We start from the raw sequence: 56,262 nt of genomic DNA on the forward strand, positions 1-56,262 counted from the left end.
GGCGGAGGAACGCGGGAAGAATCACAGTCCTGGTTCCGGCCTCGCCCTGGCGTCGCTCTGTACGCGTCGCCCATTCATCCGGCCGGCACCACCTTGTCTCGCGCTGTGACTCCGCCGACCTATCACCGACTTGCCTGTACCACTTGTCCCCCAAGTGGGCTGTCACCGGTTCGCTAGGCGTCTGGACCACGTCAGGTCAGCAGGTATGCCTTCAGGATCGTCACCGCGTAGGTGTTGCCGGTGGTGTCGGTCAGGGTGGATGTGAGGGAGACCGAGCGGGCGTTTTCCGGGTGGGTCAGGGTGACGGTCCTTTTGCCGTGGGTGGTGGTCACCGGGGCGGGGGACCAGGTCTTGCCGGCGTCGTAGGAGACCTTCACCGTCAGGGATTTCAGGTCAGACGCCGCCGGGCCCTGGAGGGAGAGGGGGATCGTGGTGCGGCGGCCCGCGGGGGCCGTGCCGGTCGGGGTCAGCTTCGGATGGAAGCGGACCGTGGAGAGAGGCAGGGAGCCGGAGTCGGACGCACTGGAGGTGAAGGTCCAGGCCGCTGTCAGGCGGCTGGTGGTCGTGGCCACGCCCGGCGGGCGGGTCAGGTTCGTTCGGATCGTGTAGCGGGCCGGGACGGACGGGAGCTTCTCCACGGTCTGGCAGAGGTCGCCGTCGTTGTCGAGCAGGGTGGTGCCGTCCGCGGTGACCGTGGTGTGGCGTTTCGCTGTGGAGAAGGCGGGGTGTCCGGTCCCGTCGGCGAGGTCGGGGACGCACAGGACCAGGGTGTCGCCGTCGCGCTGTGCGCCGTACGGGCCGCCGGTGATCGGGCTGAAGACACCGACGTTGTACGTGGCTGCGTAGGTCCGGCCCGCTTGGTACGACTTCGCGCTCTCCGTGCCGTAGAAGACGTCGTCGTCGTCTCCGGAGGCGTTTCGCTGGCCCAGGTTGGCCGTCCACTTGAAGCCCTTGGGCGTGGTGACGTAGATCTTCGCGGTCGTCGGCAGCGGGAAGGGGTCGCTCACCGTGCCCAGCGACAGGGTGGGGCCGCTCCACAGGACGTTGACGATGCCCTTGCGGTGCGCGACGGACGAGCCGAAGTTCCGCTTCAGCAGGGCCAGTTCGTTCATGCGCGTGGTGTGCCGATAGCCGGTGGGGAAGCGGTCGGGCAGGTTGTGGAGCAGATGGTAGGTGGTGCTGCCCTTCTGCCACAGGCCGCCGAGCTGCGTGCTGAGCCTCCCGGCCGGGGCGGTCGGTCCCAGGGTCGCGGTGCGCAGGTTCTTGAACGTTCCCCAGAACAGGGTGCTGTTGTGCGCTTCGCTCCCGGTGTCTCCGGTGCCCACGGCGAGGTTGAGCTGGCCGTCGGACATCTTCGCGCCCTGCGGCGCGGTGATCCGGACCGGCTTCGCCTTGCGCGCGTCGAGGACGACCGTGGTGTCCCCGGTCAGCGAGAGCCGCGGCCGGACCAGCGCGGAGGTGCCCCCGGCGTCGTCCAACACGGTGTCCACGACGTAGTCGCCGCGCGGGACCCGCACCCGGTACACGCCCTTGGAGATCTGCTCGGAGTCCTCGAGGTGCGTGGTCCAGTACGTGCCCGAGTACCCGAGGATCTCGGTCAGCGGAGCGCTCACGGGCCGGCCGCCGCGGCCGAGGAACTTCAGGGTGAGGTCGTATGCCTCACCCTCGCGTACGACGCCGAAGGCGGTCCGTACGGCAGTGGGGGCGGCGGCCGCGGGGTCGGCGCCGTCCTGCGCGGTGGCGACGAGCGTGCCCGAGTAGGCGCCGTCCGCCGCCTCGACGCGGGTGTCCGCGGTGAGGTCGACGCCGGCGGTGCCGCCCGCCGGGACGGTGAGCCGAGTGGTGCTCAGCGTGAACATGCCTTCGGGGGCCGTGCTGCCTCCGGGGCCGGTCGCGGTGGCCGTCAGGTCCAGGGTGACGGGGTGGTCGCCGTCGTTGCGGTAGGTGATGTGCCGGGTGACCGGCCCATCGTCGGTGTGGGGCCACATCTGCTTGCCGAAGGACACGGAGGTTCTGTTCGCTCGCCACCGCCGCCTCCAGTGCCCGGGACACGTCGAGCCGGCCCGTCCCCTGCTGGTAGCCGGTCGCGCCGCTGGTCGGGGTGGTGGACGCGGTGAGCGCCTGCTTGATCCGTGCGCCGGTCCAGTCGGGGTGCCGCTGGGCGAGGATCGCGGCCGCCCCCGCGACATGCGGCGTCGCCATCGACGTACCCGACATGGAGACATAGCCGTCGGCGGCCGGGTCGCCCATGTGGCCGTGTGCCGCCCTCGCCGAGACGACGGCCACGCCCGGCGCCGTGAGGTCCGGTTTCAGCGCGCTGTCGGCGGTCGGGCCGGTGCTGGAGAAGTCGGCCAGCCGGTCCTCGCCGTCGACGGCGCCCACGGTGAGCGCCGACTCCGCGGCCCCCGGGGAGCCGACGGTTCCCGCGTCGGGGCCCTCGTTGCCGGCCGCGGCGACGGTGAGCATGCCGGTGCTCTTCGAGAGGGCGTTCACCGCCGCCTCGACCGGGTCCTCCCCCGGGGTGTCGTCCTGGCCCAGGCTGAGGTTGGCCACCTTGGCGCCCTGCCCGGCGGCCCACTCCAGGCCGGCGATGACGCTGGAGTCGCTGCCCTCGCCGCTGTCGTCCAGCACCTTGGCGTCGAGGATCCCGGCACCGGGCGCGACGCCCTTGTACCGGCCGCCGGACCGTGTGCCGGAGCCCGCCAGCGTCGCGGCCACATGGGTGCCGTGGCCGGCCATGTCGTCGGTGCTGCCGGTGCCGGTGAAGTCCTTCGATGCCTTCACCGCCGCGGCGAGGTCCGGGTGTGTGGTGTCGATGCCGGTGTCCAGGACGGCGACCTTGACGCCCTTGCCGTCGTATCCGGCCGCCCAGGCGGCCGGGGCGCCGATCTGCGCGACGCCGCCGCCCGCCTCCCCGCCCGCCTCCCCGGACTTCGCGCCGTCCACGTCCGCCGGCGCCTTGAAGCGGCCGTCCAGCCAGACCCGCGCGACTCCCTGCTCCTCGGTGAGGGCCTGCCACATGTCGTCGGCCCCGGCCTTGGGCACGGTGATCGCGGCGCCCGCCACGCTGGGCAGCTCCCGGCGCACGGTGGCGTCCGCGTGCGCGACCAGTGACTTCTGGGTGCTCCTGCGCTGGGCGGACTTGCCCTCGTACGACACGATCAGCGGGAGCGTGCCGCGCCGGGTGTCGTCGTAGCCGGCGCGTATCAGGCCGCTGACATCGAACAGCCGTATGTCCAGGACGCCTTGGCCGATCAGGGCGGCGGCGTCGGCGGGAATGACGTACTGATCGCCCCCGACGCCGCGCACGGACACCGGGACGTGCTCACGGCCCGGTGCCCGCCGTACGCCCGTCACCCGGCCCCGGGCGTCCAACCGGACCCGGTCGCCGGTGAGGAGGGTGACGTACCGGCCGGCCGCGGAGGCGGAGCCGGCGGTCCGCGCGCCGAGGGCGGAGCCGCCGGGCGCCGCGACCGTGGCGGTGTCCTGCGTCCGTACGCCGAGGCCGGAGCCCGTGGCCGCCACCGAGACACCCGTCATCAGCCCCGCCACCAGCAGGGCGGCCAGCGAGGCACGCGTGGTTCTGTCGCGCATTCAGCTCACCTGCCCGGGGACCTGCTTGGCGGCGTCGACGACCGCGCGCTCGGTGATCGCGCTGGTGTGCGTGACGGTACCGACCTTGAGGGGATTGCCCGCCGTGGCCTTGACCACCACGGTGCGCTCGCCGAGGAACTGCAGGGTCTTCCTGTCGAAGATCCACTCGGTGCGCTCGCCGTCGTTCTCCCGCGCGATCGCGACCCCGTGCCGGCCCGTGGCGTCGACCGCGTCATCCACCGAGACGACTCCGGGGATCTTGGCCGCGGCCTTGTAGAGGGCGGCGCCGACCTCGGCAGGCGGGTAGCTCTCGAACAGCAGATCGCCGATCGCGACGAAGGCGGCCTGGTCGCGCGGGACTTCGGGGTCCCGGTTGGCGTCCGAGGCACGGTAGATCCGCTGGAGCAGCGCGCCGGGATCGGTCGGCAGCCCGGCCAGGGCGTTGTAGGCGCCGCTGAACGGGGTGTCGCTCTTCAGGGTGATGCCCTTGTCGCCGGTCTCGCCGGCCTCGATCAGCCAGCCGTCCCTGCCGTCGAGGGAGTTCCAGACCTGGCGGGAGTGCAGTTCGTTGCTGACCGCCTCGCTCTTGTCGCCGTCGGTCTTGACGTAGCTGTCGGCCACCTTCGAGGCGATGTAGATGTACTGGCCCTTGCGCGGGGTGGGCGCGGAGACGTCGGCGGCGGCCAGGGAGATGCGTTCGAGGAGCTGGGGGGCGCCCTTGGCGTCGGCGGCGCCGACCCGGGTGGTCAGTGCGGGGCCGGTGGCCAGGGCGGCCCTGCCGTCGTCCGCCCCGCCGCCGGTGAGGGCGAGGCCGCCCACGACCGCGCCGGCCAGGGCGAAGGCCGCGGCGGGCAGGAGGATCGTACGGCGCAGGAACGGGTTCGAGCGCTTCACGGGCGCGACCGGAGAGGCGGCGGACGTACGGGAGGAGGTGCGGAGGTCTTCGTGGATCCGGGCCATCATCTGCTCCTTGTGGAACTGGTGGCGGCCCGCCGGCAGATCCCGCTCGGCGGAGGGCAGCAGACTCTGCGTCTCCGTCCACTCGGCCGGGTGGGGCCGGTGGGAGGGGCTGGCGTTCATCGGTTTCCTTCCTGTGCGGACCGGACCGCGTATCCGCGATCACCTGTTATCTGCCGGTTCGTGCGGGTGGGTTCCCGTTTTTCTCCGAGCAGTTGCGCGTCGGCGAGCTTGCGCAGCTTGGAGCGGGCGCGGGAGAGGCGGGAGCGGACGGTGCCGACCGGGACACCCAGGGCGCGAGCCGCCTCGGCGTACTCCATGCCCTCCCACAGACACAGCGTCAGAACCTCGCGTTCGGGGCGCTTGAGCAGGCTGAGGGCGGCGAGCGTGGCGTTGATACGGCGCCGGTCGTCCAGGCGCCCGGCGGTCTCCTCGGCGTGGTCCTCGACCCGTTCCTCGGCGGCGTGCGCGGCGGCCGCGGCGCTCGCCGCGTTGCGGTAGCGGCGGTTGCTGCGGTGGTGGGAGCGGGCGACGTTGGTGGCGATGCCCAGCAGCCACGGCCGCAGCGAGCCGCCCTCGGCCTCGACCGAGTCCCGGCGCCGCCACGCCTCCATGAAGGTCGTCGACATCACGTCCTCGGCCAGCGACCAGTCGGCGGTCAGCCGGAAGGCGTGGTTGTACACCGCGCGGGCGCACGCGTCGAAGAGTTCCGCGAAGGCGTCCGGATCTCCGTTTCGCACCCGGGTTCGCATATCTGTGGTCACGTCTTGAACTGACGGTCGGTGCGGGCGAGTTCCGGTGAGACACGTCACAGCCGTCGTACAGGTCACCGGGGCGGTGACCTGTACGAGGACCCGGTGGACATGGCAGCCGCTCAGCCACGCACCGCTCAGGCCGCGAGGCCCGAAAGCAAGGCGCCCGACGACCGCCGGACCTACCGACGACGGCCCAAGGGGCGGGCGTTGATCGAACTCCTGAGGCGGTGGTTCCCTTTCGGGTGACCCCGGTCATGGGTCGAGCAACTCGCCAATGGTCGACAAGTCACTGTCGCGAAGGGCGACTTGCAGGACCGCGGGTAGCAGTCCGCCCGCACGGAGATCAGGACCCGCAGCCGGGAGCCCGGGTCCGGCGCGGTCAGCAGGAGGTCGATGAAGCGGGTCCGCTCCTCACGGTCGCGGCACAGCGTGAACAGTTCCTCGAACTGGTCCACGACCACCCAACGTGTTCTTCAGTTGCGGCGTGCCCAGCCGTGGTGGCCACGCCCGGGGGCGTGGCTGCCCAGGCCGGTTGCGGCCCGGGCAGGACGGGCGCGCCGCACGCGGGCGGTTCGCCTTCGGCACTCCGACCACCACCGGCGTCCGGCTCCCGGCCCGGGTCGTCGACGATCTGCGCCGCCGGCCGGTGCGTCAGAGCTGCTCGATCACGTAGTCGATGCACCGCGTGAGCGCCTCGACGTCCGCCGGGTCGATCGCCGGGAACATCGCGACGCGCAGCTGGTTGCGGCCGAGCTTGCGGTAGGGCTCGGTGTCGACGATGCCGTTGGCGCGCAGGACCTTGGCGACGGCGGCGGCGTCGATCTCGTCCGTGAAGTCGATCGTGCCGATGACCTGGGAGCGTTTGGCCGGGTCGGTGACGAACGGCGTCGCGTGCTTCGACTCCTCGGCCCAGCTGTACAGACGGGTCGAGGAGTCCTTGGTGCGGCCCGTGGAGAAGGCCAGGCCGCCCTGGCCGTTGATCCACTCCAGCTGCTGGTTGAGCAGGAAGAGGGTGGCGAGGGCCGGGGTGTTGTACGTCTGGTTCTTGCGGGAGTTGTCGATCGCTGTGGGGAGGCTGAAGAACTCGGGGATGTGGCGGCCGGAGGCGTGGATCCGCTCGGCGCGCTCGATCGCGGCCGGGGAGAACACGCCGATCCACAGGCCGCCGTCGGAGGCGAAGGACTTCTGCGGGGCGAAGTAGTAGACGTCGGTCTCGGCGATGTCGACCGGGAGGCCGCCGGCGCCGGAGGTGGCGTCCACCAGGACCAGGGCGCCCTCGTCGGCGTCCTCGACGCGCCGGAGCGGGGCCGCGACACCCGTCGACGTCTCGTTGTGGGTGAAGGCGTAGACGTCGACGCCCGCCTCGGCGACGGGCTCGGGGTGCGTGCCCGGGTCGGAGGAGACGACGGTGGGCTCGGCCAGCCAGGGGGCGAGCTTGGCCGCCTTGGCGAACTTGGAGCTGAACTCGCCGAAGGTGAGGTGCTGCGACGTGGTCTCGATCAGGCCGTGGGTCGCGATGTCCCAGAAGGCGGTCGAGCCGCCGTTGCCGAGGATCACCTCGTAGCCCTCGGGGAGGGAGAACAGCTCGCTGATGCCCTCGCGCACCTGGCCGACCAGGTTCTTCACCGGGGCCTGGCGGTGGGAGGTGCCGAGGAGGGAGGTGCCGGTGGCGGCGAGGGCGTCCAGCGCCTCCGTCCGCACCTTGGAGGGGCCCGCGCCGAAACGTCCGTCGGCGGGCTTGATGTCAGAGGGAATCCGGATGTCGGTCATGGTGGGTACCTCGGAGATCAGATGGTGCAGGCGGAGCAGCGGCCCGGAGCGGATGCTCCCCTGTCTGCTGAGGTGGCGGTCGAGTCGCGTACAGCCGCGAGGAGGTCCGCTCCGCGGGCGACGAAGCCGAAGCAGCGCTCGACGTTGTAGAGGGTGGCGCGCAGGCAGAATTCGGGTGAGGTGGTGGCGACACCGTCTTCCAGGAGTACCGCGTCGTAGCCGAGGCACGCCGCGTCGGTCAGCGTGGCGAGGACGCACTGGTTCGCGTTCACCCCGGTGAACAGCACCGTGTCCACGCGGAGATTGCGCAGGACGGAGTCGAGCGGGGTGTCGAAGAAGCCGCTCATCCGCTGCTTGCTGACATGGATGTCCCCGGCCGCCGGCTCCAGTCCGTCCACCAGCGCGGCGCCCCAGCTGTTCTCCTCCAGGACGGGGGTGTCCGCGCCGGGGAGAACGGCTCCGATGCCGCCGCCCTCGCCTGCGATGTCGTAGGCGTGCAGCACGTTCGGGGGGATGTTGGCGCGGTCGGGGCGACTGGCCCAGGTGAGCCAGATGACCGGAACTCCAGCGGCACGCAGGGCGGGCACCGTCGCGGCGAGCGAGGCGATGAGCCGGTCGACGCCCGAGACGTCCAGCCCGATGGAGGCGAGCCAGCCCTTGGGCGAGCAGAAGTCGTTCTGCATGTCGACGACGATCAGCGCGGTGCGCGCCAGGTCGAGGGTCAGGCGCTGGGGAGCCGCCGGCACGCTCACCGGGCGCGGTGCGGGCACGGGACGCGTGAGGTCCACATGCCGGCCCGACGCCCGCCAGCTGTTGCGCTCCGTGGGGCCGAGCGGCCGCATGATGTCCGCGCTCACGGACACGGCGCCGGGGCGTTGTTGTGCGTGTGCGGGCGGGGCGGCACCGAGGGGCCTTCGGGAGAGGGCGTCACCGCGCACAGCAGGTGCACCTCGCCGCGCTGCCACAGGGTGCCGATTTCCGCGAATCCGGCGTCCCGCAGGGCGGTGCGGTGGACCTCGAGCCCGGCCGACAGGTCGCTGTGGTGCTCCCCGTCGAATCCCATGCGCTTGCGCTCGGCCACCGCCGGGGCGAAGGCCGGCTCGGCCAGGACCCGCTCCCACCAGTCGTACCAGCCCTCGCCGTGCCCGGCGCCGAGCCTGCGGGCCTTCTCCCGGGTGAGCAGGGCCCGGTCGAGGCGGGCCAGCGCCGGTGCCGCGTCCTGGTCACGTTCCAGCTCGTCGCAGTTGACCAGGACACCGCCGGGCCGCAGCAGTCCGGCCGCTGCCGTGTACACCGACGTCAGCACCGACGGGTCCAGCCAGTGCAGCGCGGTGCTGCTCACCACGGCGTCCGCCGGGCGGTCCAGACCCAGTCGGTCCACCCATTCCGGCGTGCGCAGGTCCGCGGGGACGAACCTCAGGCCGGACAGGTCACCGTACGCGCCCCGGCCCAGCGCGATGAGCACGGGGTCGGCATCGACGGAAACGACGGTGGCGTCCGGCAGGCGCCGCAGCAGGCGCGCCCCGATCGAGCCCGGGCCGCAGCCCAGGTCGACCACCAGGGGATCCGGGCGCCCGGCGCTCTCCCGGACGACGTCTATCAGTACGTCGAAGAGGGCCTCACGCTCCGGCAGGAACTCCTCCTGCTGCCGGTCCCAGCGCTCCGCCCAGTGCAGAGCGGTCCGCCGGTCGGCGGAGCTGCCGGCGGGCGGTGCGGACGACGTGGACGGTACGGACGGTGTGGCGGGCATGGACGACTCCCTGCGCATGGGGTGGGTGGTGGTCGGGGGGAGAAAGGGCGGAGCGGGGCCGGGCTACTCCGGGTCCAGGTCGGTCACGTCGTAGAACGACGTGCCGTCCAGGTAGCGGATCGTGTTGGCGTCCCGCAGGACGGTCTCCTCGCTCTCGTGCAGCAGGACCAGGAACGCGGGATAGCTCAGGTCGTCCACCGTGCGGCGGATCCGCTGCCCCGGCGCCACGGCCACCCGGGCCTCGTGGAAGCTCTCCAGTTCGCGGATCCGCTCCAGGTGCGGGTAGCCGCGCAGGGTGCCGGAGAACGGCGACACGAGGCCGACGAACGCGCAGTGCAGGGCGCGGGGGTCGTCGTCCTTGTGCCGGGCCAGGAACCGGTCGGGGTCGAGATAGGCGTCGACCGTCCAGTCGAGCTGTGAGGCACCGTGCGCGAGCTGCGCGTAGTGCGGGAGGTTGGCGCCGCCGATCCTGGCCCCCGCCTCCACCAGGACGGGACCGGAGCCGGTGATCTTGATCTCGACGTGGGCGGGGCCGTGCCGGATGCCGAGCGCGTCCAGTACGTCGGCGGCGTACGCGGTCAGCCGGTCCTGCACCTCACCCCTGCGTGGCATCAGGTACACGGTGTCGGAGAGGTCTGCCACCCCGTTGGCGGTGATCCTGGTGGTGCGCCAGATCTCGCAGACCCGATGCACGCCGTCCCGGCTGACGGTGTTCACCATGTACTCGGTGCCGCGCAGGTACTCCTGTGCCACGGCGGCGGTGTTGAGGGCGGAGAAGACGTTCTCGGAGCCGATGATCCCGCGGGCGGCGGCCGCCGACTCCTCGGGGGTGTCGCAGAAGTGGACACCGTTGCCCGCCGCGCTGCGCAGCGGCTTGACGACGACCCGGCCGCCCACCGAGCCGTGCCAGGCGAGCGCCTCCCGCTCGTCGGTCACGAGCGTCTGCCGGGCGGCCGCGAGCCCGGCCCGCCTGATCGTCTCGATCATGACGTACTTGTCGCGGCGCGTGGCGCTCAGCGCGGTGCCGTTGGTGGGCAGGCCGAGGGACTCGCTGAGCGCGTCGGCCAGTTCCACGCCGATCTCCCCGCCGGGGACCACGGCGACGGGCCGGTGGGCCGCGACCGCGCGTGCCGTGGCGGCGAGGTCTCCGCGGTGGACGATGTTGTCGACGTAGTCCGAAAGGTCGAACGGGCCCCGGTACGCGGCGGGGACCTCCGGGGTGCTCTGCACCCGCAGCACGGCGGCACCGCGCTTGAGGAACTCGTCGACCAGGGTCTTCGACAGCCCGTAGGAGTCGACGACGCACACGAGAGGGGTTCCGGGCATGTCAGCCTTTCAGCGGGAGGAGGAGGCGGGCGCGGCCCGCTCGGGCATCGAGGGCCCAGCAGGCCAGGGCCACCAGGGCGGCCGCCGTGCCGACCGCGAGGAAACCGGCGGCAGGTCCGGCCGCGGCCGTCGCCGGGCCGGCCAGTGGGGCGCCGGCGGCGTTGCCGCCGGCCACGGCGGCTCCGTACAGGCCCAGGACCCGGCCCCGGTTGTGCTCGGTCGCGACCGCACTGCAGGCAGCGGCGGTCACGGCGAAGGACGTCGCCGACAGCATCGCGGCGGGGGCCATGGCAATGAGCAGGAACCGCCAGTCACCGGTCAGGCCCAGGGGTGCCGTGACGAGGCCGAGCAGCAGCAGCGGGACAGCGGGGTGGGGTGTGATCGCGAGGGTGCCGAACAGCAGCCCGCCCAGGACCGCGTACATCCCGCACACGGCGATGAGCAGCCCCACCCATTCCAGGGCACCCTGCGCGCGGGACAGGCCGATCAGGGACAGCTCGAAGCCGGAGGAGATCATGCCGGTCGCAAAGGCACAGGCAAGCGCCCCACCGACGGACACGGCCGAGCCCACCGCATCAGCCCCACCGGCCGACACGGCCGAACCCGCGTCGTCACCCCCGACGCCCGGCGCCGACCGGCCCGCCGCATCCGGAGCCGCGGCCGGGGTCGGCCCGTTCCTCTGCCCCGGGCCTTCGGCCGGTGCCGTGGGGGGCGCCTTCGCGGGATCCGGGGTCGGAGTCGGGCGGGGCGGCCGGCCGGAGCGGGCGGCGAAGGTGGTCAGGCCGAGGACCAGGACGGTGCCGAGGAGGCGGGAGGCCGTCGTCGGCGATGCCTGGGTGGACAGGACGGCGCCCAGGGCGGGACCGGCGAGATAGGAGAGCTGGCTCGTCACCGTGTCCAGCGCGAACGCCGCCTGCCGGTGCTCCGGTGCCGTCTGCGCGGCCAGCACCATCCGGGTCAGCGTGGAACCGGGCACCAGCAGGAGTCCGGACGCGAGGGCGCCACAGAGCAGCGCCGGGTAGGAGAGCCGGTCCGCCGTCGCCCAGAACACTCCCTGCGCCACGGCGCTGACGGCGAGGACCGGCCGCATCGACAGCCGGTCCATGGTCCAGCCGAGGACGGGCGCTCCCGCCATCACTCCCGCCATCCACGCACCGGTGACCAGACCGGCGGCCCCGAGGGAGCGGTTCAGCGCGAGGGACACCTGGAGGGACAGGACCAGCGGAATCGCGATGACGGGCAGTTTGACGAGGAAGCCCACCACAAGGGTGGTCCTCATGCCGGGCACCGACAGCAGCGGCCGGTACCGGCCCAGCCCTGTCGGCGTGGCCGGCGTCTCCCGCCGCGTGGCGGTCCGGGCCTCAGACAAGGGTCGCGACATGGTCACGGACGTCCACCGGCGTACGGCGCCGCTGCGGCACCGCCGACGGGTCGGGCGAGCCGATGTCCAGCGCGCCCAGCAGGCGTTCCTCCGCACCGAGCCCCAGTCGGCCCGGCAGGCTCCGGGAGGTGCACAGCGGGCCCGTACGCCAGATGGCGCCGTAACCGCGGGCGTGCAGCAGGAGCAGCAAGGCGTGGGTCATGGCACTGGCCGCGGCCAGCTGTTCCCATTCGGGCACCCGGTGACCGACCCGTGGCCGGAACACCAGCATCGCCTTGAGCGGCGCACGCACCACCTTGGCGGCGAGCTGCTCCCGGGGAACGTCCGGCTGGTCCTCGGCGAGGCTGTCGACCACGGTGTCCAGCCCGTCGCCGCGCACCAGGATCCACCGCCACGGGCGCAGCATCCCGTGGTCGGGTGCCGTGGCCGCGCTCTGCAGCAGATAGCAGAACTCCTGGTCGCCCGGCGCCGGAGCGAGGAGTCGCGCGACGCTGCGACGGGTCAGTAATGCGGTGAAGACGTCCACTGGTTCTCCTCCTCGCTCAGTCGGCGAGCATGTCGGCGTAGAGGACCGGCTCCAGGGCCCGCAAGGCCGCGTAGTCCGCCTCGATGCGCTCGGGATCCTGGGAGATCAGATAGAGGTTGCCGGGGCAGGTCGCCAGGTTGACGGTCCGCTCCAGGCGGGAGACGGAGTCCAGGGTGGTGTCCAAGCCGTGGAAGGAGGGCAGTGCGCGGATGCGGCTCAGGTCGGGGGCTCGGACGACCTTGCCCTCGACGGGGCTGAGCAGATACACGTGGCGGGCGTACAACCGCGGCTCGGGCCGCGGCCTGCGGATGGCGTGCGCGAAGCCGTCCGGGTCGAGATAGCTGAGCGGCAGCAGGGAGTTCTGGCTGCGCCCGCACACCGTGTAGACGGCGCCGGGGTCGCAGGCGCCCTCGACGCGGGCGCCGGTCTCGATCAGTACGGGCCCGCCGGGCGTCAGCATGATCTCGCTGTGGGCGGTGCCGTTGTCGATGCCCAGCGATCCCAGCACGTCGTGCAGGTAGGTGGTGAGCTGCCCGTACTCGGATGCGTCGGGGTGGACGAGGTCGGAGTACGTGCACACCGCGGTGGCGCCGACCATGCGGCGGTGCATCCGCCACACGTCGGTCACGTGGTGCCGCCCCCGGGAGCTGACCGAGTTGACGGTGTACTCGACACCGCCCGTGTGCAGGATGTCCTGCTGCACCAGCAGCTCGTCGTTGGCCTGCCCGAACAGGCTGACGGTGGCGAGCAGTTCGGCGAACGCGGCCCGCACCTCGTCCGCCGAGGCGCAGAACCGTACGCCCTCGGCGGACGTGCCGGCCAGTGGCTTGACCACGACCCGGCCGTCGGACCGGGTGCGGTACCACTCCAGGGCCTCGGCGACGTCCCCCGTGCGGCAGTGCGGGATCGCGGCGAGGCCGTCACGGGTCAGGGCCTCGGCCATGTGGTACTTGTCCCGCCGGGCCCGGGCCGTCCGCGGCGCCATCGCGGGGACGGCGGGGAAGTGCGGTGCCAGCCGGTCGGCCAGCGTGACGCCGGACTCGCCGCCGGGGACGACACAGGCCACCTCGTACGCCGACAGGCCGCGCAGCAGCGCGTCGAAGCCGTCCGCCTCCTCCAGGGTCAGCAGGAAGTCCTGCGGGCGGAAGGACGCACGCCAGAACTCCGAGTCGCTCTCCTGCGACAGGACGGCCACGCAGCGCAGACCCAGCCCGTTGAAGAGCTGTGGCAGCTTGGTACCGGCACGCAGGGGGTCGACGAGGACGACGACGGATCGTGGTACGGCGGTCATGGCTTCAGCCTCTTGTCGGGGTCGGGGTCGAAGGCGGGCCGTGCTCAAGCCCGCCTGCGGGGACGTGCGGGGTCAGACGGCGGGGGCGCCTCCGACGGCGTCCGCCAGCTCCCGCCAGAAGTCGGCGAGCAGTCCGAGGTAGCTGTTGAACCCGTGTTCCAGGGCGGCGAGGTCCTCCTCGGTGCGGCACAGGGCCGCGGAGCTGGACACCGCGTGCAGCTTGTGCTCCTTCTCGGCCGCGCCGATGTGGATGTAGAAGAACTCGCAGTGCTCGTGGAAATCCTCGAGCGTGAAGTGGCGCATGTAGTTGCGGGAGCCCTCGTACAGGTAGACCAGCTGGGCGTACGCGTGCCACTCCTGGGCCAGCAGGGCGCCGCAGCCGACCCGGACGTTCTCGTCGCCGAACAGGGCGGCACCCTGCTCCACCAGCCGCTGGGTGGCGGGCAGGACGGTGGGGTCGATGTCGTCGAAGTCGACCTCGTGGCCGCGGATGCGGGAGAGCAGGGCGGAGAAGAAGTTCTTCAGCAGGACGGTGTGCACCTTCTTCGGGTCACCGTTGCCCATCTCGTCGTTGATGTTCTCGACGGTCTCGGAACGGGCCACCAGGTCGTCCGGCGACATGCGCAGGAAGACCAGGGCGAGCCGGTTCACGGTGGGCGAGACCTGGGCGTAGAAGTTGCGGGCGACTGTCTCGACCTTCTCGGCCGGCAGTTCGGTGGAGCGCCACAGGTCGTAGAAGGCGTTGTTGAGCGCCGGGTGGCGGTACACCGACTCGGCGAGGTCGAGGACCTGCTTCTCGGTGGCGTTCGCGTCGAGCGGTGTCGCGGTCGTGGTCATGGTCGTCCTTTCCTGGCGGGGGTGGGCTGGTTCACCAGCGGCTGGTCTCGCCGAAGAATCCGGGCACGGGCAGCAGCCGGCCTTCCTCCCCGGCCCGCTGGTACAGGTGGCGGCCGACGGCGAGATCCAGCACGCCGAGCCCGAACGGCGAGAAGACGACGGCGCGTTGCGGATCCGGCGCGCACCGGCCGAGCAGCACGTCGGCCAGCGTCCCGGCGATGAAGGAGCGGTTGCCGACCCGCTGTTCGGCGAGGTGGGGCGAGGTGTCGGCTTTGAGGCAGTGCTCCACGTCGTCCACGAAGTTCTGCGCGGTGAGCAGGAGTTCGGGCGCCAGGTCGCGCAGGGAGACGTTGAGGACCACCTGACCGGGGCGCAGCGTGTGGTCGGCGCCGATGTAGGGGCGGAGCGCGGTGGTGGCCAGCACCACGAGGTCGCAGCCGAGGGCCCGGCGCAGGTCCCCGGTGCGGCTGGGCGCGCCGTACGTCTGGTCGAGGTGCCCGGCCAGCGCCGCGGCGGAGGCGCCGTCGAGGTCGTGGACGGTGACGTCGGCGAAGGGGACGCCCGCGACCGTGAGGTAGTGACAGATCGTCCGGGCGATGACACCGGCGCCCACGACGCCCACCGTGGCCGGTGCCGTGGCGCCCAGGGCGGTGGCCGCGAGGGCGGCGGAGGCCGCGGTCCGGGCGGCGCTGATGCTCGCGGACTCCAGCAGGGCGAAGGGGTAGCCGGTGCGGTAGTCGTTGAGGACGAGCACCGCGGAGGCCCGGGGCATGCCGTCGGCGACGTTGCCCGGGAAGCTGCCGATCCACTTGATCCCGGCGACCTCCGCGGCGCCGCCCAGGTAGGCGGGGAGCGCGATGATGCGGGAGTCGGGCTTCTGCGGGAACCGCAGAAAGTAGCTGTCCGGGTTGACGGTGTCCCCCGCGTCGTGGGCGAGGTACGCCTCCCGCACCCGGTCGATGACCTCGGCCTCCCGGCCGGCCAGGAGCTCGACCACGTCCTTTCCGGGCAGGACGGAGAACTCACGCATGACTGGCTCCTGTCTGTGGGCCGGCCGGCAGGGCCGCGGCGGCCGGGCGGTGCTGTCGGGGCCCGTGCGTTCCCGGCTGCGGCCCGGGGACCACCGCGGGGCCGAACGTGCGGATCAGCCAGTCGTCGTCGTACACGGTGTCCAGGTACCGCTCGCCGAGGTCCGGGGCGATCACCAGGACCCGGGCGCCGTCCTCGATCAGCCCGCGCAGTTCGGTCACCGCGTGCAGTGCCGTGCCGGTGGAGGCACCCGGCAGCAGGCCGTAGTCGAGGGCCACCCGGCGGCAGGCGCGCACCGTGTCGGCTTCGGCGACCCGGATCTTCGCGAACGACCCGTCGTCGGCGAAGAGTTCGGGTCTGCGGCTGGTGCCGAGGCCCGGCAGGTGCCGGCGGGCGCCGTGACCGCCGAAGGTGACCGATCCTTCCGCGTCCACGGCGACCAGGCGGGTCGGCAGCCGACGCTCGCGGACGGCCGCGAGGCAGCCCATCAGGGTGCCGGTGCTGCCCACGCCGACGAACAGCCAGTCCGGGACGCCGAACCCGTCGAGGATCTCGCCCATGGTGTCGCGCCGGTGGGCGCGGGCACCGGCCGGATCGCGGTACTGGTTGAGCCAGACGGTCTCCGGGTGGGCGAGCAGGTGCTGCTCGATGAACTCGATCCGGGAGTGCAGGTAGCCGCCGTTGACGTCGCGCCCGGTCACCACGACCACGTCGGCCCCGAGCGCCCGCATGTGCCGGATGTTCTGCGTCTGGGTGTTGGGGTCGGTGACCAGAGTGAGCGGGTGGCGCTGTGCCGCGCACACCATGGCGAGCGCGATGCCCAGGTTGCCGGAGGTCGACTCGATGAGCGGGGCGCCCGCCCGCAGCCGCCCCTCGTCACGGGCGGAGGCGACCATCTCCCGGGCCGTCTTGACCTTGATCGAGCCCGCAGGATTGAGCGCCTCCAGCTTCAGGGTGGTGCTGAAGCCCGGGCAGAAGCCCGGCAGGGTGAGGAAGGGGCGGGCCGGTCCCGCGTCGTACGCCCTGTCGCAGACGGCGGGGTTCACCGCGCCGACGACAGCGCCTGATCCAGGTCGTCGATCACGCCCTGGGGGTCGTTGCTGTAGCCGAGCGCCAGGCGGACGGTCCCGCGCGGGACGCCGATGCTCCGCAGCTCCTCGTCGGAGTACTCGAAGTAGGTGAAGAAGGTGCTCTGCTCGACCAGGGTGTGCGGCGCGCCGAAGTTGGAGGCCATGAAGGGCACCTTCAGCCGGTCCACGACCTCGGCGGTCTCCGCCTCGCTCATGTCGAGTTCGAAGGTGATGACACCGCCGTAGCCGTTGAGGTACTGCTGGGCCATCTTGAAGTGCGGGTGGCTCTCCAGACCGTTGTAGTAGACACGGTCGACCCGCGGGTGGCTCTCGAGGTGGCGGGCGACTTCGAGACCCATGGCGTTCACGCGCTCCATGCGCAGCCGCAGCGTGTACAGGCTGCGGCGGAGCAGGAAGGCCGTGTTGCCGTCCATGATCGGGCCGGTGGTGTCGCGGTACCAGCGCAGCTTGTCGATGAGGTCCTGCCGGCCCGACGCGACACCTGCCACGATGTCGCCGTGCCCGCTGAGGTACTTGGTCGCGCTGAACAGGACCAGGTCCACACCCCACTGGAGGGCGTAGAAGTTCGGGGGCGGCGAGAAGGAGCTGTCGAGGGTGATGATCACCTCGGGGCCGAGGGCCTCGCGGACCCGGGCCACGTCGATGAGGTACATGTGCGGGGAGGACGGCATCTCCAGGTGGACGAGCTTCAGCCTGCCCTTGAGGGACCGCACGTTCTCGATGAACTCTTCGGGGTCACGGATGGAGAACTCGTGCACCGTGACGCCGAACTTCGGCAGGATGTGGTGGAAGACGTTGCGCACCTGGCGGTACGACTCGGACGGCAGGACGACCTCGTCGCCGGCCTCCAGCAGGGCGAGGAATGCCGTCGTGTGCGCGGCCATGCCGGAGGCGAACACCAGGGAGTCGTCGGCTCCGCTCAGTTCGGTGAGCCGGTTCTCCACTTCTATCCATGTCGGGTTGGAATAGCGGCCGTAGCGGCCGGCCGGTACCGACAGGTCGTGCAGTCCGGCCTTCACATGGGCGGCGTCGTCGAAGTAGTACGAGGCGCTCTGGTAGGTGGGCGACTCGATGCTGTTGCGGTAGGCGTCGTCGGGGCGCAGCTTCGTCACTCTGTACTCCTTGGCTGGTTCGGGTCATGGAGGAACGGGCGGCGGGCAGTGCCGGGCTGCTCAGCCCATGTCGAGGCGCAGGAGGTCGTCGATGGTCTCCCGGCGGACGATCTCCCGGGACTCGCCGTCGGCCACGGCGACGACGGGCGGCCGGGGGACGTGGTTGTAGTTGTGCGCCAGGCTGCGGCAGTAGGCGCCGGTGCCCGGTACGGCGAGCAGGTCGCCCGGCCGGACGTCGGCGGGCAGGTGGTCGTCGCGTACGACGACGTCACCGGCGTCGCAGTGTTTGCCCACGACCCGCACGAGCCGGGGCGGGGCGTCCGAGGTGCGTCCGGCCAGGCGGACCGAGTAGGTGGCGTCGTAGAGGGCCGTGCGGACGTTGTCGCTCATGCCGCCGTCGACGGCGACGAACGTGCGGATGCCCTCGCGGTGCTTGACGGTGCCGACCGTGTACAGGGTGACGCCGGAGGGGCCGACGATGGCCCGCCCCGGCTCGATCGCCAGCCGGGGAACGTCGACGCCGAGCGCGGCGCATTCCTTCGCCACCACCGTGCGCAGGATGTCGGCCATCTCCTCCGGCTCGGTGGGCTCGTCCTCGGGCGTGTACGCGATGCCGAAGCCGCCGCCGAGGTCGAGCTCCGGCAACAGCGCGCCTTCCCGCACGAACTGCGCACGCAGCTCCAACAGCCGCTTGGCGGCGGCCTCGAACCCGGCGGAGCCTAGGATCTGGGAGCCGATGTGGCTGTGCAGTCCGCGCAGTTCCAGCACTCCGTCGTCGAGCACGCGCCGTACGGCCGCCGCCGCCTCCCCGCTCACCAGGGAGAATCCGAACTTCTGGTCCTCGTGTGCGGTGGCGATGTAGGCGTGTGTGTCGGCGTGCACGCCGACCGTCACGCGGAGCAGTACGCCCGGCCGGGCGCCGGGGAACCGCGGCATCAGGTCACGGAGCCGGTCGAGTTCGGCGAAGGAGTCGACGACGATGCGGCCCACGCCGTACTCGAGCGCTGCGGCGAGTTCCTCGGTGGACTTGTTGTTGCCATGCATCAGGATGCGGTCGGCTGGAAATCCGACCGCCTTGGCGAAGGCGAGTTCACCTTCCGTGCATACGTCCAGGCTCAGGCCGGCCTCTTCGGCCAGCCGGGCCGTGGTGCGGCTCAGGAAAGCCTTTCCGGCGTAATAGACGTCGAAGTCCTCAAAAGCTTTTCGGAATCTGGCACATCGCTGCCGGAAATCGCTCTCGTCGAATACGTAGACCGGCGTGCCATGACGCTCGGCGATTTCTGTGACGGATATCCCGCCGACGGTGAGGGCTCCCTGTTCGTCCACGGCGGCGGTGGTGGGCCATATGCCGGACGAAAGGGAAAGGCGGTCGGCGGCAGGGGTGGTCGGAATCTCTTGTGCGGGCACGGCGATCCTCTGGTCGTGCGGCATGGTCGGGGCAGGGCCGTGGGGTAGCCCCGAGGTGGCGGGAAGCGTGAAGGCGCTGCGCGGCCGGGCACCCCGGCGGTTCGGGCGCCCGGGTGCGGGCGGGAGGGTGGACTCAGATGTCGAGGGCGAGAACGCCGGCCAGGACGAACATCACGACACCGCAACCGATGTTGACCTTGCGGGTGAGTCCCTTGTCACTGGTGAAGCGTTCGGCGAGGGCGCCGCTGACCAGCCCGACGCCCGCGTCGGCGGCGAACCCGATGGCCACGAAGATCGCGCCCAGCGTGAGGAGCTGGGCGGGTACGGGCCAGCCGGAGGTCGAGGTGAACTGGGGCAGGAAGGCCACGTAGAAGACGATCACCTTGGGGTTGGCCAGGTTGACGAGCATCGCGCGGTAGGCGATGCGTCCGTAGTTCTGACGTGCCCGTTCCGTGCTCACCGCCATGTCGGACTTGTCCCGGATGATCGAGACACCCAGGTAGATCAGGTAGCACAGCCCGATGACCTTGAAGCCCGACAGGAGCACCGGGTAGCGGGAGACGAGAAGGGACACGCCAAAGGCACAGAGCACCGCGTGCACCAGCATGCCGGCGGCGACACCGGCTGCCGCCGAGACGCCACCGCGGCGGCCCTGCGACACCCCGAAGGACATGACATAAAGCATGTCCGGCCCGGGGGTGAAGCACACGATCGCAGCCGCCGCGAGGAAGGAAACGAACGACGCACTCTGAATATCCATGACGGGTAAGCCGCTCCGCACCTTCCGCTGGCGGCACATTTTCGCCGCACGCCTTCCGTGGAGACGCCTCCAGTTTGCCACCGAAGAGCAGCCCGCGGATCGGCCGGATGCATACTTATTAGTCGAGCACACATTTGGACGGATGGATAAAATGGACATAGAGCGCAATCGGGCCCTTTCCCCTCTGTCTGAGGTGGAAATCGCGCTGTATACCTTTGCCGTGGAACACGCCGATGTGTGCCGTGACGAGCTGCCGCGGCTCGACGACGCAGACACCGAGGACGTCGCGGCAGCCTTTCGGAGCCTCGCGGAACGCCGGCTGTTAATGCCCATGAGCGCGGAGAACAGGCGTTACGCGGCGGCTCCTCCCGATGCCGCGGTGGAGGCCCTCATCCGCCCCCTCGTCCAGCAGGCGCGCAGGGCGCAGAACGCGGCGGACCGTCTGCGCCGCGAACTCGTGCCCGTCTACGAGAGCGCTCTCGAACGGCGGCTGCGTCAGCCCCTGTTCGAGGAACTGCCCGATGTCCCCAGCGTACGACGGGCGTTGGAGCGGTTCGCCGCCGAGGCGGAGCGCGAAGTGCTCACCTCACAGCCGGGAGGCGCACGCAAGGAGGAGGTCCTGCGCGAGGCCATGGACCGCACCGAGGCGATGCTCCAGCGAGGCGTCCGGATGCGGACGCTCTATCAGCACACCGCTCAGTACAACCCGGGCACCGCCGCATACGTGGAGATCGTCAGCGGCCTCGGGGCAGAGGTGCGCACGCTGGGCGAAGGTTTCATGCGGATGATCGCGTTCGACGGCGAGATCGTCGTCATCGAGCAGAAGGGCAATCCCAAGGCCGCCCTGGTCGTCCGGGAGCCCAGCGTGGTCTCCTTCGCGGTGGCCGCCTTCGAGCTGATGTGGCTGCAGGCGGACCCGTTTCCGGTCAATCTCGGCCGCGCGCAGGCCATCCAGGTCTCCGACAAGACCAAGGAGGACATCATCCGGCTCCTGATCCAGGGGGAGTCGGACAAGGTCATCGCCCGGCGCATGGGGATGACCGTACGGACGTGCCAGCGCCACATCGCGAAGATCATGGAGCGGATCGGCGCCAAGAGCCGGGTGCACGCGGGCTATCTGCTGCGCGAGCACGAGGGGAACCTGGTGATCTCCGACAGCCCGGACCGCTCCGGGAACGACTGACGCGGCAGGACACCGGCCTTCGGCCCGTCCTGCCGCGTCTCGTCAAGCGTCCCTGTCACCCGAGGGCGTCAGCTCCGGTGTCCACCGTCCGGAAGTACGTGAGGTACTCCCCACGCCCGAACCCCTCGGTCTCGTAGAGAGCCTGGGCGACCCTGTTGTCGGGCGCCGTCTCCAGCTGGACCCCGGCCGCGCCGGCCGCCCGGGCCCGCTCCAGGCAGGCGCGCACCAGGGCACGGCCCGCCCCGGCGCCGCGTGCTTCGGGCCGCACATACAGGTCGTTCAGTGTCCACACCGTCTTCATGGCAAGGGACGAGAAGGTCGGATAGACCTGGGCGAAGCCGACGCCGGCGCCGTTCGTCTCGGCGAGCAGCACCACCGCGTCACCGTTCTTCAGCCGGTCCGTGAGGAAGGCCTCCGGACCGTCCTCGGTGTCGGGCCGGACGCCGTAGAACTCCAGGTACAGCCGGAACAGTCCGGCCAGTTCGGGCAGGTCCGTGAGCTGCGCGGTGCGCACCCGCACGCTGTCGTTCAACAACTCTCCTCCAGGGCGGGCGGGTTCGTGCCGCTCACCGTTGTCTCAGGGGTTCGTTCACCGCCGGCGGCAGCGTAGTCCAGCACAGAGCCGAAGACGGGACCGTCCGACCGGGCGAGCCGCCGCCCGTGGCGGGGCACCTCAAGGGCCGCCGCCGTCACCGGCCGCTCTGCGGGCAGGCCCAGCACCCGCGCCAGCCGTGCCGCACCGACCGGCAGGACCGGGGCTGCCCAAGCGGAGAGGGCCGACGCCACGGCGAGCTGCGCGGCGAGGGCCGCACGCCCGTGGGCGCCGCCCTCCGGTCGCTGCGCCTGGTGGGCCTGGACGTGCGCGAAATCCGTCACGCAGTGGACGATCTCGTCCAGCAGCGCCACGGCCCGGCGGGGCGCGAACGCCGCCGGCCCGTACGCCTCGCGCAGTTCGGCCAGGGAGGCCAGCAGCCGGGCACGCAGCGACTCCCACTCGGCACCGGTGGGCTCCTCACCGGGAACCCGTCCACCGCACTCGGACTCCACCGCGTCGAACAGCCGCTCCAGCCAGCCGTTCCACAGGGCGTCCAGATGCCGGCGGGTGCCTTCCAGCGCCGGCCGGTCGAAGCTGGTCTGCCGGCCCTCGGGGCGGTCGGCGCAGACGTGGTGGCGCAGTACGTCGCTGCCGTACTCCTCGATGACCTCGTCCCCCCAGACGGCGTGCCCGCGGCTGGTGGAGAACTTCTGCTCCCGCAGCCGGTAGAACTCGTTCACCTGGAACGCGACGGCCAGTGCGTCGGTCCGCCCGCCGGCGGCGTACAGGGCCGGGAACAGCACGGCGTGGAAGTAGCCGTTGTCGAAGCCGAAGAACTGCACGGAGGCCGGGTCCCCGGCGCTGTCCGCCGCGGCCGGACGGTCCGCCCGGCCGGTCTGCACGAGGTACCCGGGGGCCATCTCGAACCACACGTAGATGCGCTGGTCCTCGAATCCGACGACGGGCACGCCTACGCCCCAGTCGGCGGGATGTGTCACGGCGATGTCCGGCAGTCCGTCGGCGGCCATCGTCTCGCACAGCGCACGCAGGTGCGGTGGCATGCGCACCGTGGACCAGTAGGCGACGAGCGTTTCGGTGTGGGGGTCGAGCGGGAAGTACAACCGCTCGCACGGACGGTTCTCGGCCGCCTGCCCGCACAACGCGCACCTCGGGTCGACGAGGTCCCCGCAGTCGTTGGGGCGGCCGCACGCTTCGCAGGCGTTGCCGTGGGAGGAGACCCCGCAGTGCGGGCAGACGCCCACCACATACGCCTCGTAGAGCCAGCGCTCGCAGGGCACGCAGTACGGCAGCGGGGTCGTGCGCGCCTCGATGTGCCCTGCGTCGTAGAGCCGCCGGAAGAACTTCTGGACGGCCCGGGCGTACCCGGCGTCGCGGCGGGGCAGGACCACCCGGTCGAGGGACACGGCGGCGCTGCGCCACGTCCGCACGATCGAGGCGCCGTACGCGTCGGCGATCTCCTCGGCGGCCTTGCCGCCGTCCTTGAGCCCCCGCACCTGCACATGGCTCTGGTGGTCGTCGATGCCTGAGGTGTACAGCACGCTCCGGGACTCGGCCCGCAGGAAGCGGCTCAGCACGTCACCGGCGACGTACGGCCCGGCCAGATGACCCACGTGCAGATCGCCGTTGGGGGTCGGGGGCGTACTCGTGATCCACACGGGGCCGGTCACGCGGTCGCCTCCCGCGGGTTGTCGTACAGGGGCCAGTACACGGAAAGCCAGCGGAGGGTGCCCGCGTCGGCGTCGGTGCCCGGATTGCGCACGACGTGCTCCAGCCCGCCGGGGAGCACCACGACGTCCCCGGCGGTGACGTCCGTGCTCTCGCCCGCCAGCTCCACCCGCCCGGAGCCGCCGAGCACGAACATCACCTCGTCCTGGCTGTGGCAGTCCGGGTCCGAGCTGCTGCCGGGGGGCAGGAAACAGGCCATGGCCCCGAGCGGGGGCTCGTCGCCACCGTGCCAGGGGACGAGCCGCTGGCAGCGCATGCCGAACTCGTCGCGGGCCAGGGCGGGGTCGATGCGGAGTTTGGTTATCACGTGACCTCTTCGTTGCTGACGAGCCTGCCCCGCGAGCGGCGGCGGGCCGTGACCAGCGCCGCGCACAGCACGAGCAGCAGGGCGAGAACCAGTGCCGTCCCGGTGAACAGCAGGAAGAACGCCGCGAGCACACCGGTGGCGAGGGCACTGACCCGCATGGCGGGCGTGGGCCGCTCGCGCAGCGCGGCGACCGCGGAGACGATGTAGAGGATCAGGAAGACGGCGCTGGTGACGGCCACCATGCGGTCCTCCTCGACGCCGGACCGGCCGACTGCGGTGAGGACCGCCACGTAGCCGACGCCGAGCGCGAGCAGCACCCGGCCGGGCACCCCGGTACGGCCGACCCGGCCGAGGGCGGCCGGCAGCAGACCCTTCCGGGCCGCGGCCAGGGTGAGCCGGGAGGCACCCAGCACCCAGGCGTTGGTGGCCACCACCACGATCAGCAGGGCGACGAGGTCCCCGGCTGCACCGCCGCCCCACGCGCCGAGCAGGGCGGACAGCACCATCGTTCCGGGCGGGTGGGGGACCAGCAGATAGGCGCCCGCGACGACCACGTACACGAGGCCCACGGCGGGCACTGCGTAGCGGATGGCCCGGCGGAACGCGCGCGCCGGATCGCGCACCTCCTCCGCCACCGCCGAGACGTTCTCCCAGCCGAGGAACGAGAAGAACGCGACGACCGCGGACGTGCCGACGGCCGGCCAGCCGTGCGGGGCGAACGGCGTGAGGCGGGAGACCGACATCTCGGGCGCCGCCAGGACGACGGCACAGGCCAGGCCCAGCAACAGCAGGACCAGCGCCGCCTGCTGGATACGGGCACCGAGCGCGAGGCGCAGCCCGTTGAAGGCCACCGACAGCGTCATGAATCCGGCCGCGACATACATCGTCCACCCCTCGCCAAGTCCCGTGAGATGGCAGAAGTAGCGCGCGGAGATGATGCCCATCACGGGGTTGCCCGCCATGTACACGAGGACGAGCAGGATGTGGGCGGTGTCCCCGGCGGGCCGGCCGAGCCCGCTGCGGATGAGGGCACTGAGCCCCGATGCGTCCACATGCCGGGCCGACATCTCGGCGAAGAGCCGAGCCATCGGATACGAGGCCAGCGCCAGCACCGCCCAGGCGATCAGCGAGGCCGGCCCGGCGATGGCGGCCGTCACGGTGGGCACGCCGAGCAGGCCCGCCCCGACCAGGCTGGTGACGTAGAAGATCACCAGACCGCGGGTGCCGAGCTCCCGCGCCGGTGCGGGTCTTGCCTCCTCCGGCTGCCTCTCCCGGCCGGCACCGGCCGAGCGGGCCAGGCTCACGGCGCCGCGAACAGCAGTTCGTCGCCGGACCGGCTCGGCGAGACCGACTCGGCGTTCTCCCCGTAGGCCACCTGATCGGTGAAGTCCACTGCCGCCCATTCCAGGTGGTCGTGGAATTCCGCGCGGCTCGGGAAGAAGCTCCGGTCATTGATGAAGTCGCTCAGGCGCCGTTCGTCGTGGAGACAGGCCGGAAACCCGTACCAGCTGCCCGGGTTCCGCATCGTGGCGAGGTCATTCAGGGAGACCTGCCGCGTGGCGCCGTCGGTCGGCATGCCCCGGTGCCACCCGAAGCGGTCCTGCTTCTCCACGAAGACGATGCCGAGGCGATCGGTGTCCGGAACCTGCTCATTGTGTTCCCGGACGGCGATGGCGAGAGCCGGATCGGAAGGGCCGAAGCCGACTCCGAGAATGTCGTGAACCGGAGTGTGTGGTGCGGCGTCGAGCGCCTCGGCACCGGTCACCGGGCGCGCTCCCCGATGGCCGTTCCATTCACCGCGTCGGGAACCGGTTCCCCCGCGAACGCCATACGGACCGACTGCGCAACCGATATTCCGGCCTTTTCCTGGGCCTCGGCGGTCGAGGCCCCCAGATGCGGGGTGACGACGACCGAGTCGAAGTCGAAGAGCGGGGACTCGGTGGTCGGCTCGAACTCGAACACGTCCAGGCCGGCGCCGGCCACCCGGCCGTCCTTCAGGGCCAGGGCCAGCGCGGCCTCGTCCACGATGCCGCCGCGCGCCGCGTTGACGATGCGGACGTCGGGCTTGACCTTGCGCAGGGCCTCGTCACCGATGAGACCGACGGTGTCCGGGGTGCGGGGCAGGTGGACGGTGATGAAGTCCGAGCGGCGCAGCAGCTCGTCGAGGTCCAGCAGCTCGGCACCGAGCTGCGCGGCGCGCTCGTCGGTGACGTAGGGGTCGTAGGCCACGATCGTCATCCCGAACGCCCGCAGCCGCTCCGCGACCAGGGAACCGATGCGGCCCAGACCCACCACGCCGACCGTCTTGCCGCAGAGTTCCACGCCGCCATAGCGCGAGCGCGCCCACTGTCCGCCCTTGAGGGCGGTGTTGGCCGCCGCGATGTTGCGTGCCGTGGCCATCAGCAGGCCCACGGCCAGCTCGGCCGCGCTGACGACATTGGAGGTGGGGGCGTTCACCACCAGCACACCGGCCCTGGTGGCCTCGCGGACGTCCACATTGTCCAGCCCCACTCCGGCGCGGGCGATGACGCGAAGCTTCTCGGCAGCCTGAAGGACCCCGGCGTCCACCTGGGTCGCGGAGCGGATCAGGAGCGCGTCGGCGTCGGGAACGGCGGCAAGCAGTTCGTCACGACGGGCACCGTCGCAGTACCGAACCACGAAGTCGGGTCCCAAGGCGTCAATGGTCGCCGGGCTGAGTTTCTCTGCGATGAGAACAACCGGAAGGCCGGAATCAGACATTTTCGAGACAACCTTTCGTTCCGCGCGGCGCGAAGTATGTCGTGGCGTTGAGCTGCACTTAGCCCCAACCGAGATCCAGCGGAACGGCGCGTGCCATGAACGAATCAGAACTCGACTGTCCGGATTCGAGCAGATTCCCCTGGAACACCAGAACGGCGAGCGTCAGCACGGAAACCAGGCAGACGATAATGCGATTCACTTCTCCCCCTTTTTCAGGTGTGCGACCAGCGGCTCCGCGGTCGCACAATCAATCACTTTGCCACCCCAGAAGCCCAAGTAACAGAAAGATCACCTGTCGCAAATCGCAAGCAACGTCCAGAGACAGGTGTACATATCCAGGCATACCGGGGCATTCGAGCCCCCATCTCGGCATGCAGACAGGAGATATTCGCTAGATATCATTCAACGGCGAACAGATTTTTTATCGATGCCGCGAGCTGCCACACTTCTTTCAGTTTCAGGCCCCAACTATCCAGATTTCTTCGCCGGTCAGGCAGCCCGCGACGTGCCCGTCCGGCCGGCGGTCGCCACCGTCAGCCCTGGGCCGTCGGATTGACACTCCCGCGCCAAGGCCCCGGCGAGGCAGTCGTCGCGCCCGTCGCGCCGTCCCGCCGTCCCGCGCCTACGTCAGTGCTCACGGAGGGTCGCGCCAGAGCGCGGACGGGCCACCGTCGGGGTCCGGCAGGGCGGTGTGGACGTCTGTCGCCGAGGGCGATCCGGAGTGCCGGACACCTGCGGAGGCTGTTGTCCGGCAGGGCGAGGTCGAGGGCCCCACGAAGTGATCCGAAAAAAGTTCCCGACGCGCGGCAACCCTGTACGGGCCCTGTGACCACAAGGGGGCGGATCCGGTCAGTTCCCGTGGCCGACATCATCCTTTCCGCTCATGAACGGCTTGCAAGGAGATCAGTCCTCCATGAACAACCCCACGCACGGCACGCGCCGCGGACGTCACCGCCGTCGCTGGACCGCCACCGGCCTGGTCCTCGGCGTACCGGCCGTCCTCGTGCCGTATCTCCTGTTCTCGCAGGAGGACTCGCAGGCCGCGACGGTCGACGGCAACGCCTACTACCGGCTGGTCTCCGTGCGCAGCGGCAAGGTGCTGGACGTCAACGGCTACTCCACCGCTGACGGCACCCGTATCCAGCAGTGGACCGACCAGAACACCGCCAACCAGCAGTGGAGGCTGAAGTCCGCCGGGGACGGCTACTACGAACTGGTGAACCGCAACAGCGGCAAGGTGCTGGGGATAGCGGGTGATTCCACGGCCAAGGGCGCCCCCGCCGAGCAGCAGACCGACAGCTCCGCCCCCTCCCAGGAGTGGCGGATCAGCGATGTGAGCGGTTCCGAAGCCGTCACCCTCACCTCCCGCAAGAGCGGCCAGGTCCTGGACGTCTCCGGGGGCTCCACCGCCCAGGGCGCGGCGGTGATCCAGTATCCGAGCCGGGGCAGCACCAACCAGCAGTGGAAGCTGGTGAAGTCGGCCGAGGCCCCGGCGTCCGGGACCGGCGGGACGCAGACGACGGCCGCTGCGGGACCGTATGCGTGGAAGAACGCCCAGGTGGCGGGCGGCGGTTACGTCACCGGGCTGGTGTTCAACCAGCGGGAGAAGGGTCTGCTGTACGCGCGCACCGACATGGGCGGCGCCTACCGCTGGGACACCGGGGCCGAGCAGTGGATCCCGCTGACCGACTGGGTCGGCGAGAAGGACTGGAATCTGCTGGGCATCGACTCGATCGCCACCGACCCCGTCGACCCCGAGCGGCTCTACCTCGCGGCGGGCACCTACACCAACGACTGGGCCGGCAACGGCGAGATGCTGCGCTCCACCGACCGGGGCCGGACCTTCAAGCGCACCGCGCTGCCCTTCAAGCTGGGCGCCAACGAGGACGGCCGCGGGGCGGGCGAACGGCTGGTGATCGACCCCTCCGACCACAGCACTCTGCTGCTGGGCACCCGCAAGAACGGCCTGTGGCGCAGCACCGACTACGGCGTGACGTGGAGCCAGGTCTCCTCCTTCCCCGTCAAGAACGGGGCGGGCAGCGGCGGGGGCATCTCCTTCGTGACGTACGGCCCGGCCGGCAGCAAGACGGTCTACGTCGGTGTCGCCGACAAGTCCACCTCCCTCTACCGCTCCACCGACGGCGGCAGCACCTGGCAGGCCGTCCCCGGGCAGCCCAACGGCCAGATGCCGCAGCACGGTGTGCTCTCCGGTGACGGCTCGCTGTACCTGACGTACACCGACGCCCTCGGTCCGAACGGTGTGACGGCGGGTTCGGTGTGGAAGTACACGCCGACCGGCGGCACGTGGAAGGACGTCTCCCCGTCCAAGGGCGGCTACGGGTTCTCCGGTCTGGCCGTCGACCCGCAGAAGCCGTCCACGGTGATGGTCACCACCCTCGACCGCTGGTGGCCCGAGGACGAGGTCTACCGGACCACCGACGGCGGTGGGACCTGGAAGGCCCTGGCCGACAAGTCGGTGCGTAACGCCTCCGAAGCTCCTTACGTCGGTACCGGCATCGGGCACTGGATGACCGCCCTGGCCATCGATCCCTTCGACTCCGGGCACGTGCTGTACGGCACCGGCAACGGCATCTGGCGCAGCAAGGACGCCAACGCCGGCGACAGCGGCGGCACCAGCCACTGGACCGGTGGGGCCCGGGGGCTGGAGGAGACCGCGCTGGCGGACGCGATCGCCCCGCCCGGCGGCGCCACCGTCATCACCTCCATGGGCGACCAGGGCGGTTTCCGCCACGACTCCCTGACCGAGCTGCCCGCCGGGCGGATGAAGAACCCGCTGATGAGCAGCAGCACCGACATCGATTTCGCCCAGTCCAACCCCTCGATGATGGTCCGCGTCGGCCGTGGCGGCGAGCAGGACGGCGCCTACTCCACCGACGGCGGCAACAGCTGGACGGGCTTCAAGGCCGAGCCGGTCAGCAGCTCCCAGATGGGCCACGTCGCGCTCGCGGCGGACGGCACCACCATCGTCTGGACCGAGGACGGTCAGGTCCCGTACCGCTCGGCCGACAAGGGCACGAGCTGGTCCCGGGTCAGCGGCCTGGGCACCGACGCCGAGGTCGTCGCCGACCGCTCCTCGGCCACTACCTTCTACTCCCTGTCCGGCGGCACCCTCTACGCCAGCACCGACCGCGGCGCGACCTTCACCGCCCGGGCCGGCAACCTCCCCTCCGGCCGGCTCACCGCCGTTCCCGGCATCGCCGGGGACCTGTGGATCTCCGGCGGCGGCAAGGGGCTGCTGCACTCCACCGACGGCGGCCGCACCTTCACCACGCTCGGCTCGGTGCAGTCCGCCTCCGCCCTCGGCTTCGGCAAGGCCGCGTCCGGCGCCGACTACCAGGCCCTGTACCTGCTCGGCACCGTCAAGGACGTCACCGGAGTCTTCCGCTCCACCGACAAGGGCGCCACCTGGCTCCGCATCAACGACGACGCCCACCAGTGGGGCGCCATCGGCAGCGTCGGCATCATCACCGGCGACCCCGACACCTTCGGCCGCGTCTACATCGGCACCAACGGACGCGGCCTCCAGTACGGCGACCCGTCCTGACCCCGACACCCGTGCGGGGCCGCAACCACAACGCTCTGCGGCCCCGCACGGCTGAGGGGTGCGTCACCGTGTCCCCCTGAAGAAAGCCGCTCCGATGACGCGACACACCCATGACCCCCGGACGACCGGTACGCAGCAACGGGCCCACGTCCCGCTCGCGGCACTCCGGGGGACCCACAGCCACCGAGGAGAATCGTGAAGGGCATGCACCGGCTCAGCCGGCGTCGCCGAGCAGTAATGATGGGGCTGTCGGCCGCGACGGTGGTGGCCGGTGCCCTGACGCTCCTCCCCGACTCCGCCGGAGCCGCCGCCCTGGGTACGCAGGCGGCCCCCTCGGGCCGGTACTTCGGCACCGCCGTGGCCGCGGGCAGGCTCGGCGACTCGACGTACACCGCGATCGCGGACCGGGAGTTCAACATGATCACCCCGGAGAACGAGATGAAGTGGGACACGATCGAACCGTCCCGCGGCACGTTCAACTTCGGCCCCGCCGACCAGATCGTCAACCGTGCCACGTCACACGGCCAACGCGTGCGCGGCCACACCACGGTCTGGCACTCGCAGCTCCCGTCCTGGGTCGGCTCCATCACCGACGCGAACACGCTGCGCAGCGTGATGAACAACCACATCACCACCGAGATGACCCACTTCAAGGGCAAGATCTACGCCTGGGACGTGGTCAACGAGGCGTTCGCCGACGGCGGCAGCGGCCAGCACCGCAGCTCGGTGTTCCAGAACGTGCTGGGCAACGGCTTCATCGAGGAAGCGTTCCGCACCGCCCGGGCCGCCGACTCCTCGGCCAAGCTCTGCTACAACGACTACAACATCGAGAACTGGACCGACGCCAAGACGCAGGGCGTCTACCGCATGGTCAAGGACTTCAAGTCCCGCGGCGTGCCGATCGACTGCGTCGGGTTCCAGAGCCACTTCGGCGCCGGCGGCCCGCCGTCCAGCTTCCGGACCACCCTGTCCGAGTTCGCCGCCCTGGGCGTCGACGTCCAGATCACCGAACTGGACATCGCGCAGGCGTCGCCCACCCAGTACGCCAACGCGGTCGACGCCTGCCTGTCCGTGGCCCGGTGCACCGGCATCACGGTATGGGGCGTCCGTGACCGCGACTCCTGGCGCAGCGACGAGAGCCCCTTGCTGTTCAGCAACGACGGCAACCCCAAACCCGCCTACACCGCCGTCATGAACGCCCTCAAGGCCGCCCCCGGCACCAACCCCGGCGGGACGACCGGCGGGACGACCGGCGGTACCGGTACCGGGACCGGGGAGATCAAGGGCGTCGCCTCCGGCCGTTGTGTCGACATCAACGGCGCCTCCACCGCCAACGGCACCCAGGCGCAGCTGTGGGACTGCCACGGGCAGACCAACCAGCGCTGGACCTACACCTCCAGCAAGCAGTTGAAGGTCTACGGCAACAAGTGCCTGGCCGCCAAGGCCGGAAACACCGGCAACGGCACCGCGGTGGTCATCTCGGACTGCGACGGCAGCGCCGGCCAGCAGTGGAACATCAACACCGACGGCACGATCGCCGGCGTCCGGTCCGGGCGGTGCCTCGACGCCGTCGGCGCGGGCACCGCCAACGGCACCAAGATCCAGCTGTACTCCTGCTGGTCCGGCGGCAACCAGAAGTGGTCCGGGCTGTCCGGGACGACCCCGCCGGGCACGTGTTCCCTTCCGTCGACGTACCGGTGGACGTCCACGGGCGCGTTGGCGCAGCCGGCGAACGGCTGGACCTCGCTGAAGGACTTCACCGACGTGGTGTACAACGGCAAGCACCTGATCTACGCGTCGAACGTGTCGGGATCGTCGTACGGCTCGATGATGTTCAGTCCCTTCACGAACTGGTCGGACATGGCGTCGGCGCGCCAGACCGGCATGAGCCAGCCCGCGGTGGCGCCCACGCTGTTCTACTTCGCGCCCAAGAAGATCTGGGTGCTGGCGTACCAGTGGGGTGCGTGGCCCTTCATCTACCGCACGTCGAGCGACCCCACCGACCCCAACGGCTGGTCCGCGCCGCGGCCGCTGTTCACCGGCAGCCTCCCCGACTCCGGCACCGGCCCGATCGACCAGACCCTGATCGCCGACGACCGGAACATGTACCTGTTCTTCGCCGGTGACAACGGCAAGATCTACCGGGCGAGCATGCCGATCGGGAACTTCCCGGGCAGCTTCGGCTCGTCGTACACGACGGTCATGAGCGACACGAGGAGCAACCTGTTCGAGGCGCCGCAGGTCTACAAGGTCAAGGGCCAGAACCAGTACCTCATGATCGTCGAGGCGATGGGCTCGAAGGGGCGCTACTTCCGCTCGTTCACGGCCTCCAGCCTGAACGGTACGTGGACCCCGCAGGCGGCCACCGAGAGCAACCCCTTCGCGGGCAAGGCCAACAGCGGTGCCACCTGGACCGACGACATCAGCCACGGTGACCTGGTCCGCGACAACCCCGACCAGACCATGACCATCGACCCCTGCAACCTGCAGTTCCTCTACCAGGGCCACGACCCCGGCGTGTCCGCCCCCTACGACCGACTGCCGTACCGGCCGGGCGTCCTCACCCTGCGGCGCTGACCTGCCCGGTCCACGGCGATCGCGATCCGGGGCGGTCTGCCGGCGCGTGGACGAGCCCCAGCCGTGCGTCGGCTGGGGCTCCTCCCTTTGGCCGGGCTACTGCCCGTCGGCGACGACGTCCCAGTGCTCGATGATCTTTTTGTCGACCACTCGGAAGATGTCCGCGACCACGTGGTCGGAGCTGAAGACCCACACCAGGTCCCCGTCGGCGAGGGTCTCGCCGAACCGGGTACCGCCGTCCTCGGCGGGCGGGGTGCCGACGGGCGAGGGGGCGCCCTGTGTGTCCTGCTGCAGCAGTCCCTTCAGCGGGCCGGTCCCGTTCGCGATCATCGGGTTGTGCTGGTAGTACCGCGGATCCCAGCTCTTGTCGATCACCTTCACGTCGCCGTCGGAGAGTGCGCGGTACGCGGTGACCGCGAACTCCCGGTTCCTCTCCTCGGCTTCCTCGGACAGGGTCGGGGCCTTGTCCGGGTACTTGTACACGTCGCCGAACAGGGAGTTCCCACTGGCCGTCCTCGCCGGGACGGTCTGCGTGATGCCCCAGTGCTCGACCAGCTTGCCGTGGTCGACCCGGAACAGGTCCGCCCTGGCCTCGCCGGTCGCCTCGTTCGCCGGGGTGGCCGACGCGTGCCAGTGCACGGCCACCAGGTCACGGTCGGCGGCCACGTGTCTGACGGTCGCCACCGCACCGGGAATCCTCGCCTTGAGATCCTTGAACTGCTCGATCTGCCCTTCGGCCCCGCCGGGAACCGACTTGTCGTGCTGCACGAAGTCGGCGCCGACGAGTTCCTTCACCACGTCGGTCCTGTCCTTGTCGAACGCCTCCGAGTACAGGCGCAGGACGAGTGCCTTGTTCCGCTCCTCGGAGGCCGACGACGAGCCGGCTGCCGACGTCGACGACGAGGGGGCCGGGTCGGTGCCGGACGTGCTGCTGCAGGCGGTCGCGAGGACGGCCACGGCGGCGAGCCAGGGCAGGGTCTTCCCGTATCTCACTCAAGTCTCCTGTGCACGGTCAGGTCTTCGACGCTGACATGGGTCGCTGAGGACGGGGCCGGTGCGGAGGGTCCGGTCGGCACGCCCCGGACCTCGGCCTCCTCAGGGCCCTGACCCGCACCTCCATCCCATCCGGAATCCCGCAGGTATCCACTCCGCCGACCAGCGGGACGACCCCCGCCGACAGGCCGGACTCGGCTCCTCCCCAGGTCGCCCCCGGAGGGAGGGTCACCACCGCGGAGGGGCGCCGTCGCGGAGAGCCGCCGTCGCCGGGGGGTGCGACCACGCCCGGTACCGGCCGGACGGCAGGGTCACCGGACGAGGTTCGCCAGTTTCGTCGTGCGGTTGAGCAGGTACTCCAGCGGTCCGCGGCGGGCGAAGCGGGACCAGATCGCCGCGAACAGGGTGGCTCCGAGGATGAACGAGAACAGCAGCGTGGCGGAGGCGGACTGCGGCGGGGTGGCCGATTCTCCGGGCAGGGCGAGGATCACCAGGATGTGGCCCACGTAGAGGGTCAGCGACATGGTTCCGACGGCGATCACCGGGCTCGCCAGCCGGCCCAGCCACGGCAGCCGGGCCAGCGCCACCGTCAGGCACAGCAGCACGGTGATCGCGATCCCGATGCTGCCGAACAGGTCGAACGTGGAACCGCTGTGCGGCTCGGCTGCCAGCAGCCCCCATGCGTCGGAGCCCCACAGCCCACGGCCGACCGGCATGTCGAAGGACCCCGTCGCCATGCCGGAGTCCTTCAGGGCCTCGAGGTCCTTCATGTCGGGCATCGCGGCCGCGATCTCCTTGTCGCCGCCGGTCAGCCGGAGCACCAGCCACGACACGCCGTATCCGAAGGCGATCAGCGCCGGACCGACCACGGCCAGCCGCCGCTGCACCGCACCGGAGGTGATGTCCAGCCGGCCCAACGTCATGCCGGTGACCACGAACGTCATCCAGGTCATCGCCGGATAGAGGCCGGTGAGCAGGAGATCGAGCACGCCCACGCCGCAGACGCGCGCGATCGGGTCGTACGAGTCGACGGTGTTCACGATCGACTCACTGAGCAGCGCCCGGAGGCCGTACGCCACCTGCGGCGTGACGACCGCGAGGGTGACCGCGAGGATCCCGAGCGTCCTGGCCCGCAGCCGGGCCAGGGGCAGGGCCAGCAGGAAGTACACCGCGTAGAAGTTGAGGATTCCGGCGCCGCCGAAGTTGGTCATCGCCAGCGCGCTGCCCAGCACCAGCAGGACCACGGCCCGGATCACGATACGGGTCCTGGCCTGCCGGCCGGCCAGTCCGGTCTTCGGCTCGCGGCGGCCCGCGATCAGCATCAGCGAGAACCCGGCGAGGGTGGCGAACAGCGCTGACGCCCGGCCGCTCGCCAGGCCCAGGAACCAGTCGCCGACGCCGCCGCCCGGCGTCGGAAAGGGGCCGACGTGCACGGCGAACATTCCGAACACGGCCAGTGCGCGGGCGAGGTCCACGCCGACCAGCCGCGCCATCGGCGCGGCGCCCTTCGTGGCCGTGGCGCCTTCCACCGCCGGGCTGGACTCGGGTGCGGACACGTCGCGGGGGGACACCTTGCCGGCGCTTTCGATCTCAGTCACGAAGACAACGTTGCTGAGGTGTCGATGCAGTCAACCACCCGACACATCACGGGAGTTGACCCGCCGGTCGTCGGTCCTCACCCCGCCGGTCGGCGGGGTGGGGTGAGTGGTGGCCGATGACCGGCGCCCGCCCACCGTTATCCTGCCTCGTCCCGAACAGGCCAGGGAGGCTCCCCCACCATGAGCAGCACCATGTCGTCCTTTCCCGAGCGGATCGAGCTGTCGGGCGAGGGTCTCGTCCTCCGCGACTGGACGGAGGCGGACCTGGCCGCGATGCCGGAGCTGTTCGACCACCCCGACATCGCGTACTGGACACCGATGGCCTCCCCTTTCGACGCAGCTGCCGCCCGCGTACGGCTGGACCGGGACCGGCGACTGCGGGCGGACGGCACGACGATCCTGCTCGCCGTCACCGTCGACGGCGGTGCACCGCTCGGCGAGGTGATGCTGCGGCGGGCCTCCGAGGGCATGGAGCTCGGCTACGCGATCGGCCCGGCGCACCGCGGCCGGGGGCTGGCGGCACGGGCGGTGCGGGTGATGGCCTCGTACGCCTTCGAGGAGTTGGACGCGAGGCAGGTGATCCTGGAGCTGGAGGCCGAGAACGCCGCCAGCGTCGCCGTAGCCACCAAGGCAGGCTTCAGGCTGCTCGACGTGCCCCTGATCACAGGTGAGGAAAAGGGCCGACCCTACGCCCTGCAGACGTGGGGCCTGGACCGGCCCTGACCACGGCAGCAGCCGCCTCGGTCCGAAGCGGCTCGTCCGGGCCGTACCGGCCGGAGCCGATTGAAGGGGACGGCCAGGATGACGGCCTCCCTGTCCTTGACCGCGTCGTCGAGCGGTACGGCACGGGCACCGGTCGTCAGCACCTCGGGCGCGACGGCCCCGCGTCCGCGGGCGTCGGCCACCTCGACGTCGTGACCGGCTTCGCCGAGCTTGCGGGCGAGGTTACCGCCGATCGCTCCGGCGTCGATGACGGAAATCCTCATGGTGTCCTTCTCAGGCCTGCGCGGTTCTTCTCAGCAAGTCGGCCGGCACGTCGGGGCGTTCCAGGGCGATGAAGTGGCCGGCCTTCGGGACCTGCGTGAACTCGGCGGTCGGGAGCAGCCGCTTGTTGGCGTCCCGGTCCGAGGGGCGGGACCAGTCCCGCTCGCCGTAGACGAGGTGGACGGGTGCCTTGACCTCGGGGTAGCGCGAGCGGGCCGCGATGAGGCTGGGCAGGGCTTGGTACACGCCCCGGGCGACGGTCGGGTAGCCGGGGCGGGCGCCCACCCGGAGCAGCTCGTCCACGTACTCCTCGCGCAGCGCGCTCCGGTCGCCGAGGCCGCCCTGGAGGATCCTGCGGAGGGCGGGCCTGGGCTCCACCCCGGCGATCACCGGGCCCACTCCCGGTGCGAGGACACCGCCGACCACCGCACGGGCGAGGAGGCTCGACCGGGCGATTCCGCCGCGGAAGTCGTACGTGTTCACCGCGACGACGCGTCGGACACGCTCCGGGAGGTCGGCCGCGGTGGTGAGGGCGAGCACCGCCCCCATGGACTCACCCAGCAACGTCACGTCGTGGAGGTCGAGTTCGGTGAGGAGCCGCTCGACGCCCGCGCGCAGGGCCGGTTCGTCGTACGACGCTCCGGGGACGATCTCGGAGTAGCCCATGCCGGGCAGGTCGAGGGCGTACACCGTGTAGTGGTCGGAGATCAGCGGGATGAGGTGGCGGAAGTGCTCGGCCTGGGTCCGCACGGTGTGCAGCAGGACCAGGGGGGCGCCGCCGCCCGCCTTGAGGTAACGCAGTGTTCCCTCACGGCCGTCGGACCCGCCGCGCGGGGCGACGGTGTGGCTGGTGGTCCCCGGGATGTGGAGGTGGGCGGTGGGTCGTGGCTCGTGGGCGGGCATGTCGCCGACTCCTTCGTTACTTCGTCAACTGGGGGTACAGACCGGCCAGGTCGCCGGCCAGGCCAGCCTTGACGTGCCGTGAGATGTCGTCGGCGAGGACCTCGTGGGCGTCGGCCTCGACACCGTCGAGGGCGAGTGCGGCCACCTCGCGCGGGTCGGACTTGGGGGCGTCGACGCCGGCGGTCAGGTCGGTGTCGACGTAGCCGACGTGCAGTCCGGTCACGGCGATGCCGCGCGGCCGGAGCTCCAGGCGCAGGGAGTTGCTCTGTGACCACAGGGCGGCCTTGGAGGCGCTGTACGAGCCGCCGAGGGCCACCCAGGAGAGCACGGAGTGCACGTTCAGGAGGTGGCCGCCGCCGTTGCGTTCGATGACCGGTACGAAGGCCCGGGTGACCAGGAGCGGGCCGTAGAAGTTGGTCTCGAACTCGCGGCGGACGTCGTCGACCGGGGAGTCGAGGAAGGACGCGCCGACCGAGGCACCGGCGTTGTTGACCAGCACCGTGACGTCGCCCGCCTGTGCCGCGGCTGCCGCCACGGAGGCCGGGTCGGTGACCTCCAGCGCCACCGGGACGGCGTCCGGGTGCGTCACGGCGCGCGGGTCGCGGGCGGTGGCGTAGACCTTGGCGGCGCCGCGGGCGTACAGCTCCTCCACCAGTGCCTTGCCGATGCCTCGGCTGCCGCCGGTGACGAAGACGTTCGCGCCCTTCAGAGCTGTCATGACTGACTCCAGATGACCCGGGAAACCGATCGGTTTCCTTCCGTTTCCACCACCGTAAACCGATCTGTTTTCGGACGCAAGCCGGGGCGGGTCCCGGGTTCGGGGCCGGACCCGCGTCCGGTTGCATGGGGGAAACCGATCTGTTTCTCTAGGTGGAAACAGATCGGTTTCCGGGGTGTGCGGGGAGCCGGTGATCACAGCGACCAAGGGGAAAAGTGAGTACCACCTTCGACCGCGGGGCCACGGCTCCGGGCTCAACAGACTCGGGCCACCGCGGCTCACACGCCGTGCGCTGGTGGGTGCTCGTCGTGCTGGGCACGGCGCAGCTCATGGTCACGCTCGACGCGACCGTCGTGAACATCGCGCTGCCCGCGGCACAGCACGACCTCGGCTTCAGCGACGGCAGCCGCCAGTGGGTCATCACGGGGTACGCCCTGGCGTTCGGCAGCCTGCTGCTGCTCGGCGGCCGTCTCGGCGACCTGTTCGGCCGGCGTACCACCTTCGTGACCGGCCTGATCGGTTTCGCGGGCGCGTCCGTCCTCGGCGGCGCGGCCACCAGCTTCGACATCCTGGTCACGGCACGCGTGGCCCAGGGGCTCTTCGCCGCGCTGCTCGCGCCCGCGGCGCTGTCGCTGCTCAGTGTGACCTTCACCGACCCGGCCGAGAGGCCGAAGGCGTTCGGCATCTTCAGCGCGCTGGCCGGTGCGGGCGGCGCGGTCGGGCTGCTGCTGGGCGGCATGCTCACCGAGTGGGCGTCGTGGCGCTGGGTGATGTACGTGAACGTCGTCTTCGCGGCCGTCGCGCTGGCCGGTGCGGTGCTGCTGCTGGCCAAGCCCGCGGTCACCGAACGGCCCGCACTCGACATTCCCGGCACCGCCGTGGCGAGCGTGGCGCTGTTCGCCGTCGTCTACGGGTTCGCGCACGTCGAGTCCACCAGCTGGACCGACCCGGTCGCGCTCGGCTCCATGGTCGTCGGTGCGGTGCTGCTCGTGGTGTTCGTACGGCTGGAGTCCCGGGTCGCGCATCCGCTGCTGCCGCTGCGCCTCGTACTGGACCGGACCCGCGGGGGGTCGTTCCTGGCGGTGTTCGTCATCGGCATGGGGATGTTCTCGATCTTCCTGTTCCTGACCTACTACCTGGAGGCCGGCCTCGGCTACTCGCCGATCAGGACCGGTCTGGCGTTCCTGCCGATGGTCGCGGGCATCGTCGCCGCGTCGACCACGGCGCCTTCGCTGCTGCTGCCCAGGGTCGGCCCGAAGATCGTGATCAGTGCCGGCTTCCTGGTCGCCGCATCCGGTATGGCCCTGCTGAACCGGCTCGCACTGGACAGCACCTACGTCGTCCACATCATGCCCGGCCTGGTCCTGCTGGGGCTCGGCCTCGGCGGAGTGATGGCCACCGCCTTCCAGGGCGCCACCGCAGGCATCCACCACGAGGACTCGGGCGTCGCCTCGGCCCTCGTCAACACCGGCCAGCAGGTGGGTGGCTCGATCAGTACGGCGCTGCTGACCACCGTCGCCTCGTCGGCCACGACCGACTATCTGTCCTCGCACGAACCGGGCGCGCTGACCGTGGCCCGCGCCGGGGTCGAGGGCTACACGGCCACGCTGGCGTGGGGCGCCGCATTCTTCGTGGTCGGCGCCGTCCTCTCGGCGCTCCTGATACCGAGTGCGCCTCTGGCGCCGTCGGAGGGCGAGCCCGTGATCGGCCACTGAGTCCGGTGCGCCACCGCCGTCGTAAACCGATCGGTTTCCGGTCGGGGGGAATCGAGTTAACCTCGCCGTATGACCACCGAAGCGAAGTCAAGCTCCCGAGAGCGGCTGCTGGAGGCAGCGGCCACGCTCACCTACCGAGACGGGGTCGGCATCGGCGTCGACGCGCTGTGCAAGGCGGCGGGAGTCTCGAAGCGCTCCATGTACCAGCTGTTCGAGAGCAAGGGCGAACTGCTGGCGGCGAGCCTGGAGGAACGCGCCGCCGCCTATGTGACGACGCTTCTTCCCGCCAGGGACGACGACCGCCCGCCCCGGGAGCGGATCCTGCACGTCTTCCGGCAGATGGAGTCACAGGCGGGTGAGCCCGACTTCCAGGGCTGCCGGTACCTCGTCGTACAGATCGAGCTCAAGGACCAGGGTCACCCCGCGAGCCGGGTGGCCCACCGGGTCAAGGAGAACCTGGCGGCGTTCTTCCGCGCCGAGGCGGAACGGGGCGGGGCGAGCGACCCGGGCCTGCTGGCCCGCCAGCTGATGCTGATCTTCGACGGCGCCAGCGCCCGTGCGGGCATCAGGGCCGACACGGCGACCGGCCTCATCGCTCCCACGGTGACCGTCCTGCTCGACGCGGCGGGTATGCACTGACGCGCCACTGCTTGCGCGGCGGCGGTGGCCGGGGGCCGCGGTCACCGGGTCGTCGTCACCGGCGGCCCCGGGGAGGACGCGCTGGTCCTGGAGGTCGCCGGGCGGTCCCGCCTGCCCGCCGAGGACGTCCTGCGCGGCGGGCCGGCGTTCCCCGAGCTGTCGGCGCTGGTGGCGGTGCCGCGCTCGTGGTGAGCGGGGACACCGGTCCGGCGCACCTCGCGGTGGCCCGTGCCACGCCGTCCGTCACGCTGTTCGGCCCGGTGTCCCCGCGGCTGTGGGGGCCGCCCCGCGCCGGCCGGCACCTCGCCCTGTGGCGGCCGGGACCGCCCGGCAACCCGCACGGGGACCACCCCGACCCGTGGCTGCTGCGGATCGGCGTCGAGGAGACGGCCGCCGCGTGCCTGGCCCTGCTCGCCCGCGGCGGCCCCGAGACCTCCCGTGTCCCTGCGTCCCGCGCCTGAGCCGGGACGCCCGGGTCACCGTCGCGGTGCGCCGGGCCGGCTACTGCCCGATCGGGTTGACGTAGGTGCCCGGGTGGGTGGCGGCGTCCTGCTTGAGGATCTGGCCGCCGAAGGGCCAGGTCAGGGTGAAGTGCGCCGTCTCGTTCGGCGGGGTGACCAGGAACTTCGCCGGGACGAACTTCTGCGCCTTCGGGGTGGAGGCGGCCACCGGGAGCAGCGTGATGCTGAAGTCGACCGTGTCGCCCTGCTCCAGGACCAGCTTCACGGGGGCCTTGGAGGAGCGGGCCAGCGACCAGGTGCCGTCGGTCTTCTGAGCGCCGACCATGTCGACACCGGCGAAGCCGGACAGGGTGCAGGTGCGGTCGCTCTTGTTGGTGAACCAGATGAACGCCTGCGTCTGCTTCTCGGTCTGCCCCATCTCCGGCTTGGCGTCGTCGCCCAGCGCGAAACCGGCCTTCAGGTCGGCGGTGTGGCAGCGGGTCGGCGCGGCCTTCACGGCGGCCGAAGCGGGAACGGCGGCAGCGGCAGTACCGGCGACGACGATCGCCGCAAGGGTCACGGCGGTCAGCTTGTTCTTCATGGTGTCTCGGATTCCCCTCGCATACGGACCGGCGCGCGAGGTCAGTGCGCGCCTGCGCCTCTGAAGAGGGGCTTTCCCTCGGGAAGGTTCGGTGCGCCGGGAAATTTTTTCGCCGCGAAGTTCCCCCAAGTGCTGCTCGGCGAGGGAGAGTTGGGAGCATGCCGCGTGCGGCGGCCGGCCCGTGTCACGACGGCGGCGGGCGGCGGTGGACGAGGGCGGCCGCCGCGGCGAGACCGGTCAGCGCGGCGAGCGCCCCGAAGCCGTAGGTGAGGGTGGTGAGCGAGGCGACGGCGGCGACGAGCAAGGGGCCGCCCGCGTCACCGAGTTCGCGGCCGAGTTCGGCCGCGCCCATGGTCTGGCCGAGTCGCTCCGGGGGCGTGTGCGCCGCCAGGGCGGCGAAGCCGAGCGGGGTGATCAGACCGGTGCCGGCACCGGTCAGCACTGCCGCGAGGAGGATGCCGGCCGGCCCCGGCAGCATCGCGCAGGCCAGCCCCGTGGCGGTCAGCGTCAGCCCCGCGGCGAGACCGGTCCGGGTGGTGAGGCGGCCGTCGTCCAGCGCACGTCCGGCGCGCGGCTGGACGACGGCCGCGCAACCGGCGAGCACCGCCACCGCCGCCCCGGTGGCCACGGGGCCGAGCCCCGCGGCCCGGCCCGAGACCGGCAGGAACCCGACGCCGGCCGACAGCGCCGCGGTGGCCGTGGCGAGCGCGGCCGTCGGGGCGAGGAAGACGGGGTCGGCCAGTCGGCGGGCCAGGTCGAGGACGGTCTGCCGCGCCTTGGGCAGCGGCGGTACGACGGGCACGGCCAGCCCGGCCCAGACGGCGACCGCCGCGCCCAGCACCGCGAGGACGGCGAACAGCAGGCGCAGTCCGCCGGCCCACACCAGCACGCCGCCGAGCAGAGGGCCCAGGGTGTAGCCGAGGGACTTGTAGAAGCCGTAGCCGCCGAAGGCCCGCCCCCGCTTCGCCGCCGGGTTCAGCCGGGCGACCAGCGCGGAGGCGGACGGTGAGAAGGCCGAGGCCGCGGCGCCCTGGCCGAGGCGCGCGGCCCACAGCCGGCCGGGGCTGTCGGCGACGGCGTACAGCGCGGAGGCGACGGCGAAGGCCACCAGCCCGCCGAGCAGCACGGGGCGGGCGCCGACGCGGTCGGCGAGGCTGCCGAACAGCGGCTTGAGGACGACCTCGGCACCGTCGTAGAGGGCGAGCAGCCCGCCGAGCACCAGCAGGGAGGTCACCGCGTCGCCGGTGCGGCCGCCGAGGCTGGCGGCGACGCCGTGCGCACCGAAGGCGGTGGTGAACCCGGCCGCGTACAGCGGCCCCATCTGCCGGGCCGGGGCGGACCGCTCGCCGGCCGACTCGCTCGACACGGGAACGACGGTAACAGCACCGCTGTCTCCTCCGGCCGGAGCCGGGGTGCCGTCAGGTGATGCTCGCCCCGCCGGCCGTCCAGCGCGAGCGTTCGTCGGCGGCGTGCCGGGGTTTGGCCGTCTTGGGTGAGACCTGGCCGACGATCTCCCAGAAACACACCAGCGCGGTGATCGGCGGAATTCCGTAGATGACCAGCGAGAGCAGGGAATGCGAGGCGTGGCTGATGCAGAGGCTGACCGCCATGGCCGAGGCACCCAGCAGAACGCACCAGGAACCCCGTGCGCTCCGCCCCTGAACCGTGGCCCGGAGCACCGACAGGGCGGCCACCAGCCAGGGCCCGTACACCGTCAGCGGCCACCATTGCGCCAGTCTGTCCGGAAGGACGGAGGACGCGGTGCCGCGGAGCTGGGCATAGGAATAGGTGAACGACCAGCCCAGCATGCAGACCGCGCAGACCGAGATCATCGCGATCAGGATGGTGACGTGCGCGTTGTGCCGGGACTCGGGCGGCCGGCCGGACTCGGCCTGGAGGTGCCGGCGCATCTTCCGGTGCCCTGCCCTGCCGTGCGGCCTGAGCGGGGGCCTCGGCTCGGGGATCGCCCCGGCCCCGGACCCCCCGGACAGCAGCTGGGCCAGCTCCTCGGCCGGATCCCACTGCATCTCGATCGTCGTGAACGAGGGATCGTAGGACATCTCTTCGCTGTAAAAGCCGTCCATCACACAGGTCCTACAGTCCGGCCATCGCCCGCAGATACTCGCTCTGGATGTGCCCCAGACTTCTCAGAAAATCGGTGAGCAGATCCGAACAATCAGCGAGGAAGACATCCCCTTCATCGGATTTCACAGCAAAGGTGATGATCGAGCGGCTGTTTCCGACTGTAGGCATTTCCGTGTGTGTCACAACCCTCTAACGAGGTCCGTCGGAGCGTGAGATGCCGGTGTTCGGGTATCCGCGTGCCCCGAAAGTGGTACCCCTCGGGGTCTAAAATAGAAGAGGGCGAAAGTAACTTCGGTGGGAAATCAGTATGGACGGACAGCGCTCGGAGGTGTGGGCGTCCGGGGCCGCGTACGAGCGGTACATGGGACGCTGGAGCCGGGCCGTCGCGAAGGAGTTCGTGGCGTGGCTCGACTGCCCGGACGGGCTGCGGTGGCTCGACGTGGGATGCGGCACCGGTGTGCTGTCGGCGGTGGTCGGCGCCCGGTGCCGGCCCCGCACGGTGCTCGGCGTCGACCGGTCGGAGGCGTTCGTGGGCACCGCCGCGGCCGGGGCGCCCTCCCCGGCGGTCTTCCTGGTCGGCGACGCGATGGCGCTGCCCGTGCGTGACGCGGCATGGGACGTGGCCGTCAGCGGTCTGGCGCTGAACTTCCTGCCCGATCCGGCCGGGGCCGTGGCCGGGATGGCCCGCGCCGTCCGGCCGGGCGGCCCGGTCGCGGCGTATGTGTGGGACTACGCCGAGGGCATGGACCTGCTCCGTCTCTTCTGGGACACGGCCGTCGCACGAGACCCCTCCGCCGCCCCGCTGGACGAGGGACGCAGATTCCCGCTCTGCCGGCCGGGCCCCTTGCGAGCGCTGTGGGCGGAAGCCGGCCTCACCGGTGTCTCCGTCCGGCCGCTCACGGTCCCCACCGTGTTCACCGGCTTCCCCGACCTCTGGGACCCGTTCCTCTCGGGTCAGGGCCCCGCCCCGGGGTACGTCGCCGCCCTTCCGCCCGAGCACCGGGAGGAACTGCGCACCGCACTCGCCGCTGCCGTCCCCCGCGCCACGAACGGCTCGCTCGGCCTCAGCGCCCGCGCCTGGGCGGTCCGGGGCTGCGCGCCCTGACTCCCCGGCGCCGCCGCGCTGGCAGGATGGCGTCATGGAACGTGTGCTGGGGATCGGTGGGTATTTCGTACGGGCCGCGGACCCGGTGGGTCTGAGCGCCTGGTACCGCGACTGCCTGGGGCTGGCCGCCGATGACGACGGCGTGTGGAGCCAGCAGGCCGGGCCCACGGTGTTCGCGGCGTTCGAGGCCGGGACCGACTACTTCGGGGACCCGGCCCAGCAGACCATGCTCAACTTCCGGGTCCGCGACCTGGACGCGATGCTCGCGCAGCTGCGCGTCAAGGGGGCGGACGTGGCCGAGCAGACGCAGGACATGGAGGGGGTGGGACGGTTCGGCTGGGTGACCGACCCCGAGGGGAACCGGATCGAACTCTGGCAGCCCGCCTGAACCGCCCGCCCCCACCGCCCCGCCCCACCGCCCGGCCGAGCCGTCACGGCCGGTAGGCGCCGCGGTTGTGGTAGGTGACCTTGCCGGAGGGGAGCGTCTTCGGTGCGAAGAGCTGGTCCACGGTCACGAAGTGGAAGCCGCGGGCCGTGAGGCCGTTGATGATGCCGGGCACCGCGTCGACGGTCGTCCGGTGGATGTCGTGCATGAGGACGATGTCCCCGGGCCGGGTGTCCGCCTTGACGACCCTGATGAGCCGTGCGGTGTCGCGGTACTTCCAGTCGAGGGTGTCGACGCTCCAGTGCACCAGCGGCCGGGCGGCGACGGCCCGGACGGTGGCGTTCTGAGCACCGTAGGGGGCGCGGAAGGTGGTGGGCTTCTTGCCGGTGGCCTGCTTGATCGCCGTGTCGGTGCGGGAGACCTCCGACGCGACGGCCGCACGGCTGAGTCTGGTCAGATCGGCGTGGTCCCAGCTGTGGTTGCCTATCTGGTGACCGGCCGCGGCCGCGGCGCGGACCGTGGACGGGTACCGCTGGACGTTCTTGCCGACCAGGTAGAAGGTCACCGGCACGTGCCGTTCCTTCAGGATCCGCAGCAGCCGCTGGGTGTCGGCGACCGGCCCGTCGTCGAAGGTGAGCGCCACGCACTTCACCCTGCGGCAGTCGACGGCGGCGGCCGAGGTGGTGGCCGCCGGGGTGGTGGCGGAGGCGGACGTGGCGGTGCCGGCCAGTGTGGTGCCGCACAGGGCGACGGTGACGGCCGAGATGACGAGGCGACGGTGCATCGGATCCTCCAGGCGCGGTGAACTTCCCTTTCGGGCAAGCGACTTGCCCTGTAGGACAAACCGGAAGTGCGCATGGATGCCGGTGCGATTCGGCCACTCGTGCGAGGGCGCGACCCTAGAGGTAGTCCTCCAGGGCGGCGACCGTGAAGCCCTGGTCCCGGATGTGGCGCAGGAGGTTCGCCGTCATCTCGGTGATGGTCGTGCCCTTGAGCTCGGAGGGGCCGCGGAAGTGGGCCAGGATGATGTCGCCCGGATGGAGCTTCCCGGTGGGCGACTGGTACTGCATGTTCTTGATCTGCATGGACTCGCGCCACAGGACGATCGCCTCGAGGCCGCAGGAGGCGGCGGCGGCCCGGGTGTCCTCGTTCCAGTTGCCGTAGGGCGGACGCAGCAGCCGCGGGGCGGTGCCGTACTCCTCCTCGAGCCTGGTCTGCTGGCCGCAGATCTCCTGCCTCTGGGCGGACGCGCCGAGGGTGCGCAGGTCGGGGTGGGTCAGCGTGTGGTTCTGGACGCCGTTGCCGAGGACCTGGAGCTTCTTGAAATAGCCGTAGTCGGAGCGGATCGCGGCGTCGGTCAGGAACATCGTGAAGGGGACCTTCAGCTCCCGCATCATCGTCACGAACTCCGGGTCCTTCTCCGCGCCGTCGTCGAAGGTGAGGAAGACGATCTTCTGCTGGGTCGGTATCTCGCTGATCACCGGTACCCGCCCGCCGTCGGCCCGCAGCCGCACCGGCTTCACGGCGGGCGGGGCCGGCGGGGCGGCCAGCGGCTGGAGACCCCACCTGCGGTAGGCGGCCTCGACGGCCGCCCGCGCGGCCCGTTTGCCGTCACCGGAGGGCTGCGAATGCCGTGCGGAGGCGGAGGACGAGCCGGAGGGCGCGGCGGGTCGGGCGTCCGCCCGCGACCCGGTCCCGCAGCCCGTCGTCGCACCCGTCGCGAGAAGAGCGCAGACGAGTGCCGCCCCCCTGATCCACCTGTTCACCGCGTTGCCCCTGTGTCATCCGTGCGCCGTGCCCTGTCCACCTGCTTGATGTCGAACAGGGTGTCGGGGTTCCGACACGCGGACGAAGGAAGGATGACACGGGTGCCCGCCGGCCGGACGCCGGCCGGACGCCGGGCGGCCCCCGGGGGGCGTGGCTGCTACCGGGTGAATCCGGCACCGGAGGCAGGACGGGCCGGGTGTCCGGGGGAAGGGCACTGTGCGTACCCGTACCGGACAAGCGAGGGCCAGGGAGCGTCCCGATGCCGAAGTTCCTCATCCAGGCGACCTACACACAAGAGGGCGCCAAGGGCCTGCTCAAGGAGGGGGCGAGCGGGCGGCGCGCCGCCGTGGAACAGGTCGTGGGCGGCCTCGGCGGCTCGGTCGAGGTCATCTACTACGCGTTCGGGGAGATGGACGCCATCCTGATCGTGGACTTCCCCGACCGCGTCGACATGGCCGCGGTCGCCCTCGCCGTGAAGGCCAGCGGCGGCCTCCAGACGCGCGCCACCCCCCTCCTCACCACCGAGGAGATCGACGAGGCCACCCGCCGCGAGGTGACCTTCCGGGGGCCGGGGGCTTAGGGCTGTCGTTTGGATCATGCCGCGCGGCGCGGGGTGTGGCACCTGGGTCCGCGTGTTCACCCCCGCCGGTGGCGGTCCGCGCCCGCCTTCCGCCACAGGGCGGTCGCTTCCTCGGCTGCGCCCGGGGCGGTGAGGAGGAGTGGGGTGTCGTAGGGCGGGAGGGCGGGATGGGCGAGGGCTCCGGACTCCTGGGCGATCAGGAGGGCCGGGAGGCCGTCGACGTGGTGGAACTCGCCGATCGCCGCCGCCGTCGCGCGGCCCGCCGCGACCTGGACCAGGGACAGGGCCGTGGAGCCCATGACGCGGACCGTGCAGTGGCGCTCGGCGAGTGCGGCGAGGAGGGCGTCCAGACCGGGCCAGTGCGCGTGGGCCGCCCACTCGGTGAGGAAGAGGTGGCCGGTGAGCGTGGTGTGGTCGGCCGCGTGGACCGGGACGCCGTTGAGACGGGCGCCGCCGCCGCGGATCGCGGTGAAGGTCTCGCCGCGCCAGGGGTCCGCGACCACACCGAGCAGCGGGGTGCCGTCGGGGGCGGCCAGCCCCAGGGAGAAGGAGCACCAGCCGATGCCGTGCGCGAAGTTGGAGGTCCCGTCGACCGGGTCGACCACCCAGGTCGGGGCGGAGCGGGCGCCTTCCGTGGTGCCGTACTCCTCGCCGACGATGCCATGGGTGGGGAAGGCCTCGCCGAGCACTCCGCGGACGTGCCGCTCCACGGCCTCGTCGGTGTCGGTGACGATGTCCGCCGGGCTCGCCTTCTGCCGTACGGCGGTGGTGCGGGCGCCCCGGATCGTCTCCGAGGCCCAGGCCGCCAGCTCGGTCGCGACCTCCAGGGCACGGTCCAGGTCCACTTCGGTCTCCACGTGAGATCGCTCCTCGTAGCCGGTGATCGCGTCCGCTGCGGAGGACAGTAGCCGTCCGTCAAGCGGAATGGCAGGTTCACCCGGTTGTGCGATCATGCGGCCGTGAACGAGCCCTCAGCCACTCCCTCCCCCGCCAAGTCATCCGGTCTCGCAGCCGAGTTCAAGGACGCCGTCACCCTGCGGGCCTTCGGGCTCGTGCTCGGCGGACTGCTCGTCCAGCTCGCCTTCGTCCTGTCGTACGTCGGGGCCTTCCACTCCCCGACGCCCCATCGCATACCCGTCGCGGTCGCCGCCCCGCAGCAGGCGGCCGCGAAGATCGTCGCGCAGCTCAACGCGCTGGACGGCGAGCCGGTCGAGGCCACCGCCGCGCCGAGCGCCGCGGCCGCCCGCGGCCAGGTCCTGACCCGCGAGGCGGACGCCGCGTTCCTCTTCGACGCGACCGGCACGAAGGACACCCTGCTGGTCGCCTCGGCGGGCGGCCCCTCGGTGTCGCAGACCGCCACGCAGATCGCCCAGAAGATAGAGGCGGCGCAGAAGCGGCAGATCACCGTCACGGACATCCGGGCCCCGCACTCCGGCGACGGGCGCGGTATGACCTCGTTCTATCTCGTCCTCGGCTGGGTGATCGGCGGCTATCTCACCGCGACGATCATGGGCATGTCGGCCGGCTCCCGCCCCGCCAACCGGCACCGCACCCTGATCCGCCTCGCGGTCCTCGTGCTGTACGCGGCCGTGTCCGGGATCGCCGGAGCGGTGATCGTGGGTCCGGTGTTCGACGCGCTCGGCGGACACTTCTGGGCGCTGAGCGCCATCGGCACGCTGGTGGTGCTCGCCTCCGCCGCGACCGCGCTCGCACTCCAGACCCTGTTGGGCCTCCTCGGCACCGGCCTGGTCATCCTGCTCTTCGTGGTCCTCGGCAACCCGAGCTCCGGCGGTGTCTATCCGGCGCCGCTGCTGCCGGGGTTCTGGAGCGCGATCGGGCAGGCCCTGCCGCCGGGCGCCGGCACCACCCTGGTCCGCAACACGGTGTACTTCTCGGGGCACGCCACCGCGGCGGCCCTGTGGGTGCTCGGCGCCTACGCGACGGGCGGCACGCTGCTCGCCCTGGCGGCGTCCTGGCGCAACGAACGCCGGACCGCGGCCCCTGCCGCCGCCCAGACCGGCTGAGGGCGGGACGACCGGGCGGCGACGGGCCGCCCGGTCTCAGCCGCCCGTGACCTCGCCCAGCCGCGCGTCGTAGCCCGCGAGGTAGCCCATCAGAGTGGGGTGGAAGACCGCGGTCCCGGCGTTCAGGTCGTTGATCCACGGGTCGGAGCCGCACGCGCCGTGGCCCTCGAACGCGTCCCGTACGTCGACGAACTCCACCGGCTCCTTGGCCGCCGCGGCCCTGGTGCCCTCGGCCAGCGCGTCGGCGAGGCCGTTCATCGCGGTCCGCTTGGCGGAGCCGATGTCGACCAGGGGGCAGGTCCCGGTCGGGGAGAGCGCCCGCGGATAGCCGAGGACGACGATCCGGGCCTGGGGCGCCCTGGCCCTGACGTCCTTGTACAGCGCGGCGAGTTCCGTGACCATCCGGCCCCGGGCGTACACCGACATCCACTGCGTGGCCGTGGCGCAGTAGCTCTCGCTCTGGGTGAGGCAGGCCTGGACCACGGAGGTGAACTGGGCGTCGTTGCCGCCGACCGTGAGCGTGACCAGGTCGGTGCCGGCGGTCACCGCGGGCAGCTGCTCGGCGCGCACGTCCGCGATCGTCGCACCGCTGCAGGAGACGTCCTTCAGCGTGTAGTCGCCGTGCGCCGCGGCCCACAGGGACGGGTAGTCGAGGGTGCTGCGCCTGCAGTCGCCGGCGGCGCTGTCGTAGGAGCCCGCACCGACCCCGGAGGCGTACGAATCACCCAGGGCCACGTATTCCGGTCCCGTCGCCGCGCTGGCCGGCGTGCTCGTCGTCCCGGCCATTCCGGCGAAGGCCAGCACCGCGCCGGTGACGGCGGACATCCATGTACGCATGAGTTCCTTCTGGACAGGGGAGCCGGACCGGCGGAATGTCCGGGTCGGCGTGCGGAACGGGATCGTACAGGCGACCGCGTCACCCTCAACTCCCTTTCCTTGCTTGCCGGTTGTCGGTCGGTTGCCGGGCGGGCGCCAGAAACCGACTCCCTGCGGGCGCCTCCTGCGGCTACCACCGGAGTACTAGTCACGCCCTCTATCTCCGGTTGCAGACCGCCCGCGCGGAGATCCGATCCCGAGTCGACGCCGGGGCGCGCACGGCGTCCCAGAATTTCTCCTGTGCAGCAGAACATCAGGGCCGGGCGACCGGCCGTCGGCTCGCTTCCGGCGCCAGGCAGGAGGACCCACCCGGTGAACCCACGACAGGAGCTCCGGTACGGCGTGCTCGGCCCCGTCGAGGTGCTCAGAGGCGACGTCTCCCTCGACCTGGGCCCCCGGCAGCGCCGGCTGCTGCTCGTCCGTCTCCTGCTGGAGGACGGCCGGCCCGTCTCGCAGGACACCCTCTGCCGCGATCTGTGGCCCACGGACCGGCCGGCGGGCGCCGCCTCCTCCGTCCGCGCGCACATCAGCAGGCTGCGCGCGGTCCTCGACCCGGTCCGCCAGGGCCGCTCCACCGTGCTGGTCAGCGGCCCCGCCGGGTACGCGCTGAAGACACCGGCCGGGACCCGGGACACCGCCGTGTTCGAGGAGTCCGTGAGCCGGGCCCGCGAGGACCTGAGGAACCGCCGGCTGTGCACCGCCCGGCGGGAGATCGACGCCGCGCTCGCACTGTGGCGCGGCGAGGCGCTGGCCGAGGCCACCGAGCACCCCTTCGCGCTACGAGAGCGCACCCGGCTCGACGGCGCCCTGCACGACGCCAGGGAGCTCCGGGCGGCGATCCTCGTCCAGCAGGGCGAGACGGAACCGGCGATCGGCGTCGCGCAGGGCCTCGTCCTCAGGGCCCCGCTGCGGGAGACGTCCTGGGCGCTGCTGATGCGGGCCCTGTACGCGGCCGGCCGGCCGGTGGAGGCGTTGCGCCAGTACGAGCGGTTCCGCGCCATGCTCGCCACGGAACTCGGCCTGGACCCCAGCCCGCAGCTCAGGGACCTGCACACCGCGATCCTGCGGCACGACGTCGCCGTCCTCGGCACCCCGCAGCCGGCCGACCCGGTCACGGCCCCCCGCGCCGTCCCGCTCTCCCCGGGTCTCGACGTCCCCTCCGCGGGCGTCCCCAGCGCGAGCGTCCCCCCGGAGCCCGCCGTCACCGAGGTCACCCCGTTCGTGGGCCGGCAGGAGGAGCAGAAACAGCTGGCCTCGCTGCTGGCGGCCGCGGCGACCGGCCGCCCCCGCTGGGCCGTGATCGCCGGGGAGCAGGGCTCCGGGAAGACCCGGCTGACGGACGAGCTGTCCGCCTGGGCCGTCTCGACCGGGTTCACCGTGGCCCGCACCCGGGCCGGCCAGGCCCTCAGCGGGAACCGCGGGATCTCCCGGACCTGCCCCACCGTGCAGCTCCTGGACGCGCTGCGGCAGGACGGCAAGGACTCGGCCGCGGACGAGGAGGCGCGCGCGGACCCGCTCGCCACGGTCGTCGACGAGCTGACCCGACGCCCCACACTGGTCGTCGTGGACGACCTCGACGAGGCCCCGCAGGGCTTCCACCGGCTGCTGCGCCGCCTCGCGAAGGTGCTGCGGGAGGCGCCGGTGGTGTTCGTGTGCACCCTGCGCGATCCCGACGCCCCGGTCTCCGGCACCCTCCTCGCCGACCTGGCCCTGATCGGCGCGACCTGGCTGACCCTGGACCCGCTGACCGCGGACGACGTGGCCGACCTGCTCGCGGCGCGCGGGGAGCAGGCCGGCCCCGAGGAGGCGGCGGCGCTGCACCGGCGTTGCGAGGGTCACCCGTTCACGCTGGCCGAGCTGGTGGAACTGCCGCCCGACCGGCGCACCGGCCCGCGCGCGCAGGTGCCGGCCGGCGTGCGCACCCTCCTCCGCGCGCGCCTGGTCGACCTGCCCGATCCGGCGCGGACCATGCTCACCTACGCCGCCGCCGACGGCCCATGGCTGGACCTCGCTCTCCTCGCCGCCGTCCAGGGCCTGGCCCCCGAGCAGCTGCTGCCACTGATCGACGCGGCCGTCACCGCCCGGATCGTGGTCTGGGACGAGCCCGGCACGGGCGGCACCGGCCGCTACCGGCTGCCCGAGCTGCCCCGCGACGTCGTCCTGAGCAGCCAGACGCCGTCCGCCCGGCAGATCCGGCACGCCGCGTTCGCCCGGCAGCTCACGGCCCGCGACGGAGCCGATCCGGCGCGGCTGGCCCGGCACCTGCGCGCGGCGGGCCCGATGGCACCTGCGGTACGGCGGTCAACGACCCGGGTTTGAAGTCCCGGGCTTGCACAGCGGGCGCCACTGGGTGTGGTGCTGCGCTTGCGTCCTGTCCCGCCCTCGGGTGTCGGGGGTGGGTCTGGGGCGGTTGACTGCGCCCCGCGTCGCCACAACTCTTCCGCACGCCGGCGGATGTTGCGGGAGCCGTTGCGGTCCGCGTGATCAACGCATCCGCAGGACCGGCACGCGAACCAGGCCTGGGAGACCCGGTTCGCTCTGTCGATGTGGCCGCACTCGGCGCAGGTGCGGGAGGTGTACGCCGGATCGACGTACACCACCGGCACACCCACCTTGCGGGCCTTGTACGCGATGAACGCCTCGCCACCACCCGATGCGATTCCTCCCAGGCGTAGACGCCTGGAGTTCCTCGCAAGGATGTCGCTGAACTCCCCCAGAAACAGATGCTGTTGCTCTTATCATCACCGACCCCGCTCCCTACGATCGGTGGATGACGCAACCGACGCATCCGACGCAACCCGCGCAACCCGGCTCCCAGGTGCCCCCGCCCGTCCCCTACGGCAGACCGCCGGGCCCACCGGCGGACCCCGGCGCGGCCGGCGACCGGCTCTCCGGCGCGCTGCTGCTCGTCGGGGCGGCCCTCGCCCTCACCGGTTCCTTCACCACGCTCGACACGTCGAAGGAGACCATCGGCAGCGGCAGCAGCAGCGCCGCGGTCTACCGGACCGTCGCGAAGGCGTGGTCGTACACCACCTCGGTCCCGGGCCAGAAGTCCCACTCGGTCACGCAGTTCGACGGCGTCCCGCTGCTCGTCGGCGCCCTCCTCGCCGTGACCGCGGGGGTCCTGCTGCTGACCGGTTCCGGCGGCCGGCAGCCGCTGGTCCGGGTGTTCGGTGTCACCGGAGCGGTGCTGCTGTTCGGCACGACGCTGACGGTGGCGGTCTCCACGGTCGGTGACGGCCAGTGGGACACCGGCGGCCGGTCCACGACCTTCGGCCCCGGCTTCTACCTGCTGACGGTCGCCTGTGTGCTGGGGCTCGCCACGACCGTCCTCACCGTGCTCGCCACCCGGCGCCCGGCCACCGCCCCCGCGGCCGTTCCCGCCCCGTACCCGCAGCCCTGGGCGACCGGCCCGGTCCCGCAGGCGTACCCCCAGGCGTACCCGCAGGCCCCGCAGCCGCCGGCGCAGCCCTACCCGCAGGCGCAGTCCTACCCCCCGGCCCAGCAGCCCCCGCCGCTTCCGCACCAGCCGCCGCAGCAGCCCCCGCACCAGCCGCCGGCCCCGCCCGCCGGCTGAGGGCGCGGGCGCACGCCTGGTCGTCGGCGATCAGCACCCGGATCGGCGTACGGCCCGTCATGCGGCGCTCCCCACGGACCGGCCCGCCGCCCGGACCTCGTCCCGGCGCACCGGACGAGAGTGGGCACCACCGCCGGACGCCACCGGCAACCACCCGCCCCCGCCGAGGAGTTCACCATGGGCGACGTCCACTTCGAGATCGGCGCCACGACCGTGCTCGGGCCCCTGCCGGCCGCGTACGGCCTGCTCGTGGCCGTACGCGCCCGTCGGGGCCGGGCAGGCTGGACCGGGCGGCACGCGGTGACCCGGATGCCGGCCGCGGCGTACGCCGCAGGCGTCCTCGCCCTCACGCTCTTCCCCGTCGTCGTGACCTACGGCGAGTACGCCAACCTGATGCCCTGGACGAACCAGATCAACTGGGTGCCGGTGCCCAGTCCCGACCCGAGCATCCTCGCCAACGTGGTCCTGACGGTGCCGCTCGGTGTGCTGCTCCCGCTGACGACCGCCCGCCTCGGCGCCGCGTGGCGGTCGGCCTCGCGATCGAGGTGAGCCAGCTGCTGATGTACGTCGTCGTCAACAACGCCCGGCTGACGGACACCACCGATCGGCTCGTCAACACGCTCGGCGGGTACCTGGGTTGCGTGGTCCTGTACCGCGCGGACCGGATCGCCGACCTCGCCGACCCGCGGACGACCCCCGTCCGCGACCCGGCGCCCCTCAGCCCACCGCCCGCCTGATGAGCGCGCCGATCAGCTCCTCGTCGGCGGCGGTCGGCTCGGTCAGGGCGAAGGCGGTGGGCCACATACCGCCGTCGTCGAGGCGCGCCGCGTCGTTGAAGCCGAGCGTGGCGTAGCGGGACTTGAACTTGTGCGCGCTCTGGAAGAAGCAGACGACCTTGCCGTCCCGGGCGTAGGCCGGCATGCCGTACCAGAGCTTCGGCACGAGCCCCGGCGCCTGCGCCCGGACGAGGGCGTGGATCCGCTCGGCGAGGGCCCGGTCCGCCTCCGGCATCTCCGCGATCTTCGCGAGGACCTCGCCCTCCGTGTCCGCCTTGGCGCCGCGCGAGCCGCGCCGCGCGGCCGCCTTCACTTCCTTCGCGCGCTCCTTCATCGCGGCGCGTTCCTCGTCGGTGAACCCTTCGTGCTGACGGGTCTCGCTCATGACCGGTCTCCTCTCCCGGGCGCCCCGAAGAGCCCGGCGGCGGTCGCGCGCTCGGCGCGACGCTTCAGCAGGTAGGCGTACGGCGACGCACCGTACGCGAGGGTGAACTCACGGCTCAGCAGGCCGGCCGGCATGTCCGCGGCCACGGCGAGCGCGAGGACGTCCAGCGGTCGCACGTACTCCCGGTCGATCCGGTCCCGGACCCGGCGCAGCCGCGCGAGGTCGCTCAGGCGCCGCGCCGCGAGCAGCGCGTGCCGCCATCCCGGGTGACACATGGCGGAACCCCCCTTCCCCGTGTGCGGCTCAGCGGAGTTCCTGGATGCGGATCAGATTGCCCGCGGGGTCACGGAAGGCGCAGTCGCGGATGCCGTACGGCTGCTCGGTCGGCTCCTGGACGACCTCGGCACCCTGGGCGGTCACCTTCTCGAAGGTGCCGTCGAGGTCCGGGGTGGCCAGCAGGATCCAGCCGTAGGTGCCCTTGGCCATCATCTCGGCGATGGTGCGCCGCTCGGCCTCGGTGACACCGGGGTCCGCGGCGGGCGGGGCCAGCAGGATGGACGTTCCGGGCTGGCCGGCGGGGCCGACCGTGATCCAGCGCATCTTGCCCTGTCCCACGTCACTACGGACCTCGAAGCCGAGGACGTCGCGGTAGAACGCCAGCGACGCGTCCGGGTCGTCGTGCGGGAGGAAGGTCGTGTGAATGGTGATGTCCATGACTTCCACGCTAGCCGCGGCGGGGTCCGGGGCGCTTCTCCGAATCTGACCGGTCCGCACCCGACCGGTCGGCGCACCCGGGCCGGGCCGGGCCGGGAACGCGGCTCGGAGCGTCAGGCCTTCGCCGCGTCGTACTCCTCGCGGGCCTTCTCGATGGCGGCCATCCGCAGGTCCGTCCAGTGCGCGAGGGCGCGGACCTGTTCGGCGGCCTCGCGGCCGAGGTCCGTGAGGGAGTAGTCGACGCGGGGCGGGATCACGGGCTTGGCGTCGCGGTGGACCATGCCGTCGCGTTCCAGGGTCTGGAGGGTCTGGGTCAGCATCTTCTCGCTGACCCGGCCGATCTCCCGGCGCAGTTCGCTGAAGCGGTACGGGCGGTCGAGCAGCGCGATCAGGACGAGGGTGCCCCAGCGGCTGGTGAGGTGCTCCAGGGCGCCTCGCTGCGGACACATCGCGTCCCCGCCGACGAGCCGCAGTCGGTCCGGGCGCGCCGTCTCGGTAGCTGCCATGCCCTCACCTTACGACCGTTGCGTCCCGGTCCGGGAGCGCCGGTGCGGGCGGCCGCGGGGCACCGGGCCACCTCGATCGGACCAGCAAGAATCGGCGCCGGGCTCGCGGCCCGGCCAGACTCGGACGCGAAGGGGCCCGGGGCCGGGCATCCGTCCGCGGTGATCGGGCGGGGGCTCACCGTCCCCACTTCCTCACCTCCCCCCTCTCCCCTTCCCTCCCTTCGTTCCCTCTTCCCTCTCCCTGTCCCGCTGCGGCGCCGACGCGCGTCCGGAGCGGGCCCGGGCGCGTCGACGCGCGTCCGGGGCCGGTGCCGCAGGTCGTCGAGATGGTCCGCGAGCCGGTCACACCACCACCCCCCCACCCCCATGCCGTCCCCTCGGGGCCGGCGAAAGGAACCCCCATGCGCTCAAGCACCGCAGCCGCGACCGCCGTCGCCCTCGGCACCACCGCCCTCCTGCTCGTCCCGGCAGCCGTCCCGGCCGCCACGGCCGCCGCCGGCAACCGCCCGCGGATCAGCGGCCATCGCGGCGCCGCCGGGTACGCGCCCGAGAACACCCTGCCGTCCTTCGACACGGCCGACGCGCTCGGCATCGACTGGGTGGAGACCGATGTGCAGCGCACCCGGGACGGTGAGCTGATCCTGCTGCACGAC

The 56,262-nt window shown here is 71.7% G+C and carries 54 protein-coding genes and 4 pseudogenes (2 of these 58 cut by a window edge); 16 read left to right on the top strand and 42 right to left on the bottom strand.

Annotated elements, in window-relative coordinates; translation table 11 throughout:
* From U5640_RS21540 to U5640_RS21620, 17 genes and pseudogenes are all read right to left on the bottom strand, one after another.
* Window positions 1-43, bottom strand: a pseudogene (locus U5640_RS21540) (site-specific integrase) (its annotated part extends 313 nt beyond the left edge of the window); the annotation flags it as partial.
* Between the two features lie 1,616 nt (window positions 44-1,659).
* The gene (locus U5640_RS21545; RefSeq protein WP_340377398.1) at window positions 1,660-3,594 is read right to left on the bottom strand and encodes a S8 family peptidase; all 1,935 of its coding nucleotides are present in this window, start codon (window positions 3,592-3,594) and stop codon (window positions 1,660-1,662) included.
* A complete protein-coding gene (locus U5640_RS21550) occupies window positions 3,595-4,674 on the bottom strand; it encodes a CU044_5270 family protein (protein ID WP_340377399.1) in 1,080 nt (359 codons plus the stop codon).
* Complete coding sequence (locus U5640_RS21555) at window positions 4,671-5,315, bottom strand: RNA polymerase sigma factor (protein ID WP_340377400.1); 645 nt, start codon at window positions 5,313-5,315, stop codon at window positions 4,671-4,673. The genes U5640_RS21550 and U5640_RS21555 overlap by 4 nt, the downstream gene beginning before the upstream one ends.
* A gap of 642 nt (window positions 5,316-5,957) precedes the next feature.
* A complete protein-coding gene (gene serC, locus U5640_RS21560) occupies window positions 5,958-7,076 on the bottom strand; it encodes a phosphoserine transaminase (protein WP_340377401.1) in 1,119 nt (372 codons plus the stop codon).
* Window positions 7,077-7,093: 17 nt separating this feature from the next.
* Window positions 7,094-7,933, bottom strand: coding sequence for an isochorismatase family cysteine hydrolase (locus tag U5640_RS21565; protein WP_340377402.1), 840 nt, complete (start codon window positions 7,931-7,933; stop codon window positions 7,094-7,096).
* Window positions 7,930-8,826: a class I SAM-dependent methyltransferase gene (locus U5640_RS21570; RefSeq protein ID WP_340377403.1), complete on the bottom strand. Its 897-nt coding sequence runs from the start codon at window positions 8,824-8,826 to the stop codon at window positions 7,930-7,932. Before U5640_RS21570 ends, U5640_RS21565 begins: the two co-directional genes overlap by 4 nt.
* Window positions 8,827-8,889: 63 nt before the next feature.
* Complete coding sequence (locus tag U5640_RS21575) at window positions 8,890-10,152, bottom strand: ATP-grasp domain-containing protein (protein WP_340377404.1); 1,263 nt, start codon at window positions 10,150-10,152, stop codon at window positions 8,890-8,892.
* A gap of 1 nt (window position 10,153) precedes the next feature.
* On the bottom strand, window positions 10,154-11,431 hold the full coding sequence (locus U5640_RS21580) for an MFS transporter (protein WP_340377405.1): 1,278 nt from the start codon (window positions 11,429-11,431) through the stop codon (window positions 10,154-10,156).
* A gap of 82 nt (window positions 11,432-11,513) precedes the next feature.
* Window positions 11,514-12,059, bottom strand: coding sequence for a nitroreductase family protein (locus tag U5640_RS21585; protein WP_340377406.1), 546 nt, complete (start codon window positions 12,057-12,059; stop codon window positions 11,514-11,516).
* Window positions 12,060-12,075: 16 nt separating this feature from the next.
* Window positions 12,076-13,350, bottom strand: a complete 1,275-nt coding sequence (locus tag U5640_RS21590) for an ATP-grasp domain-containing protein (RefSeq protein ID WP_340377407.1) — start codon at window positions 13,348-13,350, stop codon at window positions 12,076-12,078.
* Between the two features lie 72 nt (window positions 13,351-13,422).
* Complete coding sequence (locus U5640_RS21595; RefSeq protein WP_340377408.1) at window positions 13,423-14,187, bottom strand: iron-containing redox enzyme family protein; 765 nt, start codon at window positions 14,185-14,187, stop codon at window positions 13,423-13,425.
* 31 nt (window positions 14,188-14,218) lie between these two features.
* Complete coding sequence (gene sbnB / locus U5640_RS21600; protein WP_340377409.1) at window positions 14,219-15,217, bottom strand: 2,3-diaminopropionate biosynthesis protein SbnB; 999 nt, start codon at window positions 15,215-15,217, stop codon at window positions 14,219-14,221.
* A complete protein-coding gene (locus tag U5640_RS21605) occupies window positions 15,210-16,262 on the bottom strand; it encodes a pyridoxal-phosphate dependent enzyme (protein ID WP_340377410.1) in 1,053 nt (350 codons plus the stop codon). Before U5640_RS21605 ends, sbnB begins: the two co-directional genes overlap by 8 nt.
* On the bottom strand, window positions 16,259-17,419 hold the full coding sequence (locus U5640_RS21610) for a PLP-dependent transferase (RefSeq protein ID WP_340377411.1): 1,161 nt from the start codon (window positions 17,417-17,419) through the stop codon (window positions 16,259-16,261). The genes U5640_RS21605 and U5640_RS21610 overlap by 4 nt, the downstream gene beginning before the upstream one ends.
* Before the next feature lie 60 nt (window positions 17,420-17,479).
* Window positions 17,480-18,850 carry a diaminopimelate decarboxylase gene (gene lysA, locus U5640_RS21615; protein ID WP_340377412.1) on the bottom strand — a complete coding sequence of 457 codons (1,371 nt, stop codon included), beginning with the start codon at window positions 18,848-18,850 and terminating at the stop codon, window positions 17,480-17,482.
* 109 nt (window positions 18,851-18,959) lie between these two features.
* A complete protein-coding gene (locus U5640_RS21620) occupies window positions 18,960-19,919 on the bottom strand; it encodes a LysE family translocator (protein ID WP_340377413.1) in 960 nt (319 codons plus the stop codon).
* Between U5640_RS21620 and U5640_RS21625 the strand changes: the two genes are divergently transcribed.
* Entirely contained in the window at window positions 19,807-20,769 is a 963-nt protein-coding gene (locus tag U5640_RS21625) for a LuxR C-terminal-related transcriptional regulator (RefSeq protein ID WP_340377414.1), read from the top strand. The genes U5640_RS21620 and U5640_RS21625 overlap by 113 nt on opposite strands.
* Before the next feature lie 55 nt (window positions 20,770-20,824).
* Here the strand turns inward: U5640_RS21625 and U5640_RS21630 are convergent, their stop codons facing one another.
* From U5640_RS21630 to U5640_RS21660, 7 genes and pseudogenes are all read right to left on the bottom strand, one after another.
* On the bottom strand, window positions 20,825-21,301 hold the full coding sequence (locus tag U5640_RS21630) for a GNAT family N-acetyltransferase (protein WP_340377415.1): 477 nt from the start codon (window positions 21,299-21,301) through the stop codon (window positions 20,825-20,827).
* On the bottom strand, window positions 21,298-22,992 hold the full coding sequence (locus tag U5640_RS21635; RefSeq protein WP_340377416.1) for a class I tRNA ligase family protein: 1,695 nt from the start codon (window positions 22,990-22,992) through the stop codon (window positions 21,298-21,300). The genes U5640_RS21630 and U5640_RS21635 overlap by 4 nt, the downstream gene beginning before the upstream one ends.
* Window positions 22,989-23,357 carry a cupin domain-containing protein gene (locus U5640_RS21640; RefSeq protein WP_340377417.1) on the bottom strand — a complete coding sequence of 123 codons (369 nt, stop codon included), beginning with the start codon at window positions 23,355-23,357 and terminating at the stop codon, window positions 22,989-22,991. Before U5640_RS21640 ends, U5640_RS21635 begins: the two co-directional genes overlap by 4 nt.
* Complete coding sequence (locus U5640_RS21645) at window positions 23,354-24,661, bottom strand: APC family permease (RefSeq protein WP_340377418.1); 1,308 nt, start codon at window positions 24,659-24,661, stop codon at window positions 23,354-23,356. The genes U5640_RS21640 and U5640_RS21645 overlap by 4 nt, the downstream gene beginning before the upstream one ends.
* Entirely contained in the window at window positions 24,658-25,122 is a 465-nt protein-coding gene (locus U5640_RS21650; protein ID WP_340377419.1) for a SidA/IucD/PvdA family monooxygenase, read from the bottom strand. Before U5640_RS21650 ends, U5640_RS21645 begins: the two co-directional genes overlap by 4 nt.
* Before the next feature lie 26 nt (window positions 25,123-25,148).
* Window positions 25,149-26,096 (bottom strand): annotated as a pseudogene (locus U5640_RS21655) (NAD(P)-dependent oxidoreductase); the annotation flags it as partial.
* Between the two features lie 58 nt (window positions 26,097-26,154).
* Window positions 26,155-26,295, bottom strand: coding sequence for a hypothetical protein (locus tag U5640_RS21660; RefSeq protein ID WP_340377420.1), 141 nt, complete (start codon window positions 26,293-26,295; stop codon window positions 26,155-26,157).
* A 714-nt stretch (window positions 26,296-27,009) separates the two neighbouring features.
* On the opposite strand from U5640_RS21660, the gene U5640_RS21665 reads away from it, so the two are divergent.
* Window positions 27,010-29,661 (top strand): RICIN domain-containing protein, encoded by a 2,652-nt coding sequence (locus U5640_RS21665; protein WP_340377421.1) that lies wholly within the window; start codon window positions 27,010-27,012, stop codon window positions 29,659-29,661.
* Window positions 29,662-29,856: 195 nt separating this feature from the next.
* Window positions 29,857-32,238, top strand: a complete 2,382-nt coding sequence (locus tag U5640_RS21670; RefSeq protein WP_340377422.1) for a non-reducing end alpha-L-arabinofuranosidase family hydrolase — start codon at window positions 29,857-29,859, stop codon at window positions 32,236-32,238.
* Window positions 32,239-32,334: 96 nt separating this feature from the next.
* Here U5640_RS21670 and U5640_RS21675 read toward each other — a convergent pair whose 3' ends face one another.
* Together U5640_RS21675 and U5640_RS21680 are read right to left on the bottom strand one after the other, a co-directional pair.
* A complete protein-coding gene (locus U5640_RS21675; protein ID WP_340377423.1) occupies window positions 32,335-33,231 on the bottom strand; it encodes an ester cyclase in 897 nt (298 codons plus the stop codon).
* 311 nt (window positions 33,232-33,542) lie between these two features.
* Entirely contained in the window at window positions 33,543-34,829 is a 1,287-nt protein-coding gene (locus tag U5640_RS21680; RefSeq protein ID WP_340377424.1) for a DUF418 domain-containing protein, read from the bottom strand.
* 180 nt (window positions 34,830-35,009) lie between these two features.
* Here U5640_RS21680 and U5640_RS21685 point away from each other — a divergent pair, with 180 nt between their 5' ends.
* Window positions 35,010-35,552 carry a GNAT family N-acetyltransferase gene (locus U5640_RS21685; RefSeq protein ID WP_340377425.1) on the top strand — a complete coding sequence of 181 codons (543 nt, stop codon included), beginning with the start codon at window positions 35,010-35,012 and terminating at the stop codon, window positions 35,550-35,552.
* Here U5640_RS21685 and U5640_RS21690 read toward each other — a convergent pair.
* Genes U5640_RS21690 through U5640_RS21700 form a run of 3 tightly spaced genes read right to left on the bottom strand, consistent with a single transcriptional unit; the run spans window position 35,516 to window position 37,434 of the window.
* Window positions 35,516-35,815, bottom strand: coding sequence for an NAD(P)-binding domain-containing protein (locus tag U5640_RS21690; RefSeq protein WP_340377426.1), 300 nt, complete (start codon window positions 35,813-35,815; stop codon window positions 35,516-35,518). The two genes, U5640_RS21685 and U5640_RS21690, sit on opposite strands and share 37 nt — an antisense overlap.
* A 10-nt stretch (window positions 35,816-35,825) precedes the next feature.
* The gene (locus tag U5640_RS21695) at window positions 35,826-36,716 is read right to left on the bottom strand and encodes an alpha/beta fold hydrolase (protein WP_340377427.1); all 891 of its coding nucleotides are present in this window, start codon (window positions 36,714-36,716) and stop codon (window positions 35,826-35,828) included.
* A 16-nt stretch (window positions 36,717-36,732) separates the two neighbouring features.
* Entirely contained in the window at window positions 36,733-37,434 is a 702-nt protein-coding gene (locus U5640_RS21700) for an SDR family oxidoreductase (RefSeq protein WP_340377428.1), read from the bottom strand.
* Between the two features lie 215 nt (window positions 37,435-37,649).
* Here U5640_RS21700 and U5640_RS21705 point away from each other — a divergent pair, with 215 nt between their 5' ends.
* The 3 genes and pseudogenes from U5640_RS21705 to U5640_RS21715 all read left to right on the top strand — a co-directional run.
* A complete protein-coding gene (locus U5640_RS21705; RefSeq protein WP_340377429.1) occupies window positions 37,650-39,149 on the top strand; it encodes an MFS transporter in 1,500 nt (499 codons plus the stop codon).
* A 69-nt stretch (window positions 39,150-39,218) separates the two neighbouring features.
* Window positions 39,219-39,788 (top strand): TetR/AcrR family transcriptional regulator, encoded by a 570-nt coding sequence (locus U5640_RS21710; RefSeq protein WP_340377430.1) that lies wholly within the window; start codon window positions 39,219-39,221, stop codon window positions 39,786-39,788.
* A 36-nt stretch (window positions 39,789-39,824) separates the two neighbouring features.
* Window positions 39,825-40,249, top strand: a pseudogene (locus U5640_RS21715) (glycosyltransferase family 9 protein); the annotation flags it as partial.
* Between the two features lie 40 nt (window positions 40,250-40,289).
* Here the strand turns inward: U5640_RS21715 and U5640_RS21720 are convergent.
* From U5640_RS21720 to U5640_RS21735, 4 genes are all read right to left on the bottom strand, one after another.
* On the bottom strand, window positions 40,290-40,829 hold the full coding sequence (locus U5640_RS21720) for a DUF4232 domain-containing protein (RefSeq protein ID WP_340377431.1): 540 nt from the start codon (window positions 40,827-40,829) through the stop codon (window positions 40,290-40,292).
* Window positions 40,830-41,013: 184 nt separating this feature from the next.
* Window positions 41,014-42,150, bottom strand: a complete 1,137-nt coding sequence (locus U5640_RS21725; protein WP_340385249.1) for an MFS transporter — start codon at window positions 42,148-42,150, stop codon at window positions 41,014-41,016.
* A gap of 97 nt (window positions 42,151-42,247) precedes the next feature.
* Entirely contained in the window at window positions 42,248-42,889 is a 642-nt protein-coding gene (locus U5640_RS21730; RefSeq protein ID WP_340377432.1) for a DUF2637 domain-containing protein, read from the bottom strand.
* A 34-nt stretch (window positions 42,890-42,923) separates the two neighbouring features.
* Entirely contained in the window at window positions 42,924-43,082 is a 159-nt protein-coding gene (locus tag U5640_RS21735; RefSeq protein ID WP_340377433.1) for a hypothetical protein, read from the bottom strand.
* A 139-nt stretch (window positions 43,083-43,221) separates the two neighbouring features.
* Between U5640_RS21735 and U5640_RS21740 the strand changes: the two genes are divergently transcribed.
* Window positions 43,222-44,019 (top strand): class I SAM-dependent methyltransferase, encoded by a 798-nt coding sequence (locus tag U5640_RS21740; protein ID WP_340377434.1) that lies wholly within the window; start codon window positions 43,222-43,224, stop codon window positions 44,017-44,019.
* A 34-nt stretch (window positions 44,020-44,053) separates the two neighbouring features.
* Entirely contained in the window at window positions 44,054-44,407 is a 354-nt protein-coding gene (locus U5640_RS21745; RefSeq protein WP_340377435.1) for a VOC family protein, read from the top strand.
* Window positions 44,408-44,450: 43 nt separating this feature from the next.
* On the opposite strand, the gene U5640_RS21750 is transcribed toward U5640_RS21745, so the two are convergent.
* Both U5640_RS21750 and U5640_RS21755 read right to left on the bottom strand, forming a co-directional pair.
* Entirely contained in the window at window positions 44,451-45,188 is a 738-nt protein-coding gene (locus U5640_RS21750; RefSeq protein WP_340377436.1) for a polysaccharide deacetylase family protein, read from the bottom strand.
* Window positions 45,189-45,303: 115 nt separating this feature from the next.
* Window positions 45,304-46,170, bottom strand: coding sequence for a polysaccharide deacetylase family protein (locus U5640_RS21755; RefSeq protein WP_340377437.1), 867 nt, complete (start codon window positions 46,168-46,170; stop codon window positions 45,304-45,306).
* A 260-nt stretch (window positions 46,171-46,430) separates the two neighbouring features.
* On the opposite strand from U5640_RS21755, the gene U5640_RS21760 reads away from it, so the two are divergent.
* Complete coding sequence (locus tag U5640_RS21760) at window positions 46,431-46,751, top strand: GYD domain-containing protein (RefSeq protein WP_340377438.1); 321 nt, start codon at window positions 46,431-46,433, stop codon at window positions 46,749-46,751.
* A gap of 56 nt (window positions 46,752-46,807) precedes the next feature.
* On the opposite strand, the gene U5640_RS21765 is transcribed toward U5640_RS21760, so the two are convergent.
* On the bottom strand, window positions 46,808-47,608 hold the full coding sequence (locus U5640_RS21765) for an inositol monophosphatase family protein (RefSeq protein ID WP_340377439.1): 801 nt from the start codon (window positions 47,606-47,608) through the stop codon (window positions 46,808-46,810).
* Between the two features lie 102 nt (window positions 47,609-47,710).
* Here U5640_RS21765 and U5640_RS21770 point away from each other — a divergent pair, with 102 nt between their 5' ends.
* Window positions 47,711-48,775 (top strand): DUF3533 domain-containing protein, encoded by a 1,065-nt coding sequence (locus tag U5640_RS21770; protein ID WP_340377440.1) that lies wholly within the window; start codon window positions 47,711-47,713, stop codon window positions 48,773-48,775.
* A gap of 36 nt (window positions 48,776-48,811) precedes the next feature.
* On the opposite strand, the gene U5640_RS21775 is transcribed toward U5640_RS21770, so the two are convergent.
* Window positions 48,812-49,612 (bottom strand): SGNH/GDSL hydrolase family protein, encoded by an 801-nt coding sequence (locus U5640_RS21775; RefSeq protein ID WP_340377441.1) that lies wholly within the window; start codon window positions 49,610-49,612, stop codon window positions 48,812-48,814.
* A gap of 351 nt (window positions 49,613-49,963) precedes the next feature.
* Here U5640_RS21775 and U5640_RS21780 point away from each other — a divergent pair, with 351 nt between their 5' ends.
* Complete coding sequence (locus U5640_RS21780; protein ID WP_340377442.1) at window positions 49,964-51,970, top strand: BTAD domain-containing putative transcriptional regulator; 2,007 nt, start codon at window positions 49,964-49,966, stop codon at window positions 51,968-51,970.
* Here U5640_RS21780 and U5640_RS21785 read toward each other — a convergent pair.
* Window positions 51,970-52,290, bottom strand: a pseudogene (locus tag U5640_RS21785) (transposase); the annotation flags it as partial. The gene U5640_RS21780 and the pseudogene U5640_RS21785 sit on opposite strands and share 1 nt — an antisense overlap.
* Window positions 52,291-52,421: 131 nt before the next feature.
* Between U5640_RS21785 and U5640_RS21790 the strand changes: the two are divergent.
* The 3 genes from U5640_RS21790 to U5640_RS21800 all read left to right on the top strand — a co-directional run bounded on the left by U5640_RS21790 (window position 52,422) and on the right by U5640_RS21800 (window position 53,965).
* Complete coding sequence (locus U5640_RS21790; RefSeq protein ID WP_340377443.1) at window positions 52,422-53,228, top strand: hypothetical protein; 807 nt, start codon at window positions 52,422-52,424, stop codon at window positions 53,226-53,228.
* Window positions 53,229-53,348: 120 nt separating this feature from the next.
* Window positions 53,349-53,777, top strand: a complete 429-nt coding sequence (locus tag U5640_RS21795) for a VanZ family protein (RefSeq protein WP_340377444.1) — start codon at window positions 53,349-53,351, stop codon at window positions 53,775-53,777.
* Window positions 53,750-53,965, top strand: coding sequence for a hypothetical protein (locus tag U5640_RS21800; RefSeq protein WP_340377445.1), 216 nt, complete (start codon window positions 53,750-53,752; stop codon window positions 53,963-53,965). Before U5640_RS21795 ends, U5640_RS21800 begins: the two co-directional genes overlap by 28 nt.
* Here the strand turns inward: U5640_RS21800 and U5640_RS21805 are convergent.
* The 4 genes from U5640_RS21805 to U5640_RS21820 form a co-directional block, all read right to left on the bottom strand.
* Window positions 53,946-54,389, bottom strand: coding sequence for a DUF1801 domain-containing protein (locus U5640_RS21805; RefSeq protein ID WP_340377446.1), 444 nt, complete (start codon window positions 54,387-54,389; stop codon window positions 53,946-53,948). The genes U5640_RS21800 and U5640_RS21805 overlap by 20 nt on opposite strands.
* Window positions 54,386-54,664, bottom strand: a complete 279-nt coding sequence (locus U5640_RS21810) for a hypothetical protein (RefSeq protein ID WP_340377447.1) — start codon at window positions 54,662-54,664, stop codon at window positions 54,386-54,388. Before U5640_RS21810 ends, U5640_RS21805 begins: the two co-directional genes overlap by 4 nt.
* Window positions 54,665-54,692: 28 nt before the next feature.
* The gene (locus U5640_RS21815) at window positions 54,693-55,103 is read right to left on the bottom strand and encodes a VOC family protein (RefSeq protein ID WP_067258950.1); all 411 of its coding nucleotides are present in this window, start codon (window positions 55,101-55,103) and stop codon (window positions 54,693-54,695) included.
* 113 nt (window positions 55,104-55,216) lie between these two features.
* Window positions 55,217-55,609: a helix-turn-helix domain-containing protein gene (locus U5640_RS21820; protein ID WP_340377448.1), complete on the bottom strand. Its 393-nt coding sequence runs from the start codon at window positions 55,607-55,609 to the stop codon at window positions 55,217-55,219.
* 401 nt (window positions 55,610-56,010) lie between these two features.
* On the opposite strand from U5640_RS21820, the gene U5640_RS21825 reads away from it, so the two are divergent.
* Window positions 56,011-56,262, top strand: partial view of a glycerophosphodiester phosphodiesterase family protein gene (locus tag U5640_RS21825; protein ID WP_340377449.1) — the start only. The gene runs 627 nt beyond the window's last position; only the first 252 of its 879 coding nucleotides appear in the window; its start codon is at window positions 56,011-56,013; its stop codon lies off the right edge, out of view.

The organism is Streptomyces sp. SS7, from assembly GCF_037993025.1.
In the GTDB taxonomy this organism is placed as follows: domain Bacteria; phylum Actinomycetota; class Actinomycetes; order Streptomycetales; family Streptomycetaceae; genus Streptomyces.

What these genes read in the sequence shown, in the direction of transcription:
- U5640_RS21545 (WP_340377398.1), bottom strand. Translation starts at nt 3,594, where the DNA reads ATGCGCGACAGAACCACGCGTGCCTCGCTGGCCGCCCTGCTGGTGGCG.
- U5640_RS21550 (WP_340377399.1), bottom strand. Translation starts at nt 4,674, where the DNA reads ATGAACGCCAGCCCCTCCCACCGGCCCCACCCGGCCGAGTGGACGGAG.
- serC (WP_340377401.1), bottom strand. Translation starts at nt 7,076, where the DNA reads ATGACCGACATCCGGATTCCCTCTGACATCAAGCCCGCCGACGGACGT.
- U5640_RS21570 (WP_340377403.1), bottom strand. Translation starts at nt 8,826, where the DNA reads ATGCCCGCCACACCGTCCGTACCGTCCACGTCGTCCGCACCGCCCGCC.
- U5640_RS21575 (WP_340377404.1), bottom strand. Translation starts at nt 10,152, where the DNA reads ATGCCCGGAACCCCTCTCGTGTGCGTCGTCGACTCCTACGGGCTGTCG.
- U5640_RS21580 (WP_340377405.1), bottom strand. Translation starts at nt 11,431, where the DNA reads ATGAGGACCACCCTTGTGGTGGGCTTCCTCGTCAAACTGCCCGTCATC.
- U5640_RS21590 (WP_340377407.1), bottom strand. Translation starts at nt 13,350, where the DNA reads ATGACCGCCGTACCACGATCCGTCGTCGTCCTCGTCGACCCCCTGCGT.
- U5640_RS21595 (WP_340377408.1), bottom strand. Translation starts at nt 14,187, where the DNA reads ATGACCACGACCGCGACACCGCTCGACGCGAACGCCACCGAGAAGCAG.
- sbnB (WP_340377409.1), bottom strand. Translation starts at nt 15,217, where the DNA reads ATGCGTGAGTTCTCCGTCCTGCCCGGAAAGGACGTGGTCGAGCTCCTG.
- lysA (WP_340377412.1), bottom strand. Translation starts at nt 18,850, where the DNA reads ATGCCGCACGACCAGAGGATCGCCGTGCCCGCACAAGAGATTCCGACC.
- U5640_RS21620 (WP_340377413.1), bottom strand. Translation starts at nt 19,919, where the DNA reads ATGGGCATTAACAGCCGGCGTTCCGCGAGGCTCCGAAAGGCTGCCGCG.
- U5640_RS21665 (WP_340377421.1), top strand. Translation starts at nt 27,010, where the DNA reads ATGAACAACCCCACGCACGGCACGCGCCGCGGACGTCACCGCCGTCGC.
- U5640_RS21685 (WP_340377425.1), top strand. Translation starts at nt 35,010, where the DNA reads ATGAGCAGCACCATGTCGTCCTTTCCCGAGCGGATCGAGCTGTCGGGC.
- U5640_RS21690 (WP_340377426.1), bottom strand. Translation starts at nt 35,815, where the DNA reads ATGAGGATTTCCGTCATCGACGCCGGAGCGATCGGCGGTAACCTCGCC.
- U5640_RS21695 (WP_340377427.1), bottom strand. Translation starts at nt 36,716, where the DNA reads ATGCCCGCCCACGAGCCACGACCCACCGCCCACCTCCACATCCCGGGG.
- U5640_RS21700 (WP_340377428.1), bottom strand. Translation starts at nt 37,434, where the DNA reads ATGACAGCTCTGAAGGGCGCGAACGTCTTCGTCACCGGCGGCAGCCGA.
- U5640_RS21710 (WP_340377430.1), top strand. Translation starts at nt 39,219, where the DNA reads ATGACCACCGAAGCGAAGTCAAGCTCCCGAGAGCGGCTGCTGGAGGCA.
- U5640_RS21720 (WP_340377431.1), bottom strand. Translation starts at nt 40,829, where the DNA reads ATGAAGAACAAGCTGACCGCCGTGACCCTTGCGGCGATCGTCGTCGCC.
- U5640_RS21725 (WP_340385249.1), bottom strand. Translation starts at nt 42,150, where the DNA reads ATGGGGCCGCTGTACGCGGCCGGGTTCACCACCGCCTTCGGTGCGCAC.
- U5640_RS21730 (WP_340377432.1), bottom strand. Translation starts at nt 42,889, where the DNA reads ATGTCCTACGATCCCTCGTTCACGACGATCGAGATGCAGTGGGATCCG.
- U5640_RS21735 (WP_340377433.1), bottom strand. Translation starts at nt 43,082, where the DNA reads ATGCCTACAGTCGGAAACAGCCGCTCGATCATCACCTTTGCTGTGAAA.
- U5640_RS21740 (WP_340377434.1), top strand. Translation starts at nt 43,222, where the DNA reads ATGGACGGACAGCGCTCGGAGGTGTGGGCGTCCGGGGCCGCGTACGAG.
- U5640_RS21745 (WP_340377435.1), top strand. Translation starts at nt 44,054, where the DNA reads ATGGAACGTGTGCTGGGGATCGGTGGGTATTTCGTACGGGCCGCGGAC.
- U5640_RS21750 (WP_340377436.1), bottom strand. Translation starts at nt 45,188, where the DNA reads ATGCACCGTCGCCTCGTCATCTCGGCCGTCACCGTCGCCCTGTGCGGC.
- U5640_RS21760 (WP_340377438.1), top strand. Translation starts at nt 46,431, where the DNA reads ATGCCGAAGTTCCTCATCCAGGCGACCTACACACAAGAGGGCGCCAAG.
- U5640_RS21775 (WP_340377441.1), bottom strand. Translation starts at nt 49,612, where the DNA reads ATGCGTACATGGATGTCCGCCGTCACCGGCGCGGTGCTGGCCTTCGCC.
- U5640_RS21790 (WP_340377443.1), top strand. Translation starts at nt 52,422, where the DNA reads ATGACGCAACCGACGCATCCGACGCAACCCGCGCAACCCGGCTCCCAG.
- U5640_RS21805 (WP_340377446.1), bottom strand. Translation starts at nt 54,389, where the DNA reads ATGAGCGAGACCCGTCAGCACGAAGGGTTCACCGACGAGGAACGCGCC.
- U5640_RS21810 (WP_340377447.1), bottom strand. Translation starts at nt 54,664, where the DNA reads ATGTGTCACCCGGGATGGCGGCACGCGCTGCTCGCGGCGCGGCGCCTG.
- U5640_RS21815 (WP_067258950.1), bottom strand. Translation starts at nt 55,103, where the DNA reads ATGGACATCACCATTCACACGACCTTCCTCCCGCACGACGACCCGGAC.
- U5640_RS21820 (WP_340377448.1), bottom strand. Translation starts at nt 55,609, where the DNA reads ATGGCAGCTACCGAGACGGCGCGCCCGGACCGACTGCGGCTCGTCGGC.